Source organism: Psychrobacter pulmonis (assembly GCF_904846465.1).
GTDB classification, from domain to species: Bacteria; Pseudomonadota; Gammaproteobacteria; order Pseudomonadales; family Moraxellaceae; genus Psychrobacter; species Psychrobacter faecalis.
In genome coordinates this window covers 230,685-288,355 of the sequence record NZ_CAJHAT010000001.1, presented here as the reverse complement: position 1 = coordinate 288,355, position 57,671 = coordinate 230,685, and the positions used below count along the sequence as shown (strand labels likewise).

The 57,671-nt window shown below is 43.2% G+C and carries 51 protein-coding genes and 1 tRNA gene (1 of these 52 only partly in view); 31 read left to right on the top strand and 21 right to left on the bottom strand.

From position 1 onward, the window contains the following. Positions 1 to 235: the 3' end of a DUF2062 domain-containing protein gene (locus tag JMX70_RS01225; protein WP_223808538.1), read on the top strand. 344 nt of this gene lie to the left of the window's left edge; only the last 235 of its 579 coding nucleotides appear in the window; the start codon falls outside the window, past its left edge; its stop codon occupies positions 233 to 235. Positions 236 to 344: 109 nt separating this feature from the next. Here the strand turns inward: JMX70_RS01225 and JMX70_RS01220 are convergent, their stop codons facing one another. The 3 genes from JMX70_RS01220 to JMX70_RS01210 form a co-directional block, all read right to left on the bottom strand. Beyond that, positions 345 to 662 (bottom strand): hypothetical protein, encoded by a 318-nt coding sequence (locus JMX70_RS01220; RefSeq protein ID WP_144297123.1) that lies wholly within the window; start codon positions 660 to 662, stop codon positions 345 to 347. A gap of 182 nt (positions 663 to 844) precedes the next feature. Then, positions 845 to 1,525 carry a lipoprotein-releasing ABC transporter ATP-binding protein LolD gene (lolD, locus tag JMX70_RS01215; RefSeq protein WP_144297124.1) on the bottom strand — a complete coding sequence of 227 codons (681 nt, stop codon included), beginning with the start codon at positions 1,523 to 1,525 and terminating at the stop codon, positions 845 to 847. Positions 1,526 to 1,576: 51 nt separating this feature from the next. Then, positions 1,577 to 2,812: a lipoprotein-releasing ABC transporter permease subunit gene (locus tag JMX70_RS01210; RefSeq protein ID WP_201588906.1), complete on the bottom strand. Its 1,236-nt coding sequence runs from the start codon at positions 2,810 to 2,812 to the stop codon at positions 1,577 to 1,579. A gap of 461 nt (positions 2,813 to 3,273) precedes the next feature. On the opposite strand from JMX70_RS01210, the gene JMX70_RS01205 reads away from it, so the two are divergent. Then, entirely contained in the window at positions 3,274 to 4,254 is a 981-nt protein-coding gene (locus JMX70_RS01205) for a hypothetical protein (protein ID WP_201588903.1), read from the top strand. Positions 4,255 to 4,360: 106 nt separating this feature from the next. On the opposite strand, the gene JMX70_RS01200 is transcribed toward JMX70_RS01205, so the two are convergent. After that, positions 4,361 to 4,750 (bottom strand): SCP2 sterol-binding domain-containing protein, encoded by a 390-nt coding sequence (locus JMX70_RS01200; protein WP_198327917.1) that lies wholly within the window; start codon positions 4,748 to 4,750, stop codon positions 4,361 to 4,363. A gap of 877 nt (positions 4,751 to 5,627) precedes the next feature. Here JMX70_RS01200 and ccoN point away from each other — a divergent pair. From ccoN to JMX70_RS01170, 6 genes are all read left to right on the top strand, one after another. After that, positions 5,628 to 7,109, top strand: coding sequence for a cytochrome-c oxidase, cbb3-type subunit I (gene ccoN, locus JMX70_RS01195; RefSeq protein ID WP_201588901.1), 1,482 nt, complete (start codon positions 5,628 to 5,630; stop codon positions 7,107 to 7,109). 9 nt (positions 7,110 to 7,118) lie between these two features. Next, positions 7,119 to 7,757, top strand: a complete 639-nt coding sequence (gene ccoO / locus JMX70_RS01190) for a cytochrome-c oxidase, cbb3-type subunit II (RefSeq protein WP_201588898.1) — start codon at positions 7,119 to 7,121, stop codon at positions 7,755 to 7,757. Continuing rightward, on the top strand, positions 7,757 to 7,939 hold the full coding sequence (locus JMX70_RS01185; protein ID WP_010199605.1) for a CcoQ/FixQ family Cbb3-type cytochrome c oxidase assembly chaperone: 183 nt from the start codon (positions 7,757 to 7,759) through the stop codon (positions 7,937 to 7,939). Before ccoO ends, JMX70_RS01185 begins: the two co-directional genes overlap by 1 nt. After that, the gene (ccoP, locus tag JMX70_RS01180) at positions 7,936 to 9,081 is read left to right on the top strand and encodes a cytochrome-c oxidase, cbb3-type subunit III (protein WP_201588895.1); all 1,146 of its coding nucleotides are present in this window, start codon (positions 7,936 to 7,938) and stop codon (positions 9,079 to 9,081) included. The genes JMX70_RS01185 and ccoP overlap by 4 nt, the downstream gene beginning before the upstream one ends. 509 nt (positions 9,082 to 9,590) lie before the next feature. Then, positions 9,591 to 11,003: a cytochrome c oxidase accessory protein CcoG gene (ccoG, locus tag JMX70_RS01175; RefSeq protein WP_201588893.1), complete on the top strand. Its 1,413-nt coding sequence runs from the start codon at positions 9,591 to 9,593 to the stop codon at positions 11,001 to 11,003. A gap of 198 nt (positions 11,004 to 11,201) precedes the next feature. Next, entirely contained in the window at positions 11,202 to 11,783 is a 582-nt protein-coding gene (locus tag JMX70_RS01170; protein ID WP_191690606.1) for a FixH family protein, read from the top strand. Positions 11,784 to 12,018: 235 nt separating this feature from the next. Here JMX70_RS01170 and ttcA read toward each other — a convergent pair whose 3' ends face one another. Beyond that, positions 12,019 to 13,221 (bottom strand): tRNA 2-thiocytidine(32) synthetase TtcA, encoded by a 1,203-nt coding sequence (gene ttcA, locus JMX70_RS01165; RefSeq protein ID WP_201588892.1) that lies wholly within the window; start codon positions 13,219 to 13,221, stop codon positions 12,019 to 12,021. Positions 13,222 to 13,494: 273 nt separating this feature from the next. Here ttcA and queC point away from each other — a divergent pair, with 273 nt between their 5' ends. From queC to JMX70_RS01125, 8 genes are all read left to right on the top strand, one after another. After that, entirely contained in the window at positions 13,495 to 14,304 is an 810-nt protein-coding gene (queC, locus tag JMX70_RS01160) for a 7-cyano-7-deazaguanine synthase QueC (RefSeq protein WP_227671117.1), read from the top strand. 340 nt (positions 14,305 to 14,644) lie between these two features. Further along, a complete protein-coding gene (locus JMX70_RS01155; RefSeq protein ID WP_068408057.1) occupies positions 14,645 to 14,974 on the top strand; it encodes a hypothetical protein in 330 nt (109 codons plus the stop codon). 176 nt (positions 14,975 to 15,150) lie between these two features. Then, complete coding sequence (locus JMX70_RS01150; protein ID WP_201588890.1) at positions 15,151 to 15,648, top strand: peroxiredoxin; 498 nt, start codon at positions 15,151 to 15,153, stop codon at positions 15,646 to 15,648. 71 nt (positions 15,649 to 15,719) lie between these two features. Further along, positions 15,720 to 17,216, top strand: a complete 1,497-nt coding sequence (locus tag JMX70_RS01145) for a dihydrolipoyl dehydrogenase (protein ID WP_201588888.1) — start codon at positions 15,720 to 15,722, stop codon at positions 17,214 to 17,216. 244 nt (positions 17,217 to 17,460) lie between these two features. Continuing rightward, positions 17,461 to 18,648 (top strand): mechanosensitive ion channel family protein, encoded by a 1,188-nt coding sequence (locus JMX70_RS01140; protein ID WP_226928854.1) that lies wholly within the window; start codon positions 17,461 to 17,463, stop codon positions 18,646 to 18,648. A gap of 204 nt (positions 18,649 to 18,852) precedes the next feature. Further along, positions 18,853 to 21,159, top strand: a complete 2,307-nt coding sequence (gene rlmKL / locus JMX70_RS01135) for a bifunctional 23S rRNA (guanine(2069)-N(7))-methyltransferase RlmK/23S rRNA (guanine(2445)-N(2))-methyltransferase RlmL (RefSeq protein ID WP_201588886.1) — start codon at positions 18,853 to 18,855, stop codon at positions 21,157 to 21,159. Positions 21,160 to 21,456: 297 nt separating this feature from the next. Then, the gene (locus JMX70_RS01130; RefSeq protein ID WP_144297139.1) at positions 21,457 to 22,032 is read left to right on the top strand and encodes a TerD family protein; all 576 of its coding nucleotides are present in this window, start codon (positions 21,457 to 21,459) and stop codon (positions 22,030 to 22,032) included. A 279-nt stretch (positions 22,033 to 22,311) separates the two neighbouring features. Continuing rightward, a complete protein-coding gene (locus JMX70_RS01125; protein WP_201588884.1) occupies positions 22,312 to 23,373 on the top strand; it encodes a DUF475 domain-containing protein in 1,062 nt (353 codons plus the stop codon). Between the two features lie 145 nt (positions 23,374 to 23,518). Here JMX70_RS01125 and JMX70_RS01120 read toward each other — a convergent pair whose 3' ends face one another. Beyond that, the gene (locus JMX70_RS01120; protein WP_201588881.1) at positions 23,519 to 24,178 is read right to left on the bottom strand and encodes a 7-cyano-7-deazaguanine/7-aminomethyl-7-deazaguanine transporter; all 660 of its coding nucleotides are present in this window, start codon (positions 24,176 to 24,178) and stop codon (positions 23,519 to 23,521) included. Between the two features lie 327 nt (positions 24,179 to 24,505). Here JMX70_RS01120 and JMX70_RS01115 point away from each other — a divergent pair, with 327 nt between their 5' ends. From JMX70_RS01115 to JMX70_RS01105, 3 genes are all read left to right on the top strand, one after another. Beyond that, a complete protein-coding gene (locus tag JMX70_RS01115; RefSeq protein ID WP_068408073.1) occupies positions 24,506 to 25,081 on the top strand; it encodes a TerD family protein in 576 nt (191 codons plus the stop codon). Between the two features lie 200 nt (positions 25,082 to 25,281). Further along, positions 25,282 to 26,034 (top strand): TIGR00266 family protein, encoded by a 753-nt coding sequence (locus JMX70_RS01110; RefSeq protein WP_068408074.1) that lies wholly within the window; start codon positions 25,282 to 25,284, stop codon positions 26,032 to 26,034. A gap of 186 nt (positions 26,035 to 26,220) precedes the next feature. Further along, positions 26,221 to 26,829 (top strand): TerD family protein, encoded by a 609-nt coding sequence (locus JMX70_RS01105; protein ID WP_144297141.1) that lies wholly within the window; start codon positions 26,221 to 26,223, stop codon positions 26,827 to 26,829. 108 nt (positions 26,830 to 26,937) lie between these two features. Here JMX70_RS01105 and JMX70_RS01100 read toward each other — a convergent pair whose 3' ends face one another. Then, on the bottom strand, positions 26,938 to 28,191 hold the full coding sequence (locus tag JMX70_RS01100; RefSeq protein ID WP_201588879.1) for a TerD family protein: 1,254 nt from the start codon (positions 28,189 to 28,191) through the stop codon (positions 26,938 to 26,940). 302 nt (positions 28,192 to 28,493) lie between these two features. On the opposite strand from JMX70_RS01100, the gene JMX70_RS01095 reads away from it, so the two are divergent. The 5 genes from JMX70_RS01095 (at position 28,494) to JMX70_RS01075 (ending at position 34,383) form a co-directional block, all read left to right on the top strand. Then, positions 28,494 to 29,657, top strand: a complete 1,164-nt coding sequence (locus JMX70_RS01095; RefSeq protein WP_201588877.1) for an ATP-grasp domain-containing protein — start codon at positions 28,494 to 28,496, stop codon at positions 29,655 to 29,657. A gap of 43 nt (positions 29,658 to 29,700) precedes the next feature. Further along, a complete protein-coding gene (locus JMX70_RS01090; RefSeq protein WP_191690586.1) occupies positions 29,701 to 30,975 on the top strand; it encodes a phosphoribosyltransferase domain-containing protein in 1,275 nt (424 codons plus the stop codon). A 122-nt stretch (positions 30,976 to 31,097) separates the two neighbouring features. After that, positions 31,098 to 31,919, top strand: coding sequence for an HAD hydrolase family protein (locus JMX70_RS01085; protein ID WP_201588875.1), 822 nt, complete (start codon positions 31,098 to 31,100; stop codon positions 31,917 to 31,919). Positions 31,920 to 31,974: 55 nt separating this feature from the next. Beyond that, positions 31,975 to 33,159: a cysteine protease StiP domain-containing protein gene (locus tag JMX70_RS01080; protein WP_201588874.1), complete on the top strand. Its 1,185-nt coding sequence runs from the start codon at positions 31,975 to 31,977 to the stop codon at positions 33,157 to 33,159. A gap of 147 nt (positions 33,160 to 33,306) precedes the next feature. Further along, the gene (locus tag JMX70_RS01075; protein WP_201588873.1) at positions 33,307 to 34,383 is read left to right on the top strand and encodes an HpcH/HpaI aldolase/citrate lyase family protein; all 1,077 of its coding nucleotides are present in this window, start codon (positions 33,307 to 33,309) and stop codon (positions 34,381 to 34,383) included. Between the two features lie 165 nt (positions 34,384 to 34,548). On the opposite strand, the gene JMX70_RS01070 is transcribed toward JMX70_RS01075, so the two are convergent. After that, positions 34,549 to 35,361: an alpha/beta fold hydrolase gene (locus tag JMX70_RS01070; RefSeq protein WP_201588872.1), complete on the bottom strand. Its 813-nt coding sequence runs from the start codon at positions 35,359 to 35,361 to the stop codon at positions 34,549 to 34,551. 325 nt (positions 35,362 to 35,686) lie between these two features. On the opposite strand from JMX70_RS01070, the gene JMX70_RS01065 reads away from it, so the two are divergent. After that, a complete protein-coding gene (locus JMX70_RS01065) occupies positions 35,687 to 36,484 on the top strand; it encodes an enoyl-CoA hydratase/isomerase family protein (protein WP_201588871.1) in 798 nt (265 codons plus the stop codon). Between the two features lie 97 nt (positions 36,485 to 36,581). Here the strand turns inward: JMX70_RS01065 and JMX70_RS01060 are convergent, their stop codons facing one another. From JMX70_RS01060 to acnB, 3 genes are all read right to left on the bottom strand, one after another. Beyond that, positions 36,582 to 37,028, bottom strand: coding sequence for a PACE efflux transporter (locus JMX70_RS01060; RefSeq protein WP_190295510.1), 447 nt, complete (start codon positions 37,026 to 37,028; stop codon positions 36,582 to 36,584). A gap of 163 nt (positions 37,029 to 37,191) precedes the next feature. Beyond that, complete coding sequence (locus JMX70_RS01055) at positions 37,192 to 37,635, bottom strand: DUF805 domain-containing protein (protein WP_227671116.1); 444 nt, start codon at positions 37,633 to 37,635, stop codon at positions 37,192 to 37,194. Between the two features lie 187 nt (positions 37,636 to 37,822). Beyond that, positions 37,823 to 40,426, bottom strand: a complete 2,604-nt coding sequence (gene acnB / locus JMX70_RS01050) for a bifunctional aconitate hydratase 2/2-methylisocitrate dehydratase (RefSeq protein WP_068406186.1) — start codon at positions 40,424 to 40,426, stop codon at positions 37,823 to 37,825. A 335-nt stretch (positions 40,427 to 40,761) separates the two neighbouring features. On the opposite strand from acnB, the gene JMX70_RS01045 reads away from it, so the two are divergent. The 4 genes from JMX70_RS01045 to JMX70_RS01030 all read left to right on the top strand — a co-directional run bounded on the left by JMX70_RS01045 (position 40,762) and on the right by JMX70_RS01030 (position 44,766). Continuing rightward, entirely contained in the window at positions 40,762 to 41,157 is a 396-nt protein-coding gene (locus tag JMX70_RS01045) for a carboxymuconolactone decarboxylase family protein (protein ID WP_201588869.1), read from the top strand. A 196-nt stretch (positions 41,158 to 41,353) separates the two neighbouring features. Next, on the top strand, positions 41,354 to 42,397 hold the full coding sequence (lipA, locus tag JMX70_RS01040) for a lipoyl synthase (RefSeq protein WP_144297152.1): 1,044 nt from the start codon (positions 41,354 to 41,356) through the stop codon (positions 42,395 to 42,397). A 140-nt stretch (positions 42,398 to 42,537) separates the two neighbouring features. Further along, entirely contained in the window at positions 42,538 to 42,924 is a 387-nt protein-coding gene (locus tag JMX70_RS01035; protein WP_201588867.1) for a hypothetical protein, read from the top strand. Positions 42,925 to 43,083: 159 nt separating this feature from the next. After that, a complete protein-coding gene (locus JMX70_RS01030) occupies positions 43,084 to 44,766 on the top strand; it encodes an alkaline phosphatase D family protein (protein ID WP_201588866.1) in 1,683 nt (560 codons plus the stop codon). Between the two features lie 146 nt (positions 44,767 to 44,912). Here the strand turns inward: JMX70_RS01030 and JMX70_RS01025 are convergent, their stop codons facing one another. From JMX70_RS01025 to uvrB, 3 genes are all read right to left on the bottom strand, one after another. Then, entirely contained in the window at positions 44,913 to 45,290 is a 378-nt protein-coding gene (locus tag JMX70_RS01025; protein ID WP_102077848.1) for a hypothetical protein, read from the bottom strand. A 238-nt stretch (positions 45,291 to 45,528) separates the two neighbouring features. Then, positions 45,529 to 46,599 (bottom strand): pyridoxal phosphate-dependent aminotransferase, encoded by a 1,071-nt coding sequence (locus tag JMX70_RS01020; RefSeq protein ID WP_227671115.1) that lies wholly within the window; start codon positions 46,597 to 46,599, stop codon positions 45,529 to 45,531. 225 nt (positions 46,600 to 46,824) lie between these two features. Beyond that, positions 46,825 to 48,936, bottom strand: a complete 2,112-nt coding sequence (gene uvrB / locus JMX70_RS01015) for an excinuclease ABC subunit UvrB (protein WP_191690563.1) — start codon at positions 48,934 to 48,936, stop codon at positions 46,825 to 46,827. 424 nt (positions 48,937 to 49,360) lie between these two features. Between uvrB and dps the strand changes: the two genes are divergently transcribed. Beyond that, positions 49,361 to 49,846 (top strand): DNA starvation/stationary phase protection protein Dps, encoded by a 486-nt coding sequence (gene dps / locus JMX70_RS01010; RefSeq protein WP_068406213.1) that lies wholly within the window; start codon positions 49,361 to 49,363, stop codon positions 49,844 to 49,846. Between the two features lie 251 nt (positions 49,847 to 50,097). Here dps and JMX70_RS01005 read toward each other — a convergent pair whose 3' ends face one another. The 3 genes from JMX70_RS01005 to JMX70_RS00995 form a co-directional block, all read right to left on the bottom strand. Next, entirely contained in the window at positions 50,098 to 50,787 is a 690-nt protein-coding gene (locus tag JMX70_RS01005; RefSeq protein WP_201588864.1) for a DUF2059 domain-containing protein, read from the bottom strand. A gap of 52 nt (positions 50,788 to 50,839) precedes the next feature. Beyond that, entirely contained in the window at positions 50,840 to 51,994 is a 1,155-nt protein-coding gene (locus JMX70_RS01000) for a cation diffusion facilitator family transporter (protein WP_201588863.1), read from the bottom strand. A 184-nt stretch (positions 51,995 to 52,178) separates the two neighbouring features. Further along, entirely contained in the window at positions 52,179 to 52,787 is a 609-nt protein-coding gene (locus JMX70_RS00995; RefSeq protein WP_144297161.1) for an acyl-CoA thioesterase, read from the bottom strand. Positions 52,788 to 53,116: 329 nt separating this feature from the next. On the opposite strand from JMX70_RS00995, the gene JMX70_RS00990 reads away from it, so the two are divergent. Beyond that, positions 53,117 to 53,192 (top strand) — tRNA-Asn (locus tag JMX70_RS00990). A 200-nt stretch (positions 53,193 to 53,392) separates the two neighbouring features. Here the strand turns inward: JMX70_RS00990 and icmH are convergent. The 4 genes from icmH to JMX70_RS00970 form a co-directional block, all read right to left on the bottom strand. Then, entirely contained in the window at positions 53,393 to 54,205 is an 813-nt protein-coding gene (gene icmH, locus JMX70_RS00985) for a type IVB secretion system protein IcmH/DotU (RefSeq protein ID WP_201588862.1), read from the bottom strand. Between the two features lie 92 nt (positions 54,206 to 54,297). Further along, the gene (tssK, locus tag JMX70_RS00980) at positions 54,298 to 55,644 is read right to left on the bottom strand and encodes a type VI secretion system baseplate subunit TssK (protein WP_201588861.1); all 1,347 of its coding nucleotides are present in this window, start codon (positions 55,642 to 55,644) and stop codon (positions 54,298 to 54,300) included. 9 nt (positions 55,645 to 55,653) lie between these two features. Continuing rightward, positions 55,654 to 56,376: a hypothetical protein gene (locus JMX70_RS00975; RefSeq protein WP_201588860.1), complete on the bottom strand. Its 723-nt coding sequence runs from the start codon at positions 56,374 to 56,376 to the stop codon at positions 55,654 to 55,656. A 43-nt stretch (positions 56,377 to 56,419) separates the two neighbouring features. Next, positions 56,420 to 57,241 carry a M15 family metallopeptidase gene (locus JMX70_RS00970; protein WP_201588858.1) on the bottom strand — a complete coding sequence of 274 codons (822 nt, stop codon included), beginning with the start codon at positions 57,239 to 57,241 and terminating at the stop codon, positions 56,420 to 56,422. Between the last annotated feature and the right edge of the window lie 430 nt (positions 57,242 to 57,671).

The window sequence follows — 57,671 nt, the reverse complement described above, 5'->3', positions numbered from 1 at the left end:
CGGTCGCATGATTTCAGATTTTACCTTATGGATTATCTCTGATGGCGCCAATCCTTTTATTACTTATAAAGGTACGGTATCTATCGCCGCTTTTTGTCTAGGGCTAACAATTTTAGCGGTCATCAGTAGTATTGTCTGCGGACTGGCGTTTAAAGCCATCTGGCGCTATAAAACTGTCACCAGCTGGCAAAAACGTCAGAAAGACTCTGCTGAAAAAACCAGCAAGCATGAATAGCCTTAATTATTAATAATCGATCTTGTCGCGTCAGTCATCTTATAAAAATAGCAGCATTCTATAAAGTTGGAAATATCTTATAAAATCATTACCCAATTCATAAGCGACCTTATAACTCGCCTTCTTCCTCTTTATGCTTGTCGATAGCGTTTTTAACATTATCAGCCAGATTATTATCCATCACAAAGATATCTATCACCTTCTCATCTTTTAGCAGCGTATAACGTTTTCCCGTGGCGCTATCTTGTGCCTTTAAATCGTAATCTGCACCCGCTAAAGTAATTGAGTCAAAAACCGGCGTCAGCAAGTCTATTTGTGCTTGTTTATCAATGGTGTCAAATAGCGTCGGATCCATATAAGGCTTTAGTGGTTCGTTACCTTCTTCAGCACTACCAAACGCTTCAATCGGATCATCATTTTTATCCATTTCATTATTCCTTATTTAGCATTTTAGTTATGGTTTTATCTACTTGTTAAAGCTGCTAGATACAGTCTGTTTTTTGCGTCGTTTTTATCAGTAACTTTTATAAAAAAGCTAACCGTATCATGCTGCTGCTCAGTAACAGCAGTTCTACAGTTTATTGAAAAAAAGTATTAAAAATGACGCCTTTAGTAATCTTCCCAATGCCCATTGCGCAATAACAGCTGACGGTCAGCAAGGCCTGCCAAACTACGGTCATGCGTCACCATCAATAGCGCCGTTTGCATGGTGCTTTGTAGCTCGGATAACAGCCCAAACACACTTTGGGCGTTGTCATAATCTAAGTTACCAGTCGGCTCATCGGCCAGAATAAGTGATGGTTTGGTCACAAGCGCGCGAGCAATCGCCACACGTTGACGCTCACCGCCTGATAGCTCACCGGGTCTGTGCGCCAAACGATGCTCCAAACCGACACTTTTTAAAATATCTATCGCTTGTTGACGTGCCTCGGTCGTCGATACTTTTGGGCGCATCAGTAGCGGCATAGCAACGTTTTCAACCGCGGTAAATTCGGCTAACAAATGATGAAACTGATAAATAAACCCCAAGTGTTTATTACGCATCGCCCCGCGCTCGGTCTCATTCATACTATTTAATAGCTGCCCGTGTAGCCAAACCTCCCCGCTACTGGGGGTATCAAGTCCGCCGAGTAAATGCAGCAAGGTACTTTTTCCCGAACCACTGGTACCAACAATCGCAATGCGCTCACCGGCATTGACGGTCAAATCCAGACCGGTCAATACTTGCGTGCTCACCGCCCCTTCATCATAAATTTTATTAATATTGGTCGCTTTTAAAATTTCAGACATGGTACTTCCTTTGTTTTCTTTATCATGGCATTGACGATTGACGCCTGTAGATTACTCGTAACGCAACGTTTGCGCAGGCTGAATTTTCGCTGCTCGGCGCGCTGGATAAATGGTCGCCAAGAAGCTCAGTATAAATGACGCACTGGTAATCAGCACCACATCGGCCAAACGCAGCTGCGATGGCAGATAATTTACAAAGTAAGCATCAAACAAATTGAGGCCAAAGGTTTGATTGATAAAGCCCAAAATATCACTGACGGTCAGGGCAAAGATAACACCAAGTATCGTGCCCGCAATGGTACCAATAAAGCCAATAACGATGCCCTGTACCATAAACACATGGGTAATCAGACGCGGTGAAGCGCCAAAGGTTTTTAAAATAGCAATGTCTGCTTTTTTGTCAGTGACTAGCATCACCAAACTTGAAACGATATTGAAAGCGGCTACAAGGATAATTAAAAACAGCAGCAAGCCAACCATGGCTTTTTCCATTTGGATGGCACCAAATAAGTTGCCGTGCGTTTGCGTCCAATCGCTAGGATAAAGCTTGTTAGGCGCAATAGCTGCTGCTTTTTGGGCCGCCATCGGTGCGTTAAAGATATCGTCAAGCTTCATACGAATACCCTGCGCGCCCTCTGGTAGACGCAGTAATTTTGCCGCATCACCCATCGGAATAAACGCCATTAAGCTATCTACCTCGGGACTGATGGTAAAAATACCTGTCAACGTAAAACGCTTGAAGCGCGGTATCACACCTGCTGGCGATGGCGACGCTTCTGGCAGCACCAAGGTCACTTTATCACCTAAGCGCAGCCCCAAAGACTGCACCATCTCTTCACCAAGGACAATACTGAATTCACCATTTTGCAGCGTATCAATACTGCCTTCTATCATGTGCTCGTTGATGATAGAAACGTTTTTCTCATACTCTGGATCAACGCCGGTGACCATAATCCCAGCCACTTGACCGTTGGAGGTCAGCATACCTTGCAGCTGAATAAAGGGTGCGACGGCAGCAACTTCGGGATCTTCTTTAATTTTACCAGCTACCTCTTTCCAATCACCGATAATCTCGGTTGAAATAACCGTCGCTTGTGGCACCATACCCAAAATACGCGTTTTGAGCTCGCGATCAAAACCATTCATGACCGATAGCACCGTAATCAGTACCGCCACGCCAAGCGTCAGTCCAATCATTGAAATCAGCGATATAAAGGAGATAAAACCATTACTACGCTCTGCTCGGGTGTACCGTAAGCCGATAAATAACGCTAAAGGACGAAACATATTCAAACTCTTTATCTTATCTACGTGCGACTTTATTTATGTTATAAAATCCAATGCAGCAACCGCCTTTTAGTATGACACTCACTAAGGCTGTTGCCGCAAAAACATATCAATCGAACAAAAAACAGGGGATTATGAGCAGCAAAATACCGCTGTCAAAAGGGAGCTAGTTTGACACAATTTGACTTATATGTGCCAGTCATTAGCGCAAACTGCCGGTATTTTTTAATAAAAATTCAACTTTTCATATTATTTTTCGCGAGGGGCTTGCTATTAGTTGCGTCTATACCTATATATTGTATGCTAAGGACAATTGTCATTAACCCCTCATTGTTGTTTGCTGCCTCTTTACTGACGACATTGCTGGTTATCATAAACCAATCCGCTCATATATTGGATAATGGTCAGCAATCACAGTTTTAGACCCAAACCTCATGGCTGACTTAAGTTTGAGTATATTCATGACCATTAATTATCAATATAAAAACATCCAATCTCCCACCAAAATCACCTTAACTGACGAGCAATCTGCCGGTCACGCCGATCATTGGCGGATTTTGACCGATGACATGAGTCAAGACGTGCCAGAATGGCTACAAAAGATGATTGAAAAAGCGGCGATGCCGAAAGGGCTCAACAGCAATGTCAGCGCTAAAGACAGCTGCTTATTGCTATCTGAAGACCAGCCTTGTCATATCAATCAAGTGCTGGCGATGAAAGACGGCAAGCCTGAATGCTTTATTAATGCTTACCCTTGTGTCGATAGCCCTTATGGTTTGACGTGCAAAATCGAGCGCATGATTGTCAATGACAACACTCACGATACCGTCTTACGCTTACGCACCGCTGATGGCAGCATTATTTATGCTTTCGACCAGCTGTACACCGCTAACCGCCATTTATATCAGCAAGATACCGCCTATTATGTGAACTTTAGTGCGTGGGCGCATGAGATTAAGCTGAGTGAACAAGACGAAGTGATTATGGTCGAAGACCAAGAAGCCATTCGCTACCATCGCGCTTTTAACGACATCGTCGCCGCTAATGATGGAAAAATGCCTGACGATTTACAAGAGCAAATCAAAGCATGGCAGCCTCAAACCAAAGAACAAATGGCGCCCGTCGAGATTAATCTCGGTCATATGTGCGCGTATTTGTTCGGCGATACCATAGGGCAAGAAGATGAAGCATGGTGTCAAGGTCAGGTGCTTGGTAAGCAAGAAACACTATTTAATGGTCAGACCATTATCTTAGTTGATGTGGTGGTACTGCGTGAACAAGATGCAGACCCTTTTGTCATTCGTATCGGCGCACCTAAAACCGAAGCCACCGCTGCTATTGAAGTGCATGATTATGTACAAGCCAATATCTGGTTACAAGCGGCGATTTACAAAGAAAATCAAAAATTGCAACCAACTGCGCAACAATCAAAAGCCAGTTAATTTAGAAATTACCTTACTGTTAAATTCTCCGACGAAAAAGCCCTTAATGTGAATTAAGGGCTTTTTTATGCGAAACGTTATTGATACAAAAATGAAAAACAGGCCATTAAGCTAAGGTAGTTATTGACTTGATATTACTATAAAGCTCTTTTTGCTCAGCGCTTGGGCGCGCGGTTTGTACTGCCATCAATTGTGACATATCACCTTCGACACGAATTTTACCGGCCATAAAAGCGCCCATGATTTCATTGGTATCAAAGTTGGTAATGATAGATTGCAGCAGGCTACGATCCAATAATAAGGTTGTGGTTGCCTTATCATTCAAACCGCGGTGCAGTAAGCCGTCAGCAAAGCTTGCTTCGATATCTTGCTCCGTATCGGTAACTTTTAAGTTCACCACCATATTAGCAAGCGCTGGTGGTAAATTTAATTCACCGGCTTCTTGACCCATTTTCTCAACTTGCTCAAACCATTCGTCTGTCAAAAAAACTGCCATATTATTATCCTTAATACCTATTATTTATGAGGTTATTTATGAAGGTAGGCTTGTGCCAGCATACGGCTAAGCCTAACCACTATTTAAAAGTTCAAAATATTCGTTAATATCAGTATAAAGCACTTGGTTAGCGATACTACAAGGCGTCATTATAAGGTGCGATTCGATGATAAGTAAAACTTATTTATAGCGCAAATGCTGCTATTGTTACAAAACCACCGCTTAATTGTATTTTTTGCGCCAAAAAGCACTATCTTTTTTCACCCCTAGAATAGTAGGGAAATTGGGTATAAAATAGGTGTATAACGCTGAAAGATTATATCGTTCATAACTATTTTTACCAAAGAGTTTGTATTTTGGCGCATAGTTCTGATGATATTTGATTAGGTTTGCGTTACAATACCCTTAAACAGAGTCGGGAGTTTTAACTAAACATTACGTAAACATGGTTTTTGTCAGCCGCCGCTAGCATACATTTATGGTGTATAAGTTTTTTATCACCGATTGAATATCAGTATCTATCTTCGTTCATACTGGCTTTTTAGCAGTAATAATTAAGATACATACTCAGCCTCAATAGATGTTTGATGCTCAAGGAAGGCACATTATCTTATCAAATTTAACCGTTTATTATTTATTAATTATCCTATTATCGTCCAGCTGTGAGCGCCGTGCATTTATATCGCCGCCCTCTACTCAGCAGTAACCGCTGATAACTAGTGTAGGTTTGACTTAATAGTAAATAAGGTCTCGATAATAAGATTTGGCAAAAACAACATGTACCGCAACCATAATCTGCTTATAATTTTTTATAATATAGAGGCTGCGGAGAGTTAGTTAATTCTGTTGATAATTCGGGCTGTAAAGGAATCATCCAATGAGTTTACAAAACACAGCAGTCGCCCCAATTGACCGTGAGTATGAAATCACTGTCGTAAGATTCTTTACGATAATGGCCGTGATATGGGGCATCGTCGGCATGAGTATTGGTGTGTTCATTGCTTCACAGTTAGCATGGCCAGCACTAAACTTTGACATTCCATGGCTGACATTTAGTCGTCTAAGACCGCTACACACTAACGCGGTTATCTTTGCATTCGGTGGCTGTGCCCTGTTCGCAACGTCTTACTATATTGTTCAGCGTACCTGTAAAACGCGCCTATTTGCACCGTACTTAGCTTGGTTTACCTTTTGGGGTTGGCAAGCGGTTATCGTAGCAGCCGTTATTACCCTTCCTTTAGGTTTAACATCAACCAAGGAATACGCTGAGCTTGAGTGGCCTATCGATATTTTGATTGCATTGGTATGGATCTCTTATGCCATCGTTTTCTTCGGTACGCTAATCAAACGTAAAACCTCACATATTTATGTGGCTAACTGGTTCTTTGCAGCTTTTATTATTACGATTGCTCTACTGCATATCGTAAATAGTATGGCCATCCCTGTTAGTGCGTTTAAATCTTACTCATTATTTGGCGGTGCAACTGATGCCATGGTGCAGTGGTGGTACGGACATAACGCGGTAGGTTTTTATCTAACGGCAGCGTTCCTTGGAATGATGTATTACTTCGTTCCAGTACAGATTGGTCGTCCTATTTATTCTTACCGTTTGTCTATCGTTCACTTTTGGGCATTGATTGCTTCATATATGTGGGCTGGTGGTCACCATTTGCATTATTCAGCGCTTCCAGATTGGACGCAGTCTTTAGCAATGGTCTTCTCTATCATCCTATTCGCACCATCTTGGGGTGGTATGATTAACGGTGTACTAACGCTATCAGGTAGTTGGGATAAGCTGCGTACCGATCCAATCATTCGCTTTATGATTGTGGCATTGTCATTCTATGCGATGTCGACGTTCGAAGGCCCAATGATGTCTATTAAGACGGTGAACGCCTTATCGCATAACACTGACTGGACAGTAGGTCACGTACACTCAGGTGCGCTTGGCTGGGTAGGTATGATTACCATTGGTTCGCTATATGTACTGTTACCACGTATTTATAACAAACCAAAAATGTACTCAATCAGCTTAATCACTACGCATTTTTGGCTGGCAACTGCAGGGACAATCTTCTACATCGTATCTATGTGGATCTCGGGCATTGGTCAAGGCATGATGTGGCTTGCTACCAACCCAGATGGTACTTTGGTATATAGCTTCGTTGATACTGTTGAATTCTCGCATTTCCCATACATTGGTCGTGCTTTTGGTGGCCTATTGTATGTGTCGGGTATGTTTGTGATGGCTTACAACTGTTATAAAACACTCAAGATGCCAGAAGGTAAGCCTGTAGATGTCGCTGATCCAACGGATCATGAACCTAGTGTCGAAAAACCATCGACAGCTAACGTATAAGGAGCGATCATGGCTGGTACACCGCATGAAATTATCGAAAAAAATACAGGCTTGTTGGTCATCGGTATCGTTATTGCTATTAGCTTTGCAACGCTAGTTGAAATCGTACCACTTATTTATGATAACAAGGGTCCTGAAGAAGGTGGGGTGAACGCTCCCCTTCCTTCTATGGAGCCATGGACTGCACTAGAGTTCGAAGGTCGTGACATCTATATTCGTGAAGGCTGTCACGTTTGTCATACCCAAATGATTCGTCCTCTACGTGCTGAAGTTGAACGTTACGGACCTTACTCACGTGCTGCTGAGTCAACGTGGGATCACCCATTCTTATGGGGCTCAAAACGTACTGGACCAGATTTGGCACGTGTTGGTGGACGCTACTCTGAAGATTGGCAAAAGCAGCATCTGATAGACCCGCAATCACTCGTTCCTGAATCAGTGATGCCAGGTTTCCCTTGGCTTGCAACCAACGAAGTCAATGGGTCAAACGTTCAAACGAAAATGCGTCTATTCCGCGATCGCTTCGGTGTTCCTTATACTGAAGAAGATATCGAAGGAGCTCCCGATGCTGTTCTTGGTGCCACTGAGCTTGACGCTCTTGTTGCCTATCTACAACAGTTAGGCACCGCGATGGAAGGACAGCGCTAATGGGTATTGGTGAATTACAAACAATTGCGACCGTTTCTGCCTTTGTTGCCTTCGTAGGTGTTGCATGGTGGGCGTATTCGCCAAAAAACAAAAAACGCTTCGAAGAAGATGCACAACTTGCGCTTGATGACGAGGATATTAAGTCTCTGTCTGAAGAGCAGCGCAATAAGGATAAACGATGACATTTTTTTGGAGTTCTTGGATTACCATACTAAGTATCATGTGTTGGGCAGGTATTCTTGGTGTCTTACTGATGGTATTGAAGTACAAACCAGAACTAGAAGAAGACGGTACCACAGGCCACGCCTATGACGGCATTAAAGAGTATGACAAACCGTTGCCTAAATGGTGGTTAGTGATATTCTTTGGTTCAATCATTTGGGGTGCCGCTTACTGGGTATTTTTCCCAGCAATTTTCCCAGCAAGCTGGAACGGTCTGGCAACAGTAGAGGTCGATGGTGAAACAGTGCCATGGTCTTCTAAGAATGAGTTGTTCAGCGAGCTTGAGAGCAATAACAAAGTATTCACGGATAACTTTGAACAAAACATTTTGGCTAAAGCAGATGCCAGCGGTGCAACAACGACGCTAGCGTCTCTTGCTGACATGCAAGCGACCATGCGTCGTAGTGAAAATCCGCCAGCTGACTTGCAGACGCAAATCGACGAGAAAGTGGCCGAGTTGGCACCTTATGTCGAAAAGCTGGCTGAAAACCCGAATGCATTGAAGGTTGGTAGTCGCTTGTTCTTACAGAATTGTGCTGTCTGTCACGGCTCTAATGCGAAAGGTGCGCTAGGCTATCCTAATTTGACCGACAATGACTGGTTATATGGCGGTGAAGCTTCACATATCCTAACGACGCTACATAATGGTCGTGTTGGTGGTATGACAGCTTGGCGTGACCAACTTGGCGAAGATGGTGTGCGGGCAGCGGCTGAATATGTCTTGTCAATCTCTGGTAACCAACCAGGTTATGATCTTGACCCAACTCAAGTTGCTCAAGGTGAAGTGATATTCAATGAGCCTACCAACTGTGTGCTGTGTCATGGTAATGATGCTAAAGGTATGATTTCTACTGGCGCACCAGATTTGACTGATAATATTTGGTTGTATGGTGGTGATCGTGAAAGTATCCGTGATACCATCCGTTATGGCCGTGCCGGTGTGATGCCAGAGTGGGAAACCAAACTAGGTAATGAGCGTATTATGCTGCTTGCTGCGTATGTTTATTCTCTATCAGACAGAACGCCTCAGCCTGCTAAAGCGCAGCCTGTTTCTGCCGCTGCACCAAAAGCAGCCACACCTGAAACGGCAGTTGCAAACTAAGCACATTTAGTCAGTTGTATATCGTAAATAAGTAGTGTTTGACAAAGGGAGGACTGTGATTGCAGTTCTCCCTTTTTAGTTATTTATCAGCTTTATGTTTTATTAATAAACTCTGCCTACGAGCAACTCGCAAAATCAAACTGCCGATAGATTTAATACTTTTTATGCTCTATCACCACTGGTTTTGATATTTATCAAGCTCAATAGTGATACGCACTTTGTCTATCAATAAGTCGCAGATAAGTATTGCTTTTTAGCATTCTCACCCCATTTATAGTAGGGAAACTGCTAAAATAGTAATCTATTAGAAACACTATAGAATCATCTATTTAAGCATATTTTAATCCTTTATTTACAATCGCTCATTTGGTAGCAAGTTTGGATACTTTTTTTGGTATGGCTCTTGCTACTTACTGACATTGATAACATCGCACATCCATATACCCAGGTATTGAAGGTATTTGTTCATCATGCCAGCAGACTGATTCTTTTTTTAAAGAGGCACGTTTATGTCAGCACAACCATCCAATAAAATTCCTGTCGTTGAGGTGGATCTTAACGCCAATAAAAAACGCGTTCACCCTAGATTTATCACCGGATTTTACCAAAATATCCGCGTGATTAGCATGTATGCGTTATTGGCATTATTTTTGATTTTACCGTGGATAAGGTATAACGGCAGGCAAGCTATCTGGTTCGATGTGCCGTCGCAGCATTATTATATTTTTGGTATGACGTTTCTGACCCAAGACTTTTACTTTCTTGCCGTCTTTGCGCTTATTGCGGCTTTTGCGCTATTTATGGTGACGGTATATGCAGGGCGGGTTTGGTGTGGTTATGCCTGTCCGCAAACCATCTGGACGCATATGTTCCAATACGTTGAAAAAATAGTCATCGGCGATCGCAATAAACGTATCAAGTTTGATAAAGAACCTATGAATGCTAAAAAAGTCTTCAAGCGTTTTTTAATCTACTTTATTTGGTTTGTATTTTCGATGATTACGGCGATGACGTTTGTCAGTTATGTATCAGGGACAGAAGCTCTATATGGTAGTTGGCAAATGTTAGGGGGCGTTATCCCCTTCCCTGACTGGTCAACTTGGATATGGGTATCGATATTTATTTTCGCTTTCTCGACCTACGTCAATGCAGGCTATATGCGTGAGCAGATGTGCGTGCAAATCTGTCCTTATGGTCGCTTCCAAAGCGTGATGTTTGATAAAGATACCTTGATTGTTTCTTATGATTATGAGCGCGGTGAACCTCGCGGCGCCCGTAAAAAAGGCACCCATCCTGAGAATTTAGGCGATTGTATTGACTGTACGATGTGCGTGCAAGTATGCCCGACGGGTATTGATATTCGTGATGGGTTGCAGGTTGCCTGTATTCAGTGTGCCGCCTGTGTCGATGCTTGTAATGATGTAATGGATAAAGTTGGCTACCCACGTGGCTTGATTCGTTATACCACAGAGCGTCAATTGGTCGAAAAAGAGCCAAGCCGTGTACTGCGCCCGCGCTTTTTTGCTTATTTAACCTTGCTTGCGGTACTTTGTGGCGGTGTGGTTTATGCATTGACAGACCGCGTACCGTTAGAGATTGATATTCGCCGTGACCGTAATCAGTTGTCGTCAGTAAACCAACAAGGCATGATTGAAAACAGCTATATCGTTAAATTGACCAACAAAACCCAAAGTGCGCACACTTATAAAATAAGCCTTGAGCCACAAGATGGGTTGAGCTTAGGCGTACGCTTCAACGATGTACCGTTAGAAGCAGGCGAAAGCTTTGATATGCCAGTCAGTATTTATGGCGACCCTGAGGTGATTGAGTTTGGTCAAACGCCGATTACTTTAACAGTAGCCAGCGAAGATGGTAAATATAATGTGAGTAAACAAAATATCTTTACCACGCAAGGGCAGTAATTATTGAGTATGTAGTTGCTTTTATCTATTCATCCGCTCGTTAGTGGTGCTTGGTCAAAGGCTAATCATCACTGACTGGCAGCTGAATTATTTATCATTAAACTGGCTGCTCTGAGCCGTCGGTTTATTTTTTGATAGCGTTTATAATAAGCTGACAAACCGCACTTTATAAACGAATATCTGATTAATAGGTATGTTATGTCTAGTCCAGCACCGAACTTTAAGCATCAAGACAGCCAACCATGGTACAAAAACTATATGGTGGTTATCTTTGTCATTGGCATGCCAGCTTTTGTAGTAATCGCTTGCATTTGGTTTGTTTATTATTCTTATCAAATCCGTGATAGCGTGGTACGCGACGATTGGTATATGGATGGCAAAACCCTATATCATGACGTCTCACGCGACAAGCTCACCTATGATTTAGATTTACATGGCAAGATGCAGTTTGCCGATAATGGCGATGTCGTTTTTTATCTCAATTATCCTGAGCAAAGTTTGCAGTCTGGTAAATTATTAAACGGTGAGCCTTTAACCTATCCTGACTCTTTAGAGTTGTCTATCTCGCACGCCACCGACATTAAAAAAGACCGCGATGCGGTACTCAAACATCAAGAAGGTAACAAGTACACGGCGCAAGTCGATTTGGATGACGTAAAAGGCAAATATTATTTGCAAGTCAGTTATGATGGAAAGAATGATTGGCGTATGCAGGATGTGGCAAAATTACCACGCCCTGAGGTGAGTTTTAACCCTCTACCCGTTTTTGCCAAAAGTTAATTGTTAAGGTTAAATAAATACAAAAAAAACCAGCCATTAGTGAATAATGCGCTGGTTTTTTTTGGGGGTTAATTTTATAAAAATATAACGAGTGAAAAGTAATATTGATATATCACGCACTGTTGATATCAGTTTTTCTTGCTTGCTGTGCCTGCGCAGACAGAGGCCACAAAAAATTGATATCAGCAATACCGTCGCGTTTTTAGGATATTTTGACTATAGCTATCTATATGATTTAAATCACCGGATTAATCGTGGGGATTTTTTGCGTGTTGCGATTATTTTTTGTAGTATTATCCGCTGTTTCCACTTGCTGGTTGGGGTTTTGATGATGGGCAAACTTCGGATTAAAAACTTGAGTTTTTGGCGCTACTGGTAAACCAATCTCAGCCAAACTGTCGGTCTGCCCTGCTTGGATATTATCGCCTTCAAATAAGCGCTCATTGTCATCGCGCTCTATGCTTAAAGTTTCAAAGTCAAACAACTCGCGATCGGCCAATTGTGACGGCGCGACGTTTTGCATCGCTTTAAAAATAGACGCCAAACGCTGTGGATGGGCGTTATCCCATTCGCGTAGCATATCATTGATAATTGCGCGTTGCAGATTGGTTTGGCTGCCGCATAGATTACACGGAATAATCGGAAATTCTTTTAAACGTGCGTATTCAATGATGTCTTTTTCTTCAACGTAAGCAAGCGGACGAATCAGTAAGTTTTGCTTATCATCGCTTAGCAGTTTTGGCGGCATGGATTTCAGCGCGCCGCCGTGGAATAAATTTAAAAAGAACGTCGCGAGCATATCATCGCGGTGATGACCAAGGGCGATTTTGGTGGCGCCGATTTGTTTGGCAAAACCATATAGCGAACCGCGACGCAGGCGTGAGCAGGCTGAGCAGTACGTTTTACCTTCTGGCACCACGCTTTTGACGATACTATAGGTATCTTTTTCTAAAATATAATGGGCAATACCTTGCTCATTCAAATAAGCGGGCAAAATATCTTCGGGATAACCGGGCTGCTTTTGGTCAAGATTTACCGCAACGATATCAAAGCTAATCGGGGCAATGCGTTTGAGCAGCAATAAGATATCGAGCAACGTATAGCTGTCTTTGCCGCCTGAAACGCAAACCATAACAACATCGCCGTCTTCAATCATATTAAAATCGCGAATCGCCCATGATACTTGGCGACGTAGCTTTTTTTGTAGCTTGCGAAATTCTGCCGTTTCAGTCGGTAAAATTTGCGTAGAGGATGTTTGCTCAGCGGTATTATTACTTATAGCCGCGCCAGCAATGTCGTCATACCCCATACTATCAGTATCTTCAGCATAACTATCCCAGCCGGTATTGGTAGAATCGGCATCTGCAGAAATCGTATCGCTAGTTGCTGCATCAAACTGGGAAGGGATTTTAGGCGTAAACAAGGTCGCTACGGTCATAAGACACTCAATATCTTTACAAAGTTGATGTTACGGTAAAAATAAGCAGCCGTAACTTTAACAGGCTGGCTTTAAAAGCAGCGATTATAACAAATTTTGCTAACAGATTGAAAAGTCGCACAAAATTAGTGGCTTTTTGTGCGACTTTTTATCGCAACTTATGCGCAATTAAACATATCTTCAAAGTTATGTAATAATGCCACCTTAGTTAAAATAGCCATTTCTCAAAAACTCAAATTTTTCAAATTTCTTAAACCAACAATAGACAATACTATGACTCAAATAACTGCGCCAACCTCCTCTCCCAGTCTCAAAGACAATGCTGATTTAGCAGCACTACATAAAAGCCAAAATGCCGTGGTGCTGCTATCAGGCGGGCTTGATTCCGTGACGTGTTTGTATTGGGCAAAGGCGCGCTATACGTCTGTGACGGCGGTCAGTTTTAACTATGGTCAACGCCACAATAGCGAGCTTGTCGCTGCCAAGACCATTGCAAAGACTGCCAATGTTAACCACCGCATTATTGATATCGATATCGCCCAGCTTGGTGGCTCATCACTCACCGACCACAGCATGACTGTCCCTGATGGCGATACTGATAAATTCCCAAGTAACAGTCGCGATGACAGTGATATCAATGATATAGATACTAATGACGCCATTCCAAATACCTATGTGCCGGCGCGTAATACCATATTTTTATCTTATGCTTTAGCAGTCGCTGAAGTCACTGATGCTAATCATATCGTCATCGGTGTCAGTTCAGTCGACTATTCAGGCTACCCTGATTGTCGTCCAGAATATATCACCGCCTTCGAACACATGGCAAACCTTGCCACCAAAGCTGGCATTACTGGTCATCATTTATCCATTCAAACTCCGCTACAGCATTTAAGCAAAGCCAAAACCATTGAGCTCGGTTTAGCGCTTGGGGTCGATTATGGGCAGACGATCTCTTGTTATCAGGCAGATGCCAATGGTCTTGCTTGCGGTATTTGCGACAGCTGCGTCCTACGTCGCCAAGGATTTGCCCAAGCTGGGATTGCTGACCCGACGCGTTACCTGTCTAAAGAGTTTTCATAAGCCTTTGGAAATATTCTGTTAAGCACTTGAAAATGCCACCATTATTATCTTAGCATAATGGCTTATTAAACATTTGCGCAACATTTGCTTGCATTAACACAGCACGCTAGCGTTGTATTTTAAGTGATTTACTTGCTATGGTATGGGCGACTATGTCAGTCACAAGCGGCATGTACTGCTGGTTTACGACAGCTTAATGAGTGACATAGATAAAAAAGGCTTTTATAGTTACCTATACTTTTATCATCACTTATATAAGCCATAAAACCTGTGACCACATAACACTACCAAGATTTTTATATAAAATCTGAGAAATTGACACGACCCGTAGAGGATGTTTATGAAGTTTTTGCCTGTATTACCCCTAGCTCTTGCTGCGCTGTTTGCCTTACCACAAGCAAACGCGGCCGACATCAAACAAGACAATATCAATACCTGTGTCAATGGCGCGGTCAAATATAAAGTCGCTAATAAAAGCGATGCTACCAAACTTTGTAACTGCACCATCGGTGTCCGTAGCAATATGACCATCGGTCAAATGTGGGAAATCGAGAGCTATGCAAAAAGTAAAAAAGACCCATCTGGTCTCCCTTACGTGAAAAAAATGCAAAAAGACTTGCAGCAATGCACCGTGGGCTTGGACCTAAAACAGCCACAAAAACCTGCCTAAGCTGCTTAAAAAAATATTTGCTACAAAATACAAAAGACTGGTCATCGCCAGTCTTTTGTATTTTGTAGCGAATGAATAAGTGAAGTGTAAAACGGAGTATTTATTTCTGCCAAACTGCCTATAATAAGACCACCTACTATAATATACGCATAACCGAAACTAATAAGGATTTTATAATGGCTAAGCCCACTACAGAGAACCTTGCCCTGCCCGATTTTCCGGTCACTATCGTGCGCGAGCTAGACGGCAATTTTATTTATGACGATATCAGCCTAAAAGAGCTGGTTGCCCATACCGATAAGGGGCTTATCTTATATTTTTATCCAAAAGACAATACCCCAGGCTGTACCACGCAAGCGACAGAATTTACTACTCATATCAATGCGTTTGATGAATTGGGCTACGATATCATCGGTGTGTCGCGCGATAGCGTTGAGTCTCACGAAAAATTCATCGCTAAGTACAATTTGCATATTCCTCTGATTAGCGACAGTGATGAGAAATTATGCCAATATTTTGATGTAATTAAAGAAAAAAATATGTATGGCAAAGTCAGCTTAGGTCTTGTACGCTCAGCCTTTGTCTTTGATAAAGATGGCACGCTCACCCATGCACAGCGCAATTTACGCGCAGCCGGCTATACCGAACGCTTACTCGCCACGCTCGCGCCATAATATTTTTATGATTATTTGGCAATTTTATTTATCTCTATCGACTACTATAAAACCTTTTTTTTGTGAGTAATATGAATCAACAGACTGACAGCACCACCGATAATAACACTAATAAAAAAGCGACGCGCAAGGTATCGGTGGCGGTCATCGGCGCCGGTACCGCCGGTCAAAACGCCTTTCGCCAAGCCAGAAAACTAAAAGACGACGTCCTCATTATTAATGACGGCTCTTGGTCAACGACTTGTATTGCCGTCGGCTGTATGCCGAGTAAACTTCTCATCGCTGCTGCCGATCGCGCCCATGACACCAACCATTCTGGCGAGTTTGGTATTCATGCTACTGCTCAAATAGATGGCAAACAAGTGATGGAGCGGGTTCGCGCCGAACGCAATCATTTTGCCAGTTACGTCCAAAAGCAAGTAGAAAGCTGGCCTGCTGAGACAAAAATAGCGGGTCGAGCTTACATCAACCAACAAGGTCTTATTGAGATCAATGATGAACTCATCGAAGCCGATAAAATTATCGTGGCGACTGGTAGTAAGCCGTTTATCCCTGATAACTGGGCGGATAAACTTGGCAAAACATTATTGACTTCCGATACCGTCTTTGAGCTAACTGATTTACCAAAGTCTCTCGCCGTCATCGGCGCAGGGGCTATCGGCTTGGAGCTCGCCCAAGCCTTTACACGTTTGGGCGTCGAGGTGACACTTTTTAATCGCGACAAACGCGTCGCCGGTCTAAAAGATGAGGATATCAGTAATAAAGCCATTGATTGCTTAAGTCGTGAGCTGACCATGCATTTGGGCAGCAAGATTAACGATGTCGGTCAGCAAGCAGCAGATAACGAAGGCTCAGCGGCTTTTATCGATTACGAAGACAGCGCTGGTGAAGCGCGCCAGTGGCAGGGTGAGTATGTATTGGTCGCTACGGGCCGACGCAATAATATCGCGGCCCTAGGCGTTGAAAACGTAGGGGTTGAGCTTGATGACAAAAATCGCCCAAAGCAGCTCGATAAAAAAACGGGTAAAATTGGCAATTTAGAAGTTTATATTGTCGGTGACGCCAATGCCAATTTGCCTTTATTACACGTTGCCAGTGATGAAGGTTTTAGTGCGGGTAGTATGGTCTGTAACAACAATAGCGATGCATATATCCGCCCAACTGCCGCGCCGTTTTCTATCGTCTTTTGCTCACCACAAATCGTTAACGTCGGCATGTCGCTACCTGAAATACAAGCCGATCCAGAGCTTGAATATGTGATTGGAAAAGCCAGCTTTGATAATCAAGGTCGTAGCCGCGTGATGGGTGTCAATTGTGGTCTACTGCACATTTATGGTTGCAAAAAGACAGATAGAATCTTGGGCGCAAGCATGGTTGCCCCTGATGCGGAATATATCGGTCATATATTGGCGATGGCGATTACCAATGATATGAGTATAAAGGACATGCTCGATACGCCTTTTTATCATCCGACGATACTAGAAGGTTTGCGTACGGCGTTACGTGATGTGCAGCGTATGATGAAAATTCCTTATCAGTATCACGATACTCAAGAAGGGACTTTTTAATCGACTGATAAAACCATTTTTATTAAAATTAACGTTAATATGGTTTAAGCTATTACGCGCAGCTAAGCTCAGATCGAAAATGAGCTGTGCGGTTTACGCTGATTGTTCCTTAAAAATGCTGATTGTTCCTTAGAAATTTAGCGTTAAAACTTTATTTTTAGATGATTTTATAGCTGAATTATCTTAGTATAAGCTCTTTTTACGATTCATTTGATGTAGACCCAAACTTTGCATGGATAAAACAATGGCAATCGCTGGTATTACTGACTTCTTTCAAGAGATTGTTCGCGACCTACATACCAGCCTATATATTGCTATCGGCGGTTCCATCGAAGAAGACTCACTCGACTGGACTTCTAAATCAGTAGAACTGGTGAGCACGGCCATCAAAATCCTAATACTGCTGGCGGTATTGGGATTTTTTTATTGGCTTGCCATCTATCTTATCAAAAAAAGCAAAAGCCGCATTGGTCTCAATGAACGCCGCTCCAAAATCGCCCGCTCGGTATTACGCTATATTTGGATAGTCAGCAGTTTAATCGCTATTATGAGTCAGCTAAGCTTTGAACCAGATACGGTCAAAGCCACGGCCAAAGCCAGTACGTGGGCGGGAATTTACTATGTGTTATGGGCGTCATCTGGACAAATTATACATAAGGTTTTACAGCATTATGGTCTAAACGCCTCTATTGAGCAGCTGCTTAAAAATATTTTATCGGTGCTATTATTGGTATTCGGGCTTGCCAGCGTTATGGCACAATTTGGCTTTGATATCGTATCTTTGGTAGCAGGTCTGGGGATTGCCGGTATTGCCGTGGGTTTTGCCGCCCAATCGACGCTTGCTAACTTTATCGCCGGCATTACCATTTTACTTGAGCAGTCCTTTCAAGTCGGTGACTGGGTCAATATCAATGACAATGAAGGGCGGGTTGTGGTCATCGCGTTACGCACGACCCATATTTTAACCCGTGATAACATCACCGTCATCATCCCCAACTCCAATGTCGCCTCATCAGTGGTCACCAATTTAACTTCAAAAAACTTTATCCGTTTTGATATCCGTATGCGCATTGCTTTTGAAGATGATGTCGATAAGGCGCGCGAGGTTATTTTACAAGTATTGTCTGATAGTGAAGTGGTGCTAAAACGCCCTGAAACCTCAGCGACGGTAGACGAGATTGGCGAATATGGGGTATTTTTTGTCATCCGTTTTTGGGTCAAGCCTGCCGCCGTTGCGCGTATGCCAAAGATTAAAGAGGCCTTGACGGAAAATATCAAACGGGCGTTCGATGAGGCAAATATCTCAACCCCCTACCCGCATATGCGCCTGCTAATGCCAAAAAACGTTGATTCTCCTATCGACACCAAACCCTTTGCAACCACGACCAAACTGATTACTGAAGACAACTCATTAAAAAAAGATGCTGAATAACGGCTCGATAATCTCAAAACCCAGTAAGTCATCATTTTTTCAACGTAGCTTTTAAACACTGCACCATAAACACTGCCACTTTAAACTATCAACTTCGTAATTATGGTAAAATTGCCAGTTAAACCTCATAATTTTAAGCCTTAAGATTTTAAACATCAGGGTTTTGAGGTGCATTATTTATCAATTTAGCCCACAGGTAACCGTATGACCGAAACTACCACGCCCAACTCCTTATCAACCGCTGCAGCCGAGTTGTCGCTTGACCTTATTATTACTTGTGCCGATGGGCTTGAAGCACCGCTACAAATTGAGCTAAGCAGCTTTGGCATTGCAAGTGAGATGAAAAGTACAGGACGCTTAGCGGTCACTGGTAGCTTGCGCGACCTATATACCATTTGTTTATGGTCGCGGGTGGCGTCGCGGGTCTTGATGCTGATTAAACGTAAAAATATCAATACTGAATACGATGTGGCAGAACAGCTCTATGGCTTGGCAAAATCGGTCAATTGGACCGAGCAATTTGGCTTAGAGCAGACGTTCGCCATTCGTCTGTCTGTCGATAAGCGCGTTGCCGTCAGTCAGCAATTTGCCATGCTGCGTATCAAAGATGCGATTGCCGATACCTTTAACGAAATCTATGACAGCCGTCCGAATGTCGATAGTAAAAACCCAGATTTTTCAGTCTTTGCGACGGTCAATGATAAGCAGGCTGAGCTGTATTTAGATTTATCAGGTACCAGTTTGCACCGCCGTGGCTACCGCGTTGCCATGACTGAAGCGCCGCTAAAAGAAAACTTGGCAGCGGCGCTACTTTATAGCGCGGGTTGGCATAAGAAAAATGATGCCGGTAATGCCCCTTTTTATAATGCCCTAATCGACCCGATGTGCGGCTCTGGTACTTTCATCATTGAAGCGCTACTCATGCACTGCGATTATGCTGTCGGTATCGATAAAGCGGCCAATCAATTTGGCTTTTATCAATGGCAACATCATGATGAAGCGCTATGGCAACAGATGATTGACGATGCGCAGACGCGTTTTCGTGAAGCTTTAGAGATTATCAACGAACAACCTGATACATTGCCGCTCGTTTTGGGATTCGATGCCGATAGTGGCGCGATTTTGGCGACAGAAAAGAACTTGATTGCCGCAGGTTTGCAGGATTTATTACCGCTACTTGACCTTGAAACCCGCGCCCTCAATCAGCTCAGCCACGTTTTAAAGCCGTTAGCCGATGATGGCCGCTTAAGCAATCCTTTGGTCATTACCAACCCACCTTACGGTGAGCGCTTGGGCGATGAAGAGATGATTAAGCCATTATATCAAGCGCTTGGGCTTATCTTACAAGACAGCTTTGCGGGTAGTGGCGTCAATCCGATGCTTGGTATCTTGGCAGCCAATGTCGAACAGGTTGATATCTTGCCCATTAAAGAGCCAAAAACTTTACGCTGCCATAATGGGGCAATCACGGTTTATTTCCGCTACGGTACCTTGATTGCTGGGCAAACAGGTAGCCTTATTAGTCGCTTTGAGAAGCGCGAGATTGCCGTGGAAGAAGGCCAAGACTTTATTAACCGCTTGCAAAAAAATCTGGGCAAACTTAAAAGACTCGCTAGCAAAGACACTGCCAGCAATATTCGCGTCTACGACGCTGACTTGCCTGACTTTAAAGTGGCGATTGATTTGTATGGCGATTACGTACACGTACAAGAATACGCGCCACCAAAAACCATTCCGGTAGAGACCGCGAAAAAACGTTTTAATTTGGCCTTGATGGGCATTCGCGAAGTGCTCAATATTAACCGCGAACAAGTTTTTATCAAAACTCGGGCACGCCAATCGGGAAATGACCAATATAGCAAGCAAGGCAGTAGCGAAAAACGCGGTAAATTTTATGTTGCGCGCGAAAATGGCGCCTATCTGTACGTCAATTTTACCGATTACCTCGATACGGGCTTGTTTATTGACCATCGCAATATGCGCGCCCGTATCAAAGACAATAGCCGCGGCAAATCGGTGCTGAACTTATTTGCTTATACTTGCACGGCGAGCGTCCACGCGGCATTGGCTGGCGCGAAAAAAGTCACCAGCGTTGACTTATCGCAAAACTATCTCGATTGGGGCAAGCAAAACTTTGCTTTAAATGGTTTAAATGTCAGCAGCAATAAATATCAATTCGTCGCCGCTGATATTTTTGAATGGATTAAGGGTAATACGGAACAATTTGATATTATCTTTATCGATCCGCCAACATTTTCAAATTCAAAAAAGTTCCAAGGAACTTTTGATGTGCAGCGTGACCATCCGGCCCTTATTAATCGTGCGATGAACCGTTTGACCTCTGATGGCGTGTTGTATTTTTCCAACAACTTCACGCGCTTTGAGCTTGATGAGCAATTAACCGAACGCTATGACATTATTGATATCACGCCACAAACGATAGGTTTTGATTTTAATATCAAAAAGCCGATTCATCAAAGTTTTGAGATTCGCCATCGTCAAAGCCTATAATTTAGGTTTCTAGATGCTGGTAAAGGTTAAGCACCGCATTTAAATGCTGTCCTTTATCGTCAGTCTTATCGTACGCATAACCGTACACATAACAATGACCCAATCGGCTTTGATTGGGTCATTTTTTGTTGTTATGATAGAGCGTCATTAAGTAATGGTTAGACAACCGTTAAACGATAGTTTTACGAACAGTTTAATCCCGCTATCGCTTATATTTATAGACTTTGACTTTTATAGCATTCCTTCCTAACGCTTTAATAGTTAAACCTTCCCTACTCTAATAACAAGGACAATTCCATGGCATTATCCCTTAATAAAGGCGGTAACTTATCGCTCACTAAAACTGACCCAAACTTAACCAAGCTGCTTATCGGTCTTGGTTGGGATGAGCGCGCAACCTCTGGCGCTGAGTTTGATTTGGATGCCAGTGTATTTCTACTCAGCACTGTGGGTAAAGTACGCGGCGATCATGACTTTATCTTTTACAACCAGCTAAAATCTGACAATGGCGCAGTTGAGCATACTGGCGACAACCGTACTGGCGAAGGCGACGGCGATGATGAAGTCGTTAAAGTAAACCTAACCCAAGTGCCTGCTGATGTCGATAAAATCGTCGTTACAGTCACGATTCATGATGCTGCTGCCCGTAGCCAAAACTTCGGTCAAGTCGCCAATGCCTTTATCCGAGTGGTCAATGAAGAAACTGGCACGGAAGTGGTACGTTTTGACTTAGCAGAAGATTACTCGGTGGAAACGGCAATGGTGTTTGGCGAAGTCTATCGTCATAACGGTGAGTGGAAATTCCGCGCCGTTGGTCAAGGCTATTCAGGCGGCTTACAAGCCATGTGTCATCAGTATGGCGTCAATATCTAACTCGATATTAACCTCTGCGAAAAACTTAGCCCATACTAAAAACAATGCCTAGACATAAACACTTCCGAAACTTAGGACAATATGGCAGCGTTATCACTTGTCATTCTGCCAGTAAAATATGGTTGCAAAATAGTCACAATTATTCCTAGCTAAAAGACTGGTAATGCTTTAAGTTTCGTTTAAAATTAGGCAAAAAAGTGGTTAGCGATAACCACTTTTTTTGTGGTTTGTGTTTATAATAGACCGACTTTAGCTTTATGCAACCAGACAGGATATGTCATGAGACATTTTTATTTAGACTTTATCTTTACCGCCATTGCATTAGCGATCGCGGCATGGTGGGGATATTCACATGGCGGGATGGGTGGTTTGATCGCAACCTTATCTATTACCGCTATTTTGGCCGTCATGGAAATCTCATTATCATTCGATAATGCGGTGGTTAATGCCTCAGTCCTCAAAGGCTGGGATGAATTTTGGAAAAAGATATTTTTAACCGTTGGTATTTTGATTGCTGTATTTGGGATGCGCTTGGTATTCCCAATCGTTATCGTAGCAGTGACGGCTGACCTTGGTATGATGCAAGTTATAGATTTGGCATTGAACGATCCTAAAGAATACTCGGCAAGACTAATGGCACACCATGCTGAAATCTCAGCCTTTGGTGGTATCTTCTTACTATTGGTGTTCTTGAACTTTATCTTTGATGATAAAGAAGTGCACTGGTTTGATTGGCTCGAGAGCCGCTTGGCAAAGCTTGGCAAAGTAGATGCCATGAGCGTCTTTGTCGCGCTTATCGTGTTGATGATTGCCGTATCATTTGCTGACCCTGAGCAGTCAGCCGCGGTATTGATTGCAGGCGTTTGGGGTATCTTGGTATACCTTGGCGTACAAGTGGTCTCGGGTATGCTTGAAGGCGACCTTGAAGAAGACTTAGAAAACGCTGAAGCTGGCTCAGGTGCAGCAGCAACCAGCGCGATTATGAAAGGAGGTATTATCGGCTTCTTATACCTAGAAGTCCTTGATGCCTCATTCAGCTTCGACGGCGTGATTGGCGCCTTTGCGATTACCAATGACGTTATCGTGATTATGCTCGGTCTAGCAATCGGTGCGATGTTCGTACGTTCGATGACTATTTTCTTAGTCGATAAAGGCACGCTTGATGAGTTTGTCTATCTCGAACATGGCGCGCATTATGCCATCGGCGCTCTAGCCATCATTATGCTATTGTCGGTGAAATTCCATGTGCCAGAGCTTATCACAGGTTTGATTGGTATTGCCTTCATTGGTTGGGCGTTTGTCGCGTCACTCAATTATCGCAAACGCCAAGCGCTCGAATAACGTCGTAATTTTAAGTGTAAGCATTAGACTCAGTTAAGTTGTTCCATGACAGGTCATCACCAATATTGGTTATGACCTGTTTTTTATAGTGGCTATGAAGAATAGAATTGTGAGCAGGGATTAGCTTAGGCTGTTAATTTTTGCTCTACTTATCAGCGAGCATCTTTTGTAGTTTTGCCAATATCACACCATATAAAGGTAAAAAGATAAGCACGCCCATCACTATCTTAAACAGATAATCCATCGCGCCAATCTCAACCCAGTGCGTTGCCATAAAAGCATCTGGGCTTTTATAAAAAGCGATGGCAAAAAAGCAGAAGCTATCGACCAGATTACCAATAAACGTCGATGCTAGGGGTGCAATCCACCACGTTTTAAGCTGGCGTAACTTATTAAAGACTTTGATATCTAACAGCTGTCCAATGACGTAAGCACTAAAGCTGGCAAGGACAATGCGAAAGACAAATAAATTAAAATCGAGCAGATGCTCATGACCGACGAACTGTCCATCTGCAAATACGACCGAAAAATAGTAAGAAATAGCGAGCGCTGGCAGCATGGCAAAGAAAATAATGCGTCTAGCGAGATGTTGACCAAAGATGCGTACGGTCAAATCCGTAATTAAAAAGATAAAAGGAAAAGTGACCGCCCCCCATGTGGTAATAAAGCCAAATAGCCCGACCGGTATTTGCACTAAATAATTACTAATGGCGATGATAAAGATATGCAGGCTGACAAGCCAGAACAACGCACGGCTGTAGCGAATGGATGTAGAGGGATTGGTCGAAATGGTACAGGTATTCATAAAGGAGGCCTTTTTTTGAGTCAGGGTGGAGGGAACCTGAGCGCGCTATTATAAATGATAATAAGATAAATAGCTAAAATAGGTCAGACATGCTCGTAACATCCTCTTATATAAGCAAAAATATAACTGTCAGATAGGCACACAAAATACACCTTGCTTAGTAAGCAAACGCTTAGTATAGTAAAACGTAATGATAGGCAGGTTATGGCGTACAGGTCGATTTATTGACCTTTTTGCGCTGAAATACTTACGCGTAAATAGCATGACTGCCCTATTTTTATTTTATAAAATCAAATCCACTTAATTATTAATCCAAAGGATATTTATATGGCTATTAGCTTAACAAAAGGCGGCAACGTAAACTTATCAAAAGAAGCCCCAGGCTTAACCAACATTACCGTTGGTCTTGGCTGGGATCCACGCGCTACTGATGGTCAAGAATTTGACTTAGACGCCATTGCCTTTTTGGTAAACGAAGCAGGCAAAGTGCGTAATGACCAAGATTTTATTTTCTTTAACAATCTAAAGTCGGACAATGGCGCGGTTGAGCACACAGGTGACAACCGTACGGGCGAAGGCGACGGTGATGATGAAAAAATCAAAATCAATCTTGCTAGTATTCCAGCAGATGTGAGTAAAGTCGCTATCTGCGCCATCATTTATGAAGGTCAAGCGCGTAACCAAAACTTTGGTCAAGTTGGCGACGCTTATATCCGTGTGGTCAATGATAATGGTCAAGCCGAAATCGCCCGTTATGACCTATCAGAAGATGGTAGCACTGAAACGGCGATGATTTTTGGTGAGTTATATCGCCATAACGGTGACTGGAAATTCCGCGCTGTTGGTCAAGGCTTTAGTGGTGGTCTAGGCCCATTAGCCTCTTCTTATGGCGTCAACGTTTAACGCTCTATAAGATGTTTGTAAGACGACTACCGAAACCACTATCGCAATCGACTATTTGATTGCGATAATCAATAAGCCATCAAGTGTGCCTATTCATAGCATTTGATGGCTTTAAATGTAATTGGCGGGCTTAAATTAACAACGATGATTTTTATAGAAAACGAAGCATTTAAAAATTTCAGAATAAGGATTTGCAGCTTATGGCAGCGACGTTTAGCTTAATCGGCACCATTGAACCTTTTTTGCATTGTAACTTAAAGAAAGGAGATTCGATTTATTGTGAAGCCAATGCCATGGTGATGATGGAGTCGAACCTTGAGCTGAAAGGTAAGCTACAAGGCGGTCTTATGCAATCACTGATGCGCCGCTTTGCCAACGATGAATCCTTATTCCAACAGCAGATTGAAGCCGTCAATGGTGAAGGTGATTGTCTGCTAGCACCGACGCTTGATGGCGATATGCAAATCATCGATTGCGGCGCGCAGCAATATACCTTGAGCGATGGGGCGTTCGTTGCCGCACAAACTGGCGTCGATATCAGAGCCAATATCCAGCGTAACCTCGGCGGCGCAGTCTTTGGTGATACGGGCGGCTTTATGGTGATGCAAACCCAAGGTCAAGGCCAAGTTGTCGTTTCTGGTTTTGGTTCGCTATTTGAGATTGATGTGACGCCTGATAAAGACGTCATCATTGATAATGGCCATGTGGTCTGTTGGGATTCAAACCTTGATTATAAGCTGTCAGTCTCGACCAGTAAGAAAAAAGGCATCATGAGCAATATTATCAACTCGGTCACCAGTGGTGAAGGCATGGTTTTAAACTTCTCAGGAACGGGCAAAGTTATCATCTGCTCACGTAATCGTGACAGCTATCAAGGCTGGTTACAAAGCATCTTAGGTACGAGCTCAGGCGGTCGCGGTGGCAGCGGTGGTTTTTTAGATAATATTTTATAATTGAAGTTGCATTCTATCATTAAAGTCATCGCCAAGATTGAAGCTCTAAAGCAGTGCAGAAATGAAGCTCTAAAGCAGTGCAGAAATGAAGCACTAAAACAGCGTAGAAATGAAGCACTAAAACAGCGTAGAAATGAAGCACTAAAAATTCATTAATCCCCTCACAATTATTATAAGGATTTTACCATGGCAGTTAGTTTACAAAAGGGTCAAAAAATCTCCCTCAGCAAAGAAGCTGGCGGTGAGCTTACGCAAGTAAAATTGGGTTTAGGCTGGGACGTCTTTCAAGGACCACAAGAGAAAAAAGGTGGCTTCTTAGGCAAGTTATTTGGCGGCGGTACGGGCGGCGACTCGATCGATTTAGACGCTTCATGCATTATGTTTGATGCCAATAAACAAGCGGTCGATGCGATTTGGTTCAGTCAGCTAAAATCAAAAGATGGCAGCATCGTCCATACTGGCGACAACCGCACAGGTGACGGCGACGGCGACGACGAAGTCATTAACGTTGATTTATCAAAAGTGCCAGCGAACGTAGTATCGTTAGTATTTACCGTAAATAGCTTTACTGGTCAGACGTTTGAAACGGTAGAAAACGCTTTTTGCCGTATCGTCAATGCCAATAACAATCAGGAAGTTGCCCGCTACAATTTATCAGCGCAAGGTGGACACACCGCAATGATTATGGCAAAAGTCTATCGTCATAATAATGAGTGGAAAATGCATGCCATTGGCGAAACTGCTTCTGGTCGTACTTTCCATGACTTGATGCCTGCTATCACGCCGCATGCGTAAATAGGTTAAGCAATCTTAATTAAGAGTTTTAGTAATCTATAAGCAATCAGCCCGTCTATATAAATAGACGGGCTGTTTTTTTAAATTATACTTTATTATCAAAAAGCCTTATTTACTACCACGCTTCCAGCTGAAGCCCCAATTAAAGGCTTTGTCCATTTCTTGATGACCTTTAAAGTATTGATTGATCCGCTCAACATTAATACTGCCATTTTGATTGACCAGACGCGCAATCGCACACATGGGCAAGTTACCTGTGCCTTCTGTCAAACGAGTTTCAATCGGCGGCTGATCTGGCACATGAATGGTCACAACGCCATCGGTTTGCGCCCAATTTGGTACGCCTTCGTAAATAAAAGCAAAGATAAAGACTTCTTCAATCTGCGACCACTGTTGCCCGTTGATATCGAGCCACTCACCGCCACTGACTTGTCCGGTTCTATCATCGGCACGGAGCAACACATAAGGCGCTGATTGTAAATTACCAAAGCGATTGCCCAAGGCCTGAATCAGCGTTTTTTCACCATTTTTCAGATGAATCATCGCTCCGACATCAAGGTCAATACCACTAGCTTTATGCTGTTTGAACAGATCACCAAGCAAGCCTTTTTTAGGCGCTCGTGTACTATTATCTGGACGTTGATTCCAGTTGAGGTTGACAGAGATTTTACCAAAATCATCGCGTTTCTTTAGATTGATGCTAGTTTGGTTCTTGGTTAAGGTGATTTTACTGAGATTGATTGACGGATTTTGAGCAGCGCTAGGAATTGGCGGCGGCGTAGTTGTTTGCGGCGCACTACCCGCTTTTTGCGTGTTGATTGGCTTCTGCGTATTGATTGGTTGAGCTTGAGCTGGCGCTTCATCAGCAATCTCTACACCGAAATGTTCAGATAAGGGCTTTAGACCACCTTCAAAACCTTGGGCGATAAAACGAAACTTCCAGCTACCTTGGCGACGGTAGCATTCTGCAAGGATAATGGCTTTTTCATTACGTCCAGCAGCACTTAACTGACAAGTCATCAGCACTTGGCTGCCTTGTAAGACTTGAATCTCTACGTCACCGACTTGCGCAAGCGTTTGCGCACTAGAAAACGCAAGGGCTATCTTGTCAATACTCGCTGGCTGTACAGGTAAATTAATATCAAAAAACCCATCGCTATCATGTCCACGGAAGCTTACACTGCCATCATCGCTACGTGTCTGCCCATAAAATATCATGTCGCCATCGCCGCGTACTTTACCGTTAGTCGTCAGGCGATAAGCGGCGCAATCGATGGCGCTTTGGCTTAAAATACGGATGCTGATATTGTCCGTTGGCAGCGGCGCATTGGCACCAGCAATCAGTCGTTGAGGTTGACTCATCATTTATCCCTTAGGTTATTTATTATTTGTTAATATGGGTGCTGTTGGCTATCGCCCTATAGTAGCATGGAAAACAGCTAATTTTTACAGCGCACGGTACAGTTCAACAAGGGGTTAACAAGCCTGCAAAAACATTTTTACAAATCCTTAACGTTATTTTGTCAGTAGTATTTATAGCGCTTAGCATTTGTATATAATAGCCTCTATTTTAGGCAGTATGATAACGCGCTTAACGACCGACCCTCTTCAAAACTCAATTCTAGTTGTTCCACTCTATAAATTTTAGTAACGCTGAGAAAATCATGAAAACTTCTGCTAACAAAAGCCTTTATACAACGTCTACTACGCCATCTGCCGTTTGGTTAGCTGAAGGTCAATCAAGCCAGCGTGATATGCTCGCCAGCCTACAAGCATTAAAAGCCCAATCTGAGACGCCATTTAACATTATTGCTTCACACCGTCATAATAGACCTGAGATTTTTGAATTTGCCGATAGCGTATATATTGAGCCGTCTGCAAGTGCCACAGATAGCGATGAGCAAGCAGAGCTTGAGTCTGCTGAGCCAGTAATGCCGCGTTGGCAGTTTGTCTTAGAGCAAGCCAAAAATAATAACGTTAAAGTGCTACTCACGGGGCGCAATGGCATTGATTATGAAGCGCAGCGGGAAGCATTTGACGCGGCGGGTATTCGTTTATTAACTGGCGCGACAAGTGTGGCGGCGTTAGAAGCGATAGATGATAAGTTTGCCTTTATGCAGCAGTGTCATGAGCATGATATTCCCGTCGCCGAAGCGTGGCGCTTTGACACTGTGTCCGAGCTTGAATCACTCCTTGCTACGCACGGTCATCAGCCTTTATGCGTCAAACCGGTTACTGGTATTTTTGCCCAAGGGTTTTGGCGACTTGATACCGACAAGGAAGCTGACGCGCGATATGACAGCTTTGAACATTTATACTTTACCGAAGAGAAAAAAATCAATACCACGCAGTTTATTCATGCCTATGCAAACAGTCTGATGGTGCACGAGCGCCCTATTCCTATGTTGCTGATGCCATATTTATCAGGGCAAGAGTACTCTATCGATGTCGTCTGTGAATACGGCGAAGTATTGGCGGCTGTTACTCGTTATAAAACGGGTAAAATTCAGCATATCGGCTACGAGCAAGCGGTCATGGATGTGGTTACTCCACTGATTAAAGCGTTTGGCTGTGATGGTATCGTCAGCGTACAAACCAAGGCCGACGATGACGGGCAGCACCGCGTACTTGAGATTAATAGTCGTCCCTCTGGTGGTATCGGTTACACCACTCATAGCGGTGTAGATTTAACCCAAGTTGCATTTGGCAATTGGCTTGGCTTAACCGCTAAGCCAAAGCTTGCAGATATTGCACAGCAAATCATGCCCTGCCAAGTACGCTCAATTATGGTTAGCGTAAAGATTGAAGCAGAAAATGCTAGCGAGTAAGTAAAAATAACGATTAACAAATTGCAAGACCGAAGGAAAATAAATGCCAAATAAGCAACACAGTACGACCATCACCCTACCACGCGGCACTCTTGATTTAACTTATCAAACCAATTTTAGCGGTGACAGTAAAAACTACGAGCTAGAAGACTTGCTTGGATTTGCGCAGCGCATTAACCCTAAACGCGCGTTTTTGTTTGTCTCAAAAGTCTTAGGTCGCCATATTCCAGTCGCGCCTAGCACCATGCGTCATGCTTTTACGGATTTGGCAAACTTAGTACCAGATGATTTGCCTGAACCCATTTTGGTCATCGGTATGGCAGAGACTGCCGTTGGCTTATCTGCTGGCGTACACCAAGCGCTACAAACTCGCTATCCAAACGCTTTATTGCTCAACTCAACCCGTCATTCACAACATAACAAGGATAATACTGAAACCTTGCTAACGACTTTTAGCGAAGATCACAGTCATGCCAGCCAGCACTTAATTTATCAAAGTGCAGATACAGTAACCCAAGCGCAGCTACTAGCGAGCAAAACCTTGATTATGGTGGATGATGAAGCGTCAACGGGCAATACTTGCGTCAATGTCGTCACCGCCCTTCGTAACGCAGGACTGACCGAATTAGAACAAGTGCATCTAACCACTTTGGTGGATTGGTCGCTAAATCAGAACCGAGCTCAAGCTGACGTAGATGACAACATATCTGCACGTTTGCCTAATATTGACTTTCATCGTCATCACCTACTATCTGGCGCGTGGCAATGGACGGATGCGACCAACCCTGAATCCATTACGATGCCATCGGTCGATACCACTGAGGCTGGCAGTTATGCGCTAGGCGATACTGGCAACTGGGGACGATTCCCAACCTTAGACAGCACCGATGGTTTTGCTTTTTATCTTACGAAGTTTCAAGCAGCATTTAACCTTTTTAATCAGCAAGCCCAATCTGAAAAAGCCTCGTTTGAGAAAGAACAGTTTGATAAAGAACAGTTGCCACAGCGGATTTTAGTATTGGGCAGTAATGAGTTTGTTTGGTTGCCGTTTTTATTGGCAGAATGGCTTGAGACGCAAACTCAAAACGCTACGGTTAAGTTTAGCGCTTTAACCCGCTCGCCGATTGCCCTTGGGGGCGCGATTACCACGATGCTCAGTTTTAGCGATAACTATGGGCTTGGTATGACCAACTTTGCTTATAATGTTGAGCCTAGCGATTGGGACTTGATTGTCTTGTGCGTGGAAACATCGGCGGATAGCGTCGATGAGATGTGGAAAGATTTGGATAATGTGTTGGTGATGAGTCCGACGCTTTAAGCTGTTTTATAAAAGCTAGCTTACCAAGGCTATCTTATAAAAGCTGTCCTATTAAAACTATCCTTTAAATCCTGCTTTAATGCTCACATTTAACCCTTACGCACGCTTTTATGGCAAATACTATGACTAGCCCATTTTTTCAAGCCAATCCCGATATTATCAAACCCTACGCGCTGATGGATTTAGACGATACGCTTTTTCAAACCCAACGTAAAATTGATGCATGGGAATTGCCAACGTCTGAACCTGAAAATCTAGTTTGCGCGACCGTTAATAAACAAGGTAAGCCACTAAGTTTTATGAGTCAGCGTCAAGCCGTATTCTTTAACTGGCTGCTTACTAGTACTGATCTAATCGTAGTGACAGCACGCGATCGCAGTGAAATAAAACGCGTTAAGCTGCCTTTTGATAGTTGGCAGGTCTTAACCCACGGTGCGATTATTCTTGATAGAGACGGTGCGCTACAAGCCCAGTGGCAACAGCGTATGCATAGTCAGCTTGCACCACTGCAAGATAAATTACAGCAGCTGAGCCAATTATTTGCCAATCACAGTAAAAATGACAATAGCCAGCTGGTATTTACACCGCATATCGATCACTTTAATAATGGTTCTGCTAATGAAAAATTGACTATTTACCTGGCTATTAAGCATGGACAAAAAGACCATCAAGCGCTAGTAGAGCTCGCTAAAAAGTTACCAACGTTAATACGTGATTTTGAGCAAGATTTTTATGTGCATGTGAATGCCAATAATCTGGCGATATTGCCGCACGCGGTTCATAAATGCCATGCAGTACAGTTCTTATTAGACCAGCATTTAGACCATCAGCGTCCAAGCTTTGGTTTTGGTGATAGCTTGGCCGATTTACCATTTTTGCAATTGCTTGACTGGTACGGCATGCCCAATCATGGTCAGCTACATGAGCGCTTTAGCTCGCAATAGTTTTTAAATAACAACAATAGTAGTAGAACTCATTTTTGTAAGTAGAAACCATCTTATGACCCATCCTCTAACGAACCCAAATATTCAAAAAACACAGGAATACGGCTCGGGCAGCTACCTTGCCAGCGATGTGACCGTACTGCTTGATATCGTTGATAAAGACGCGGTTGCTGATGTACCCGTCAGTCAAAAAGAAGCGCTCATCCAAAGTGGCCAGCGCCATTATTCTGATATGTTGACATTAGAGCATACGCCGACTGCCATGCATGAGCAATTGTATCAGCAGGCATTAGCGCAAGGTACAACCAGAACCGCAACTGATATCGCTAACTTGGCTTATACGCTACATCATATTTTTCAGCAAACGGTAAGTACTGAACGTCCATTAATATTAGTCAGCTTGGTACGCGCAGGTTTACCCATTGGCGTATTGTTGCAGCGGGCATTAGCAGATGCTGATAGCAGCTATGCGTTGCCAAGTGTGCATTATGGTATCAGTATCATTCGCGATCGCGGACTTGATCCAGTCGCGCTGCAGATGATATTGGCTGCTCATCCAGACAGCACCATCATATTTGTCGACGGCTGGACGGGCAAAGGGGCAATTTATCAAGAGCTGGCTCGCAGCTTAGACGCCTTTAGTGACCCTAATCATCCAAATTTTGCCAATATTTTCCATCAAGGTGAGAATGTTATTCCGCTACTGACCCTTGCTGACCCCGCAGGCGTTGCTTGGTTGGCGGCAAGTGAGGAAGATTGGCTGATTCCATCAGGGTTATTAAACAGTACGGTATCTGGGCTGATATCACGCAGTTTATATACCGAGCCACAATCGGGGCTACATCGTAGCGTCTTTTACGATAATTTGGTTGCGGTAGACCATAGCTTAGCCTTTGTTGAGCAGATTGATAGCACGCGGCGTTCATTGTCTACATCTCCACAATACTTGCAAACGTTTGAGCAACCTCGCTATCAGACGGCGGATTTAATCGATATGCTGGCAGCAGAGTATGACATTAGCAATCGCAACCGTATTAAGCCGACCATCGCAGAGGCGACACGGGCGATATTACGCCGTGATCCTGAGCGCATCTTGCTGGCAACCGCCGATCACCCTGATACGGTGTTATTGCGGCATTTATGTAGCGAGCGTGATATCAATATCACGGTATTAGGTGCTAAAATACTCCCCTATCAAGCGATTACGCTGATTAAGCAGCGGTCAACAGATCGCTCATGATTCATTAATGTATTGATGCCTTGATGTATTGATGCCTTGCGAAAGAAATGCATCAATACCGCATCAGCACCGCTGTTTTTATCATACGTCCTTACGCTATGATTTCTTGCTATAACCATTCACTTATCACTATTTACGATGCCAACTATGTCCGATATGCCCCACAATGAGTCCAACCTTTATAATAACAATCAGTCTTATGCCCACCTGATTACTGAGCGTCATGCGATGCTCAAACCGAATACCCATCACCCGTATCAGCTGGGTGCTAGCCTATATATGCCTGCGACGCGGCAAGATATTTGGCAAGTCATTACGCGTGATAAATTACCGACGATTAACAGTATTATTATCTGCTTAGAAGATGCGGTCAGCCATAGCGATGTTGAGTTGGCACTTGAGCGTCTACAAACGCTGCTACATACGTGGGCGGCGCATGTCGATAGTATCAATGACCCAGCAAAAAAAGATGGCATTCAATCAAAAGCGCACACCGATCAGCCAACCAGACCTTTGGTTTTCGTGCGCCCGCGTCATCCGGCGATGCTAGAGCAGCTCGCAGATTTTGCTCATATTGATTTGGTCGACGGTTTTGTGATGCCAAAAGTTGATATGTATAGCTTGTCTAATTGGCGCATGGCGTCTCAGAATTTAAGCACTGAGCAGCTATTGATGCCGACGCTTGAGACGGCAGCGCTCTTTAATCCTCATCACAATCAAGAATTGGCGATTGGCTTTAAAGAAGCCTTCAGCCAGCCCGTTTTTGCCCTGCGTATCGGTGGTAACGACTTATTTGCCGCACTGCGTTTACGCCGTCCTAAAAATAGCATCGTTTATGATACGCCGATTGGTACGCTCGCCTATCAGCTGCTTGGCTGCTTTGTACCGCATGGTTTTTATCTTACCGCACCGGTATTTGAATACTTAGAACAGCCAACGCTGTTTATGAAAGAGCTGATGCGTGATGTAAACTTAGGACTGGTCGGCAAAACGGTCATTCACCCAAGCCAGATTGCGTTGGTACAGCAAGCGTATTGCGTGCCTTTAAGTACCTTGGATGAAGCGCAGGCAATTTTGCATAGCGAGGCAAAGGCGGTCTTTAAATATAACGATACCATGCTTGAGCCTGCCACGCACCGTGCATGGGCCACCGAAATAGTCAATCGCGCTGAGGTTTTTGGCACCCTTGATGATATTAATAGCGACTATACGACCCGCTTATAAATAAAGACGTTAGCCTGACTCTTTTATAGTATTTTTTAAAACTGCCGCTTTAACGTTAATCTGTTAGTCTAAGTTTCAATAAAAAAGCCGTTATCCTATTTAAGTTAACGGCTCTTTTTATAAATACTTCGCTTCATTCAAGAAGACTTCTACTTTAGCTACAACCTAAACACAGTTTGCTAAAAAGGTATTAATCACTTTATTTACTTGCTCAGGCTCTTCTACCGTCGCTGTATGTCCAGCGCCTTTAATAACCGCAAGCTTTGAGCCTTTAATGGCAAAATGCATGCGCTCCGCTTTTGAATAAGGCGTTGCCACATCTTCATCACCAACGATAATCAATGTCGGCGTGCTAATCTCGCCTAGCTGATCGTAAGTGCCCGAGCGCTCAATGACACCTGTGGTCGCCTTTACGACGCCACCTTTACGATTACCTTGTAACATCGTGAGCCACGCTCTACGGTCAGCCTTACGCGACTTATCGTTCAAAAAGCTACTGCCAAACATAATAGGCATGACTTTTTGACTGACGCGTTTCATACCCAGCCAGCGGATAGCCTTCATCAATTTGCGATACTGCGGGACGTTTTTTGGGTCTTCAGGGTCTGCTGACGTTTCAAGTAAGGTCAGCGATAACAGTAGCTCCGGACGTTTGAGCGCGATACGCTGAGCGACAAAACCACCCATCGATAACCCTAAAAAATGGCATTTATCAATCTTAAGCGCATCCAATAACGCTAGCGTATCTTCGGTCAGCGTCTCCATATCATAGCCTGATTTGCTAATCTCAGACTGACCTTGTCCACGAAAATCAAATGTAATACAGCGGCAGCCAGATTTAAAGTACTCCACCTGCTTATCATACATCCGCGTATTCCAAAGCAGCCCATGGGCAAAGACCATCACTGGTTTTTGCTTATCATCCGGCGCGCTGTCTTCATAATAAATATCAACGTTATTCACATTTATCACTGGCATAATTACTTCCTTGTTTGTTGCTTATTGATTGCTTGTTTGGTTAACGAAATCCTTAACACTACTGATGTTTAGCATAATGCACCAAGCAAATACTTCATAGCGTTATTTTTGTAGGCAGATCGTATATATTTATTAAAACAAATATATAACAAAATAAAAAACTCAAATATTTTTGTCCGTGCCTTTAGCGCCCACAAAACTCGCTTTTATAATCATAACAAGCTGCTATAGTAATCAGCTTGCATGACTTGTTACACCTTGTCCATTATAACGTCCATTGTTATCCGCAATGCTTATCTAGAACTTCTTACTAAGGAAACCAACCATGTCACAACCTTTGGTCGAATATCACAGCGAAAACCATATTGCCACCATTACCATGAATGACCCTAAGACGCTAAATGCCTTTAGCACACCATTAAAAGGCGCGGTTATGGACGCGCTTGACCAGGCTGATCAAGATGCCGACGTACGCGTGATCGTGTTGCAAGGATCAAATAATAATTTCTCTAGTGGCGGTCATATCGGTGAGATGTTAGAGAATGGCATGGAATCAGAAGCACTTGTGGCAAAGCTTGATTTTATGCTCAGAGAAGTGGCTGAGGTAAGCTTAAAGCTACGGAATATTCACAAACCCATTATTGCCAAATTAGAAGGTGCCGTCGCGGGTGCTGGGATGAACTTGGCATTAACCTGTGATTTCCGTATTGCCGCTGACAATGCCAAATTCGTGCAAGCATTTGTCAATATCGGCTTGATTCCAGATGCGGGCGGCATTTACTTACTCAATCAATTGATTGGCGCGGCGAAAACGACTGAGCTTGTGATGCTGGGTGATAAGCTTACTAGTGACGATGTCGCGCGTCTAAACTTAGTCAATAGCGTCGTGAGCAAAGATGAGCTTGACGCCAGCGTACTAGCATTGGCAACGCGCCTAAGTAATTTACCAGGCAAGGCGCTGGCTTCGATGAAGCATATGATTAACGTACATGCTTTTTCAGGTTTAAATGAAGCGCTCGATATGGAAGTTGACCAACAAACTATGATGGCAAAAACCGCTGACTTTGCTGAAGGTATCACTGCCTTTATGGAAAAACGTCAGCCCGTTTATCAAGGTAAATAAAAGTTTATAACGCTAATTTTTACACGATCAACAAAAAGGCTGCCTAATATAATAGCAGCCTTTTTATTGGGTCATTTAATACGATTCATCTCTGTATTTATGAAGAAGCAGAAGCGCTCTTATCGTAATGCGGTAAGGTGAATATCTTGTCAAAACCTAAGGTAAATACAAAGGTATAAACCAAGAAAAATAGCAGTAACGCCGCCTCCATCATAAAGGCTTTGATTAAACCAACGTCATACCAAATCATATATAGCGGTAGGCAAATCAATACTAGACCGCCTTCAAACCCTATCGCATGAGCGCTGCGGATTAATAAGGTACGCTTTTTAACCTGCTTGCGCCGCTCCCACGCTTCAAAAGCAGTATTGTATAAAAAGTTCCAAATCACAGCGGCTAATGACACCATCACCGCAACGGGTAACGACTCTGCCGCATCGCTACCACTAAGTTTCATTAGTACAAAGGTAGAAGCAATAATAGCGATAATTTCAAAGATGGTCACATAGACAATACGACGTTTGAGTGGGGATAAAGTAATCAACCAAGACTCCAAAGCACTTAGCACTTAACACTTAAGTATAAACAAAAAGTTGCTTAGTAAAGTATCGGTCCGTCCCGAGATAGAAATAAGAAAAGAGTGCAGAGCCACGGTTTCCGCCTGCCCCTATATTATACATAAGATAATGAGAGAAACCAGTCGCAGCTTATTTTGCTGGCGGACCCCATTGATTGGTTTCGAACTTGGTATCGCTCGCTAAAAATACCAGTAAGATAATAGAGCCTATCAATGGCAAAATAGATATCAAAAACCACCATCCTGAACGGCTAGTATCATGCAATCTGCGAATAGTCACTGCTAAGCCCGGCAAGAACAAACCAAGCGCTACAACAATATAAAATAACCCTATTTCTGAATTGAAGATAATCGCATCTAAAATCATCGCTATGATGACCAATCCCATTTGCACCAATACGAAATACCAATACTCTTTACGCCGAGCACGTCCAGAGAAATTGGCATAATTCCTTAGATCTTTTTTAAACCAGTCCATAATGCCATAGTTTGCCTCAGCACTATGATTATTAACCATCCCAGAATTTGGTAAAGGTGGCGGCGTTACTTTATCAAGCATATTTTTATTTTCCATAGGATTTATTATCACTCACCTTTAACGGTAGAGTCGCCAACTAAAACATTTAATCAACGACTTTGATTATAAGCACTCAATAAAAGTTTGCAAACCATTATTCATATTTTTCAAACATGTAAAAAACCCCGTATCATCACGATACGGGGTTTGTTTTCAAAACATTAAGTAGCTTTCGAATGAAAAACTAGGTCAACTGAGCCACGTTAATTTTGTCCGCTTCTTCAGTGTAATCTTCCATACGGTCGAAGTTCATGTATTTATAAACTTCATCACCCATGCTGTTTAGCATGCCAGCGTATTGCTGGTATTCGTCGTTGGTTGGCAATTTACCAAGCACCGCCGCTACCGCTGCAAGCTCTGCAGACGCGAGATAGACGTTTGCGCCTTGACCTAAACGGTTCGGGAAGTTACGCGTAGATGTTGATACCGCCGTAGATTTCGGTGCGATACGTGCTTGGTTACCCATACATAGTGAACAACCTGGCATTTCAGTACGAGCGCCAGCTTGAGCGTAAATGTTGTAATAACCTTCTTCCATCAACTGACGCGCATCCATTTTAGTCGGTGGCGCAATCCATAGACGAGTCTTGAGGCTTCCTGCTGGTACGTCTTGTAGCAGTTTACCTGCAGCACGGAAGTGACCAATGTTGGTCATGCATGAACCAATGAATACTTCATCAATGGTATCACCAGCGACGTCAGCCAATGTCTTAGCATCGTCTGGATCGTTCGGGCAGCAAAGAATTGGCTCTTTGATCTCGCTCATATCGATAGTCATATCGATGGCGTATTCTGCATCTTCGTCAGCACGCATGAGGCTTGGGTTCGCTAGCCATTCTTGCATTTGCTCAACGCGGCGGCTGATGGTACGCGCATCGCCATAGCCTTCTGAAATCATCCACTTAAGCAAGGTGATGTTTGAGTTTAGGTACTCAGTTACTGATTCTTCAGACAAAGTAATGGTACAACCAGCAGCACTACGCTCAGCTGACGCATCAGATAACTCAAACGCTTGTTCAGCGGTTAGGTCTTCTAGACCTTCGATTTCAAGAATACGACCATTAAACTCGTTGATTTTACCTTTCTTATCAACGGTCAAATAACCTTCTTTGATGGCTTGATAAGGAATCGCATGGACCAAGTCACGTAGCGTGATACCAGGTTGACGCTCGCCAACGAAGCGCACACGCACAGATTCAGGCATATCAAGTGGCATCACACCAGTTGCCGCTGCGAATGCAACCAAACCAGAACCGGCTGGGAACGAGATACCCATTGGGAAACGCGTGTGCGAGTCACCACCAGTACCAACGGTATCTGGAAGTAGCATACGGTTCAACCAGCTGTGAATGATACCATCGCCCGGACGTAAGCTGACGCCGCCACGGTTCATAATAAAGTCAGGTAGTGTATGCTGAGTCTCAACGTCAACTGGCTTTGGATAAGCAGCAGTGTGACAGAATGACTGCATCACTAGGTCTGCTTGGAAACCTAGGCAAGCCAAATCTTTTAGCTCGTCACGAGTCATCGGACCTGTGGTATCCTGACTTCCTACGGTAGTCATTTTTGGCTCACAGTACATACCAGGACGCACGCCTTCTAGACCACACGCTTTACCAACCATTTTTTGCGCTAGGGTAAAACCTTTACCAGTATCAGCGGGCTCTTCTGGCTTAGCAAATACGTCTGAATGACCAAGACCCATATATTCACGAGCACGATTGGTCAAACCACGACCAACGATTAGTGGTATACGGCCGCCTGCGCGCACTTCGTCAAGCAAGGTTGGCGAGTTTAGCGTAAAGGTTGACAATACTTCGTCAGAGTCGTGCTTGGTGATTTTGCCTTCATACGGATAGATGTCAAACACATCGCCCATGTTTAGGTTATCAACGGCCACTTTTTCGATTGGTAAGGCGCCAGAATCTTCCATAGTGTTAAAGAAGATAGGAGCGATATTGTTACCTAATACTAGACCACCACCACGTTTGTTTGGTACGTTCGGAATGTCTTCGCCCATGAGCCACAATACAGAGTTGGTTGCAGACTTACGGCTAGAACCGGTACCAACCACGTCACCAACATAGGCAAGTGGATGACCTTTTTCTTTTAACGCTTCGATTTGCTTCATTGGACCAACAACACCCTCTTCGTCAGCAAAGATGCCGTCGCGAGAGTTTTTGTGCATGGCTAATGAATGCAATGGAATGTCGGGGCGGCTCCACGCGTCTTGGGCTGGTGACAAGTCATCGGTGTTGGTTTCGCCAGTGACTTTAAAGGTGGTATAAGTGGTTTTCTCTGGCACTTCAGGACGGCTTAAGAACCACTCCGCGTCAGCCCAAGATTGCACCACTTCTTTAGCAATAGCATTGCCAGCTTCGGCTTTTTCGGTCACGTCATTGAACGCGTCAAATACGAGTAATGTTTTCTTTAACGCATCAGCAGCTTCTTGTGCGACTTCCGCGTCGTCTAATGCTGCAACCAATGGCTGAACGTTGTAACCACCTTGCATAGTACCTAAGATTTCAACGGCTTTTTTCTTGCTGATAAGTGGTGAAGTCGCTTCGCCTTTAACAATAGCAGCTAAAAATGCAGCTTTAACATAAGCGGCTTGGTCAACACCGGCAGGAATACGGTTTTCTAACAAGTCCATCAAGAACGCATCTTCACCCGCTGGTGGGTTTTTAAGTAGCTCTACCAATTCTGCTACCTGCTTCTCATTTAGTGGAAGTGGCACAGTCCCTAGCTCAGCACGTTCTGCGACATGTTTACGATAAGCTTCTAACACAATAGTCGTCCTCGTCGGTTGGTGACCAGTACATCACGTGAGTAGTCAGGATGACAGCCTACATCGATGTACTGCATTGAATAATTATCCGTGCAATCATAGCTCAAAACGCTCAAAATGTTAATGGCTGAGCCGTGAAAAGGCGCAGAATAACGCCATATTGGACATTTATTATAAAAATAGTGCCATAACCAATATTATTGACGCGGTTAAATAAAAACCGTGTGCCTGCTATACTCTGACAACCTCAAAACCGATCAGATATTTTTTATCAGCGAATTTTTAGATGCGACTTGATAAAACACACTTTACCAATAAATATTAAGGATAATAAGATGGACGATAATGCCAATTATCATAAGGGTCTAAAAGTTCGTACCGAAGTGATGGGCGAGCAACATGTCAAACGCTCGCTCGATTCGGCGTCCCCATTTACCCAGCCGCTGCAAGACTGGATTATCGAACATGCTTGGGGCAGCACGTGGCAAGACGACACCATATTACCGCGCAAATATCGCTCATTAATTACCATGGCTTTCTTAATTGCGCAAAAAAGCCCAAATGAGCTCAAGGGACACATCCGAGGAGCAATTAATAATGGCGCCAGCGTCGCTGAAATCCGAGAAGTACTGATGCATAGCCTGCCTTATTGCGGCGCACCTGCTACCCAAGAAGCGTTTCGCGCAGCCATAGATGTGCTAAATGACATGGACATTGATATCAATAAATAAAACTAGGGTAAAGGTGCGCTTCGTAGTAGTCTTATTAGTGATAAAACCTTATTTAGCCTTAGTAGCTTTTTTGATTGTCTTAACAAGATTGCCCAAAAAACCTTGAGCCATTATCTGCTATAATAGCTGCATCCATAAAACATTCTAATAATGCCAAAAACCCTTATCATATCAAGGGTTAAGAGAATATTTGATTATGACAAACGCCGTACAAACCCATGTCCCCGCTGCCCGTGCAAAACCGAAAAAAGCCATCCAAGGCGAAAAGCTACGTGGCTACGATAAGGTCGCGCGTATCCCAATTAAAGTGATTCCGACCGTCGAGGCAAAGAAAAAGCCTGATTGGATTCGGGTTAAAATGTCGTCACCTGCGGAAGTGGCGCGTATCAAAGCCACTCTGCGTGAGCAAAAGCTTTATACCGTCTGCGAAGAAGCCGCTTGCCCGAATTTGCCGCAGTGCTTCGCTGATGGTACGGCAACCTTTATGATTATGGGTGATATCTGTACCCGTCGCTGCCCGTTTTGTGATGTCGGTCATGGTCGTCCAAATGAATTGGACAAAGACGAGCCACGCCATACCGCTGAGACCATTCAAGGTCTAGGTCTGAAATACGCAGTGATTACTTCAGTTGACCGCGATGATTTAAAAGACGGCGGTGCTGGACATTTCGTTGAAGTTCTCAATGAATCGCGCGCGCTAAGCCCAAATTGCTTGATTGAAATACTAGTGCCAGATTTCCGTGGGCGTATGGAAATAGCCTTAGATTTATTGACTGAAACCGCGCCAGATGTGTTTAACCACAATATCGAAACCGTGCCGCGTCTGTATAAAGCCTTCCGTCCAGGCTCTGACTATCAGCATTCATTAGACTTGCTCAAGCTCTATAAAGAGCGCCGTCCTGATATCGCCACTAAATGCGGTTTTATGGTTGGACTTGGTGAGACCGAAGAAGAAATTTATGCGCTGCTTGATGATTTAAAAGCCCATGACGTCGATATGATTACCATCGGTCAGTACCTGCAACCCAGTAAAGACCATGCGCCAGTTGATCGTTACGTACATCCAGACGAATTCCAGCGTTATATGGACTATGGTAAAAAGATTGGTTTCTTTAGCATTTGGGCCGGCCCAATGGTACGCTCAAGCTACTTTGCCGATCGTCAATACTATGGTGAAGATTGCCCAGCACCAATTCGTAGCAAAAAAGCGCTTGAAGCAGAAGGTAAGCTTGGCTGCTAGATTCTAAAACCTTTATACCTATAAAAAAGAGACCTATCATGGTCTCTTTTTTTGTGTTTATTTTTTATCTTTATCGTTATAGTCTGAAAAATCTGTAGAATAAAACCGCTACCAATATCGATAACCTTAAAGGAAAACTTATGAAAAAACTATTTGCTTCGAGCATCGTTTTTGCCACATTTGTCCTAGCTGGCTGTGCCACTTCTGATATGAATACCAATGCTGGCACGGCCATCGGTTCGGCAAACGAGATTGGGATGAATATCTTTAAAGCCGCTATTGATAAACAATGCCGCAGTCAGATTGAAAAACAAAATGCTTGGCGCATTGCTAGTGTGGCGATGTCAGATGCCCAAGAGGAAGAGATAAAAGGTCGAGTTTGCGGCTGCGTCAGCGAGCAAGCGCCGCAGCAAGTGACCCTCGTTGAACTTGGCAATGCGGCAATTGATGCCAACTATCGCACCCAACTGGTCACTAAAGTGGTAGCAAAAACGCTGCAAAGCTGTTATGGCAGTATCGTTAAATAAGTAGCTGAAAAATAGATGCTGGATCAGCGACTTGACTAAAGGGCTTATTTCACGAAATAAGTTGGGTTATTGATTGCACAACCCAACTTATTCATATAGATTATTTACTATTGTGAATGACAAATGGAATTTATCTTTAACCCATGTCAAGGGTGACTGATGAAAAGACGTGCATTTATAAAACTTGGTGGTCAGCTAACGGTAGCCGGCACTGTGTTGACTCAGCTCAGTGCTTGCTCATCAGATGATGATGACGTCAGGCCACCAAATAACCTCGATGGTTTAGATGGTTTAGGCTATCAAGGCGCAGCACCTTTTGTGCATGGCATTGCCAGTGGTGACCCGCTCCAAGATCGGGTCATACTATGGACACGAATTACCAATGACGGCAGTATCCAAGCCGCCAGCATTCCTGTTGCTTATAGGGTAGCAACAGACCCAGCGCTGAAAAACATCGTTACTCAAGGTCGCGCAATAGCGACAGCGCAATCCGACTTCACCGTAAAAGTCGACCCTAAAAACCTACAACCCAATACCACTTATTATTATGCTTTTGAAGCACTAGGCTATCGCTCTCCTATTGGTCGCACACGCACCATACCACAAGCAGACTTGCCAGCAAGCGAAGTTGATCGTGTGCGCTTAGCCGTGGTTTCCTGCTCAAACTATGGCTTTGGCTACTTTAATGGTTATGCCAATATCGCCAAGCAAGCCGATATCTCTGCCGTCATACATTTGGGTGATTATATCTATGAGTATCCAGAAGGCTTCTATCGCGATAACGATTTAAAAGAAGAGCGACCGCTAGAGCCAAAAAGCGAGATTATCAGCTTAGAGGATTATCGTCGCCGCTACGCTTGCTACCGTACCGATGTCGATTTGCAAGAATGTCACCGTCAGCATCCGTTTATCGCTGTTTGGGACGATCACGAAATCGCAGACAATTCATGGAAAGGTGGTGCAGGTTTTCATACTGAGAGTAAAGGCAGCTATATAGAACGCAAAATGTCGGCCGTGCGCGCTTATCATGAGTGGATGCCTATCCGCGATGACAGTAGCAACGAGCTAGACAGTCAATTACGCATCTATCGACGTTTTGAGTTTGGTAAATTATTCGATTTAAACATGCTAGATACGCGCATATTTGGTCGCGAAAAGCTTGATGCCAAAGCCAGCAACGAGCCTGAACGTCAATTATTAGGTCTTGAACAAGAAAACTGGCTCTATTTAAAGATGCTCGAAGGTAAACGCCGACAAGCAACATGGCAAATACTCGGGCAACAAGTTATTTTAGCGCCATTTAAAGGCACTTTTGCCACCAATTCTGGCGATATTTGGAATGGGTATGCCAGTGCACGCACACGTTTGCTCAACTTTATCGAAGAAAATAATATCTCCAATACGGTTGTTTTAACTGGGGATTATCATGCTTCCTTTGCATTTGATATTGCAAAAAACCCTTTTGAAGCAAGTAGCTATAATCCTCTAACCGGCAAAGGTTCTTTAGCTGTAGAGTTCGTCTGTCCGGCATTGACGTCTTCGCCCTTTCCTGAAACTGCAGGTGTTGAGCTCAACCCGCATCAGAAATTTAACAATCAGACCGAACGTGGTTATATGCTCCTCGATATCACTGAGCAGGCGTTTCAATGTGAATGGTATTACACGGACACCTTAAAAAAACGAGATGATAGCGTAAAATTTGCAAAAAGCTTGCTTACTAAAACACAGACTAACCACTTGATTGACGGCAGTCAATCGCGCCCGCTTACTAACGTCGCTGCCCTATCTGATGCTAACAAATCTATGGCAGTGAAAAAGTCTGCCGTTTTAAGTGGCGCTTAGCACAATATACTCCGCACAGTATTTTGCATACTTAAGGTAAAAAAATAGTAGCCAAAAAAAAGGGTGAGTCATATGATTTACCCTTTTTTATTACTCATTTAGCTAATGGGATTTATGAAATACTGACGTACTTATGATTAGTCAATTTATAACTCATTGCTAGGCGTTGGACGAACGGGCAAAGACGCGGTCGATGGCAATATTTTACTGCGATGAAAATACTTAGATGAGCCGTCGATTATCTTATTTACTTCTTTGACCAAAGCATGGATGACATCATCATAAACGCCATGATATAACTCGGTCTCAAACGCTGTAAAAGGATGCTTACGCGATGCCGAACTGACTTCTGTCACGCCCTGCTTACTATAAAAAATATCGACGCGGCCATCACTATTTAACACACAATTCAACTCTCCGCCTTCAAGCGCCATCTCGATACGCTCAGGCATAAAAATATAATCATCCACATCCATGAGCTTTTTTTCTACTTCTCTCTTAAAAAAAGATTTGATATCAAACATACATACACCCTTTGTCTTAAAATTTTAAAAACCTTTAGCACGTCTATTCTTATGGTCTTTATGGTATGCGTCTCGCATATCTGCTTATGATAGATCATGCTTTATTAACTTATCCTATAAGGTGTACGGATACTTTTTAAGACAGAATATGTAAAACTGCGTTTGATGTTGGTAAAAAAAAGACGCCGTCTAAGCGTCCTTTCTTTTTTGGTAAATCCAATCATACGATTGTGCGTAATTACACCCAGCCTTTTTCACGAAATAACTGTAACGTCTTAATAACGACTGTCATCTCTTCGGGTGTGCCAAGTGTGATGCGGTTAAAACCTGGTATCGAAGGGAACTCGCGACCAACGGCAATACCATGTTCGAGCATACGATCGATATAGGTTTGCACGTCACCCTTGACTTCATAAAAAATAAAATTGGTTTGCGAGGGCAAATAACGCAGCCCCAGCTCATCGAGCGCTGTCTGCATCATTTTTCTTGCTTGATTGGTGGTTTGTAAGCTATGCGCCAAAAACGCCTCGTCTTCTAGCGTTGCTATTGCTGCAACCGCACCTAACATGTTGATATTATCCGTAGACATCAAAGACCCAATGTCTGCAATCATCGGTGGATTGGCAATCGCATAACCGACGCGCAAGCCTGCTAGCCCAAATAATTTTGAGAAAGTGCGCACGACAATCAAGTTATCTGATAGTTCCTCTTTTATCCATTCAACGCCGCTCACAAAACTTGGATCGGTGATATAGCCAAAGTAGGCTTCATCCACTAAGAAATAGTGGTTTTTCGGCGCATTTTTTATCCACGCTTTGAGCGTATCCGTTTCGGTAATGATAGCCGTTGGATTATTAGGATTGCACAAATAAAAAAGACTGATACCGTCAAATGTAGCAGCCGCTTTTTGTAGATTATCAAAGTCTAAATCATAGTCATCGCGCGTTAATGGCACTTTGACTACTGGAATATCTAATGAGCGTGCATACAGCTCTGCACAGCCGAAAGTTGGGTCTGGAATAATTAGCTGAAACCTTGTATCTGTTTTTAATGCTTTGTCATGCAGCATTTGCACCACTGCTCTGATACTCTCAATTGAGCCATTGCCCAGTAAAACCTGATTTTCAGGTACGCCGTTGAGAGCCGCTACTTTGCTCAGCAGCGTAGCGCGATGTTTATCAGGATAGCGAGCAGCGCCAGCCAAAGCATTAGTGATGGCTTCTTTGGCAGCGTCCGACATGCCTAAAGAGTTTTCATTAAAGTCTAACTTGAGTAATTTATGACTGTTGTTATCGATATTATTATGCATGATAGGTAATCCGCCTACGTCGTCCGTGAGTGATATAGCGCATGCCGCTGCGTCATATCATCTTAAGTGGCATTTATCATAATTACAAGTTATCTAATAGCAAATTATTAGTTATTAATGCATACAAGGACAAGCTTTTTTGAGTCTCATTGTTAAATAAAAAAAGGTGAGCTGCAGCCTATGCAACTCACCTTTCTACGTCTACATTCAGTCGGAATTAAACCATTAAATCAAATGCGCTTTTAATTCCAATACTTTATCACGCGTTTTTGCCGCTTCTTCAAACTTCAAATCTCGTGACATTTGCTGCATTTGTTTCTCAAGGCGTTTGATTTCTTTGGCCAGTAAATCAGGACTGCGCAAAATGCTGATATCGACATCAGGCAAATTGCTTTTCACAGGAATCACTTGATTGTCATTGACATCAAGGTTTTCACCCGTGTCAATTTTATCGGTAATACTACGGCGCGCGCCTTTTGGCGTAATATTGTGCTCAAGATTAAAGGCGACTTGTTTTTCGCGGCGACGGTCAGTCTCCTCTATCGCTTTTTCCATACTCGGTGTAATGCGGTCGGCGTACAAAATCGCTTTACCGTTTAAGTGACGGGCAGCACGGCCAATAGTCTGAATCAGCGAGCGCTCAGAACGCAAAAAGCCCTCTTTATCAGCATCAAATATCGCCACTAATGACACCTCTGGCATATCAAGCCCTTCACGCAACAGGTTAATACCGACCAACACATCATGAACGCCTGTCCGCAGCTCATGAATGATCTGCATGCGCTCAACCGTATCGATATCTGAATGCAGATAAGCGACTTTGACATCGTATTCTTTAAGGTAACTGGTCAAATCTTCCGCCATACGCTTGGTTAACGTGGTGATAAGCACGCGCTCGTCAAGCTCGCGGCGTTTGGTAATCTCCGATAGCACATCATCAACCTGCGTCAATACAGGACGAATCTCAATCTCAGGGTCAATCAGACCGGTTGGACGCACGACTTGCTCGACCACCTGCTCGCTGTGTTCAAGCTCATACTGTGCTGGCGTTGCGCTAACATAAATGGTCTTTGGCTTGATACGCTCCCACTCTTCAAACTTCATCGGGCGATTATTCATGGCACTTGGCAGACGAAAACCATAATTAACGAGGTTTTCTTTACGCGACCTATCGCCTTTATACATCGCCCCAATTTGCGAAACCGTCACGTGCGATTCATCGATAAATAACAGCGCATCTTCTGGAATATAATCAAACAAAGTTGGCGGCGCTTCCCCTGACGGACGACCAGACAGATGCTGCGAGTAGTTTTCGATACCATTACAGTAGCCGAGCTGCTGAATCATTTCAAGGTCATACTGGGTACGCTCTTTTAGACGCTGCGCTTCAACCAATTTATTATTGTCGCGAAAATACTCTAAGCGCGGCTCAAGCTCAGCACGAATGGTATGACTTGCCGCTTCCAATTTATTGCGCGGGGTCACATAATGCGATTTCGGATAAATGGTAATACGCGGCACACTTCGGACGGTTTTGCCGGTTAACGGGTCAAACCAAGTAATTTTCTCCACTTCATCATCAAATAAATGCACGCGCACCGCTAGCTGCTCAGATTCCGCAGGATAAATATCTAATAGCTCACCGCGCAAGCGATAGGTACCACGGCCAAAATCTAACTCATTACGGTTATATTGCATTTCAACCAAACGTTTAATAGTAGCAGTACGATCGATTTTGTCGCCGACGACGACATGCAAGAGCATTTTTAGATAACTTTCTGGATCGCCCAAACCATAAATGCAGGAGACCGAAGCCACAATAATCGCATCACGGCGCTCAAGCAGCGCCCGCGTCGCTGATAGGCGCATTTGGTCAATATGGTCGTTGATGGCACTGTCTTTTTCGATAAAGGTATCACTCGCCGCAACATAGGCTTCCGGCTGATAATAATCGTAATAACTGACAAAATACTCAACCGCATTATTTGGAAAGAACGCTTTAAATTCGCCATAAAGCTGGGCGGCAAGGGTTTTATTGTGCGCCATAATAATGGTTGGACGTTGGCATTCAGCGATGACCTTTGCCATGGTATAAGTCTTACCAGAACCGGTCACACCGAGTAATAATTGCTCATCCATGCCTGATTTGATGCCTTTGACCAACTTTTCGATTGCTTGTGGTTGATCGCCTGCCGGCTCAAAGTCGGTGACCATCTCAAAGGCGCGGCTTGATATTTGCGTACCAGACGCGTTGACACCACTGATTTCAGCTTCGCCTTGCAGCTGAGTGGCCAATTGGTTTAACTGACGCGACGAGCGCGGTTCAGGCATTCGCATAATGGCTTTCTTCCTGACATTTATAAAAGGTTATAAGAATTTGGATTTATAACAATGTGGGGTCTAAATTCCAGTTTTTAAAGGATAATTACAGGTTTCATTTCCTATTTACACATATAATTAACAGCTAAAATTTGCGCTACATTAATGGTAAATTTAAAATGAATACTATTTATTTAACGTCTATTATTTATAGGAAAGGCACAGAATGGCAGCTAAATTTACAAAGCTTTTCACGATTAACAAAGTCATTACACGACCACTTAACAAAGCCTAAAACCTAGGGGTTCAATCGCGCTCATAAATTGCTACTATGGGTACTGAATTAATGAACAAGCAGTATTAAGAAGCGATAAATACAAGCAACAACACGCTTAAAAATTAATCCAATAACTAATAAAAACTTAAAATAATGGAGTAAATTATGAGAGAACGTTACGCAAGTGGTATTGATGATAAAACCGCTGAAAAAATGGTTGAATTGTTAAACGCTAACTTAGCCAATCTGATTGACCTAAGTATGGACAGCAAGCAGTGCCATTGGAACTTGCAAGGTACTGGCTTTATCGGTGTGCATCAATTGTTAGATGAGACTTATGAGCGTTTGACTGAAGCATTTGATACAGTTGCCGAACGTATCGTTATTCTTGGCGGTAAAGCCAACGGTATCTCTAAGCGTGTGGTCGAAGACTCTATCTTAGAGACTTATCCAACTGATATCACAGAAGTTGATGAGCACGTACGCGAGCTTACCAATCGCTATAAAACCATTGCCGCTTCACTGCGTGAAGGTATTGATACCGCGGGTGATGCAGGCGATGAAGATACGGCAGATTTATTGACCGAAGTAAGCCGTATTGTCGATAAAGACGCTTGGTTCATCGGTGCTAATGCGCCAAAGAAAAAGTAACAGCGACTGAATAAATCTATAAATGGTATTCAGATAAGTATAAAAAAAGGTCACTTTTATAGTGACCTTTTTTTATACCCTAAAACTTATTTTTATAAATTGCTGTTAAAGTCAAAATATCCTAAAAACGCGACCGTATGGCTGATATCAATTCTTTGTAGGCTCTGTCTGCGCAGGCACAGCAAGCAAGAAAAATTAATTTTAAAGACGGGTATTAAAACGGGTTAGAATTAGACTAAAAAATAATGACATTAAAAAACGCCTTTAATAATCTGCTTCATTTGCGGCAATAGCTCGCTTAATTGCGCTTCAGTCTCGCTGGTATCTTCAGGCAAGGATTGCTGTAAAAAAGCCGCGGTAATTTGTGGCTGCTTGGCAAGGATACTTTGCCCTACCGCCGTATCGTAGAATTTAATCTGGGCATCGACTTCAGCCTGCGTATAGTAAGTCTTAGCGGCACTGATATAAGCTTGCGTCAAAGTTTGTGCGTCGGCTGCATTGCCGATACCCTCAGTCATAATCTTCGTATATTGACCTAACACGCTTTGAATTTGCTCTTGTAGCTCGCGTTGGCGCTTATTTAACTGTTGGTCACTGGCGCGCTGATTACTGCTTTTATTCTGGTTTTTGGTTTGCGTATTAATGGCATCAATAGCCGCTTGTTGACCATTGACGATAGACTGAATCTGCTCGTCGATATGCATGACTTGCATCAGTTTAATGATTGACACATCAGTTGGTGCTTGATTGTTCATTTGCTGCTTGGCAATATTATTGGTGTCCTTACTAACCCTATTTGGCTCACTATGGACAATCAATTCTGCATTGGCATTGACGATAGGTGCCGATAGCAGCGTTGTCACCACCAAAGTAAGCAATGGATTCATACTAGTAGGACGCCGACTGGTATTTTTTTTGGAAGATTTTAGGTAATTTTTCATATAAGACTCTTATTATTATAGATGACGATTATTTATTATGCGGCAAATCTTATTAAGTACACTGCTCATCCGGTAAACGTAAAACCTCAGCATCGGGAACAGATAATGTCAAAATCGCTTCTTGAAATAATGGATTGGCACGGAATTGGTTTTCAATATCTTCAAATTTTTGCGCGATTTGCTGTTCTTGTTGATTACCGGCGATATCGACCGCTGCCACCATAAAGATTTTTTTGGGTCCGACCCACTCTAAGTGTAAATAAGAGACGCTGTCGATATCAGGATGGTTCAATAGTTCCGTTAAGATATAGCAATGGGTCTTTTCTGAGACTTTATAGCCAACCAAAAAATCACGATTGCGATTGATTAAAAAGATGGCAACCATACCCAATAATATGCCAACGATAATAGAACCAAGGGCATCCCAGAACGGCTCACCCGTATAGGCATGCATGCCCATCGCTGCTGCTGCGACCACTAAACCGATAACCGCTGCCAAATCCTCAAAAAACACCCCGCGCAACGTTGGGTTTGAAGTATTCACCACATAACCTAACGCACTGACATTGATAGCCTGACCATGCTTTTTACTTTGTAAATACGCCTGCACTAGAGAAAAACCTTCGAGCACAAAGGCCACTGCCAAAATAATAAAGCCAATGGTGTAATTGGTTTCTGTTTCAGGCGCATTCCACTCGGTGATACCGGTATAGATGGAAACAATCGAGCCTGCCATAAAAACGCCAAAAGCGGCAATCATAGACCATACGTATGACTCTTTACCATAGCCTAACGGGTGACTGTTATCGGCAGGTTTGACCGCCTTTTTCTCCGCCACGATGAGTAGAGTGCCATTACCTGCATCTGCCCACGAATGCGCTGATTCAGCAATCATAGAAGCAGAGCCAGTCATAAATGCCGCAACGGTTTTGGCAATGGCAATAATAACATTCGCTCCTACGGCAATTAGCACAGTAACCAGCGACGAGGATTTCTCGTCTTCCTGCTTCTTGTCCTCCTGAACGTTTTCGGGGCTCGTGACGTTAGTAAAATTGAGGTTAGGATTGATATCGTCTTTAGAATTGCTCGTATCTTTGTTCAGATTGGCAATAGAACGCGCACTGCCAGCACCGCGGGTACGAACGGCTTGCGGTGCTGGCTGATCTTTGGAAGGAATGTTTGATGATTCAGTGTTTTTTGAACTCATATGAGTCTCAATAAATGGTTAATATAATGAAGTTAAACAGCCATCAAAAAAGTTAAGCCATGAGCGCTAACTATTTTTAACTGCCTTACTTATCATTAAATTTAACCAAATAGCCGCTACTGGTCAGTAAGGTTTTCGTGAGACTTTGTTTAAGTATTGATGATTTTGCTAGGTAAAATACGCCTTATTTAGCATTGCTATGCTGAGCAAGCTCGCCAATCATATCATTGTCGTTGCCGCTTTTATCCGTCATCTTATCAGCGCCCAGACTTTCGCCAATCATTTGATTGATGTCGCAGCTCGGGCGATGCGAGCTTTGCATGCGTAGCTCTTTACGCGCCAAGCCTGCGTCAAAACGGCACTGCTGCATGGCATTTTTAATCTCAAGCGCAGGCACAGGCGTCGGTTTACCGTTATCATCAATCGCTACCATGGTAAAATAGCAGCTATTGGTATGGCGAATCGTACGGGCGCGAACGTCCTCCGCTTCAACCCGAATCCCCACTTCCATAGACGTTCTACCGACATAATTGATACTAGCGGCAAAAGTAACCAACTCGCCCACATAGATAGGCTCGCGGAACATCACTTGATCGACTGATAGCGTCACGACATAGCTACCACTGTAGCGACTGGCGCAAGCATAAGCGACTTGGTCAAGCATCTTGAGCAAATCACCCCCATGGACGTTGCCGATGAAATTGGCCATATCTGGCGTCATCAGCACCGACATATACAATTCATGATTTAAAGGGGCGCTTTTAGCAGTAGAGCTGGTGTTATATTGCGACATAATATTCCTTGCTGTTATCGTAAAACCTGTCTATTTTAAATATCCGTTATACAGTAGCCTCTGCTAAATCGCAAATAAAGACTGTTAGAGTGAGTGTAGGAGATATTTTTTATTTATATGGCTAGGGCTATTTATGCTTACTTTAGCCCTGTATTGGCGCGAAAAACCTTGTAAATGCTTTTATCTACCAAGCGAAAACGCAATCTTTCTAAAATCTGCAAAAAAAAGCTTGACGTATTTTTTATCTTTGCTAGAATACGCCCCACTTAGCAAGAACTCATCAGAGACTTTCTAAGCTCGCAGTAAGTCATAAAACCCTTACCGCTTATTCTCCAATAGCTCAGTTGGTAGAGCAACGGACTGTTAATCCGTGTGTCCCTGGTTCGAGCCCAGGTTGGAGAGCCATATTTTAGTCGTAAATCTTTTGAATCATTTTTGATTCGATTATGGCATTTGCCAAGACCCTCATCACTTTGATGGGGGTTTTTTTATGGCCGTTTCTTTGTAAGTGATATATTATTTAAAGATAACGATTGCTAATAATGAGGGCACACCTTCACATTAATCAATAGTTATCTAAATAATCATCTGAATGAAGACAAGCACTAGGGTAAGAAGATTGAGATATGAGCCTGCTCTTTATTTTCTTGAATAACATGGTCGTATGCGGCCAACTGGTTATTTGTAAAGCTGTTGGTAAACTGCCACATGGTTGCAAATATTACGCTTAACAGCACTGCCATCACTGCAAGAATCACCCAAAGCGGCGTTTCACTGGTGAGCTTATGCCTAATTTGATCAGGAATTGCCCAGAACGGTGAAAATTCGTTTTTATTACCACGTAAATGCTCGATTTCATCGCCCAAGCGTGAGATAAGGTAACGAATCTTTTCAGGGGCCTCGAGGCGATACTTTCCTTGAAATCCTAGCAACATCGCGTAGTGATAAACTTCTAATGCCGCTAAACGCTGCTCTCCTTGTTCGCGCAACCCATCTAAGCGCTCAAAGAACTCATTACCGGCGATTTGTGAACCAAACAAATCTAACTGCAAAGGATTAAGCTCCCACGCATCTTTTAGAGTTTGAAAGTCTGACTCTTGAGACGTCATAATGGTTTCATCAATCAACGCACAATAAGCGTATTTTGCTTCATGGATGTCTTCTGATAGAAAGCCTTTTTTACGAGCGTTCATCTCAAACTTATCTAAAAAATCATAGATTTTTTGACGAAAATGACGAGGCTCGTTACTGAAATAATGATTGCGTAATAAAAAAACCAAATAAAAGCCGTCATACATAATATCAACCAGCGATTGACTGTTGATACGTCTATCAAGCCCTGCGGTTGAAACTTTTGAAGCAACCTCACCTGAGTCTAGTAAAGAAGGTGCGGAACCGATTGAATTATTTCCGAGCATGATTGTTCCTAATCCGTATTATTTTAAAAATCCGCTTAAAAAACTCATTTAAAAAAAGCCACTTAAAAAACATTTTAAAAATGCTAAAAAAATTACTGTACGATAGCCATCAGCTCAATTTTCAAATCATCAAAACCATTTGGTACATAAATGCAGATGGATTCAGCTCTAATCATCTCGTCATACAGCTCGCCTACTGGCTCAATGGTGAAATAACTAAAGCCCGGTCTGACAGGGATAGCGCTTGGCACTTGCGAGACATGTGAAATCGGTGAACCTGGTAGCGCAGATAGCACGCGCTTCTCTACGGCATCTGGTGTCGCAATTTTAAAGCGTCTTGGCACCAAATCTATTAACTCATGCATCGGTAGCGATGAGCTGACAGATAAATATAGCTGCGAGTTACGCGTGATTTTGTCACTGCTCAAATCGCCCATATAATATGAGTGTTTGGTCTGACGTAAAGGGATGGAGATAAAGTTACTGGCAATAACGGTATTAAGAAGCTCACGGATGATGCCAATGATACTGGTAAACGAATCATTGATATTATTATGGTGATATTGTGGTAAGTCGCCCACCTTATATAATGAGCTAAAAGTCGCCAACTGACTGGCAACATTGAGGAGCGCTTCATACAATCGTTCTGGGTGTAATTTTGCATTATTATATAAATGACTCAATTGTGAATAAGCGGTATTTAAGGTATGTAATAGCCAAAAAGAGGCAATATCCGATGAGCGAAATTCTAACAAATCATTATTAGACTGGCGATGGTGATCATAGAGCGAGCTTGATTTGGTATTAATCATCGTCATCAAACGATAGAGCTGATTGAGTAGCGCAGAATTGCTCATAATATGGACGCTTGGCACCATATAGTCTTCATCTAACTGATAGATACCTTGCGTACTGCGCGTCAGCTTAGCAATCAAGATAGAAAGCGTATCTTGACTCGGTACTTGCGCTGTATGGTTCAATTGCACGCTTGGTGATAGCTTTAGAATATCAATCATTGCTTCTGCACCCTGAGTATATAAATCTTGGGCTTCGATACCCTCTCTTATATAACGGGCAGGATTATCGCTATGCTCTGTCTGTATATTGCTACCATTACTCTGCACCATCTCTAGGCTTAAAAATACGTATACCTCATCGCCGTTATCTTGGCTGTCCAACCTCACCGCTTTAGGCAGTGCATCTGTACGCGGCGCTTGATATATCGTGCCATCGGGTAAAACGGCATAGATAGTTTCGAAGCTTAAGATATGACTTTCTAGCAGCTGGCTATCTATTTGCACATCAGCGATACCATAAGCGTAAGGATGCACGAGCATCATACTGAGCGCGCGCTGCGAGTTATGATAAGTGTCTTGAATCTGAAAATGCTGAGGTCTTAGAAATAAACCCTCGCCCCATAATACTCTGTTTTTACTCAAGACCATCTCCTACGCGCAACCAACCAGTGGCTGTTGATAATATTTAAGTTTACTAGCAAGAATAGGTGCCAGTTCTAAGTTGATACCTTCTTTGATATTCACGTCACATGCGCCCACATTCAGGGTTAACGGCTTTTCAAAGTCGATACTAATTAGAGGGATCAATAGCTGTGAGCGCTTCTTGGTATACCTTAGCCCCACTTTAATCGCAATAAAGCGTGCCTCTTGCGGAACACTGAGCTTCAGCGCTGTTCGACGCCCAGGAATGATGTTTACCTCTTTAGTCGCCATCTCTACCAGTTCTGAAAACTGACTTTCATCTTCTAAAAATGCAATATGAGCAATACTGGCGGTGCCTTGCTTTTGACGACCCGCATTTGCATCAATGCTTGGAAGTATCTGTAAACTAATAGTTTGCCGTTTTAACTGAGTTTGTAGCGCTTGCTGTTCTGCATTCATCGCACTAAGTTGTTGCTGTTGCTGCTCAAGTTGGGCTTTCAGTTTTTCTAGATCTGTATAAGCGTTATCATTGCTATTTACATTAGCGTCGGTACTTTTCTTACTTATACCTTCCTGATAAAGCTGCTTAGCAGATTGATAATTGTCTACCAATGAAGTTGATTGATTGGATTTTAATGTTTGGTTCAATTGACTCACTCCATCACTACCGCAACCAACCAACCCTATACTTAGCAGACAACACGTTATTACTTTTATTGAAGTTTTTTCCATACAATTGCTCATATATAAATTTTTGATCATCATTACTAACTATTTATTGATTAGTTAAAATCTCAGCCATTTGTGGGCGACCAAGTACCCCAGGCTTACGTAGCTCAACATGCCCTAAATCCATCATACGCCAGTCACCACCCCATACCAGCCCTGCCGATTTTGCCACTTTACCATATAACTTATAGCCCTGCATCGCCCATGGATCTTTTTCACTAATGACAATCTTGCCGTTTCTAATAAAAGCACTGTCCCCTGCTAGACCAAACTGATGATAGCTTTTATAAGAGCCTGCTTTCGTCACGTGTGTCCCTTGTTTTAACAGTTTTGCTTGTCGCCCAGGGCTACGATACCCTTCTAGTAACACCATATCATAGCCATATTGCTCACTCATCACTTTATATACAGTCAACATTCGCTGAACAAATTCAGAATTCATTTTATTCCAATTACGGTCAGCATTTTTGATATTAATATGACCGTTTGTGATATGTGAGGCCAATATATCGCCTGAGTAGCCGGTAGTATGGTCTTGAACGCTTAAATCAGAGAGGTCAGGCTCAGGCAACATAAGCGGTCTTGTGATTGATAATGTATCAGTGTCGGCTTCAGGCCAATAACCGGCTTCCATTTGAGTAGCTTGATAACTGGCTATTTCCGCTTCAAGCTCAGCAAACAATTCTACTGGTGGTGGCGGCGGCGGGTGCAACTGCTCCCCGATTAGTAATTGATTGATTTGGGCATTGGTGTTATTTGGCGTATCACTTTGAGTGCGATATACCTCAAGAGAATTATGCGTCACTAGAAAATAACAAAGCACTGTCGTTGCTAAGACAATCAATAAACTGAAGGCGGGTATCGCCATAGCACTCATATTCAAAGATTGATTATTCAAACTTTTAAAATTAACAAGGCTAACCTTCGAGTTACTAGGCTCAGCCGTAAGCTTAATACTTGGCCTTACTCGTGACTTGAGCAAAAAAATTTTGTCCTTTAATACCCATAAGTACTGAAAAGTATTACCAGCCTTTTGATGAAAACGACCGTATAGTTGACGATCAAATAGCATGACTATCACTACAATAGAAATAAGCGTAAATATCGTGGTTATCGAATAAATCATAGGGCTAAATACGTTATTCCGTCAGACTCTCAAGATACGTAGTAAGCAGCAAGTACCTTTCTAAATGCTTCTATCGCTTACTTATTACCGTTAAAACTGCCCGCTATTATATAGACAAAACAAAATTTTTTCTCAAAATACCAAACTTAGTTATATTATTTAATAAATAACT

Excerpts from the sequence above, each read along its gene's own strand:
- JMX70_RS01220 (WP_144297123.1), bottom strand. The coding sequence starts at position 662 with ATGGATAAAAATGATGATCCGATTGAAGCGTTTGGTAGTGCTGAAGAA.
- JMX70_RS01115 (WP_068408073.1), top strand. The coding sequence starts at position 24,506 with ATGGCTATTAGCTTAACAAAAGGCGGCAACGTAAACTTATCAAAAGAA.
- JMX70_RS00995 (WP_144297161.1), bottom strand. The coding sequence starts at position 52,787 with ATGTCGCAATATAACACCAGCTCTACTGCTAAAAGCGCCCCTTTAAAT.
- ccoP (WP_201588895.1), top strand. The coding sequence starts at position 7,936 with ATGACATTTTTTTGGAGTTCTTGGATTACCATACTAAGTATCATGTGT.
- JMX70_RS01105 (WP_144297141.1), top strand. The coding sequence starts at position 26,221 with ATGGCAGTTAGTTTACAAAAGGGTCAAAAAATCTCCCTCAGCAAAGAA.
- JMX70_RS01025 (WP_102077848.1), bottom strand. The coding sequence starts at position 45,290 with ATGTTTGATATCAAATCTTTTTTTAAGAGAGAAGTAGAAAAAAAGCTC.
- lolD (WP_144297124.1), bottom strand. The coding sequence starts at position 1,525 with ATGTCTGAAATTTTAAAAGCGACCAATATTAATAAAATTTATGATGAA.
- JMX70_RS00970 (WP_201588858.1), bottom strand. The coding sequence starts at position 57,241 with ATGGCGATACCCGCCTTCAGTTTATTGATTGTCTTAGCAACGACAGTG.
- icmH (WP_201588862.1), bottom strand. The coding sequence starts at position 54,205 with ATGCTCGGAAATAATTCAATCGGTTCCGCACCTTCTTTACTAGACTCA.
- JMX70_RS01030 (WP_201588866.1), top strand. The coding sequence starts at position 43,084 with ATGAAAAGACGTGCATTTATAAAACTTGGTGGTCAGCTAACGGTAGCC.
- dps (WP_068406213.1), top strand. The coding sequence starts at position 49,361 with ATGAGAGAACGTTACGCAAGTGGTATTGATGATAAAACCGCTGAAAAA.
- ttcA (WP_201588892.1), bottom strand. The coding sequence starts at position 13,221 with ATGACCGTAGCGACCTTGTTTACGCCTAAAATCCCTTCCCAGTTTGAT.
- JMX70_RS01185 (WP_010199605.1), top strand. The coding sequence starts at position 7,757 with ATGGGTATTGGTGAATTACAAACAATTGCGACCGTTTCTGCCTTTGTT.
- ccoO (WP_201588898.1), top strand. The coding sequence starts at position 7,119 with ATGGCTGGTACACCGCATGAAATTATCGAAAAAAATACAGGCTTGTTG.
- JMX70_RS01020 (WP_227671115.1), bottom strand. The coding sequence starts at position 46,599 with ATGCATAATAATATCGATAACAACAGTCATAAATTACTCAAGTTAGAC.
- JMX70_RS01075 (WP_201588873.1), top strand. The coding sequence starts at position 33,307 with ATGTCCGATATGCCCCACAATGAGTCCAACCTTTATAATAACAATCAG.
- JMX70_RS01005 (WP_201588864.1), bottom strand. The coding sequence starts at position 50,787 with ATGAAAAATTACCTAAAATCTTCCAAAAAAAATACCAGTCGGCGTCCT.
- JMX70_RS01100 (WP_201588879.1), bottom strand. The coding sequence starts at position 28,191 with ATGAGTCAACCTCAACGACTGATTGCTGGTGCCAATGCGCCGCTGCCA.
- ccoN (WP_201588901.1), top strand. The coding sequence starts at position 5,628 with ATGAGTTTACAAAACACAGCAGTCGCCCCAATTGACCGTGAGTATGAA.
- JMX70_RS01125 (WP_201588884.1), top strand. The coding sequence starts at position 22,312 with ATGAGACATTTTTATTTAGACTTTATCTTTACCGCCATTGCATTAGCG.
- JMX70_RS01090 (WP_191690586.1), top strand. The coding sequence starts at position 29,701 with ATGCCAAATAAGCAACACAGTACGACCATCACCCTACCACGCGGCACT.
- JMX70_RS01205 (WP_201588903.1), top strand. The coding sequence starts at position 3,274 with ATGACCATTAATTATCAATATAAAAACATCCAATCTCCCACCAAAATC.
- JMX70_RS01130 (WP_144297139.1), top strand. The coding sequence starts at position 21,457 with ATGGCATTATCCCTTAATAAAGGCGGTAACTTATCGCTCACTAAAACT.
- queC (WP_227671117.1), top strand. The coding sequence starts at position 13,495 with ATGACTCAAATAACTGCGCCAACCTCCTCTCCCAGTCTCAAAGACAAT.
- ccoG (WP_201588893.1), top strand. The coding sequence starts at position 9,591 with ATGTCAGCACAACCATCCAATAAAATTCCTGTCGTTGAGGTGGATCTT.
- JMX70_RS01045 (WP_201588869.1), top strand. The coding sequence starts at position 40,762 with ATGGACGATAATGCCAATTATCATAAGGGTCTAAAAGTTCGTACCGAA.
- JMX70_RS00975 (WP_201588860.1), bottom strand. The coding sequence starts at position 56,376 with ATGGAAAAAACTTCAATAAAAGTAATAACGTGTTGTCTGCTAAGTATA.
- uvrB (WP_191690563.1), bottom strand. The coding sequence starts at position 48,936 with ATGCGAATGCCTGAACCGCGCTCGTCGCGTCAGTTAAACCAATTGGCC.
- JMX70_RS01055 (WP_227671116.1), bottom strand. The coding sequence starts at position 37,635 with ATGGAAAATAAAAATATGCTTGATAAAGTAACGCCGCCACCTTTACCA.
- JMX70_RS01110 (WP_068408074.1), top strand. The coding sequence starts at position 25,282 with ATGGCAGCGACGTTTAGCTTAATCGGCACCATTGAACCTTTTTTGCAT.
- JMX70_RS01085 (WP_201588875.1), top strand. The coding sequence starts at position 31,098 with ATGACTAGCCCATTTTTTCAAGCCAATCCCGATATTATCAAACCCTAC.
- JMX70_RS01210 (WP_201588906.1), bottom strand. The coding sequence starts at position 2,812 with ATGTTTCGTCCTTTAGCGTTATTTATCGGCTTACGGTACACCCGAGCA.
- rlmKL (WP_201588886.1), top strand. The coding sequence starts at position 18,853 with ATGACCGAAACTACCACGCCCAACTCCTTATCAACCGCTGCAGCCGAG.
- JMX70_RS01120 (WP_201588881.1), bottom strand. The coding sequence starts at position 24,178 with ATGAATACCTGTACCATTTCGACCAATCCCTCTACATCCATTCGCTAC.
- JMX70_RS01150 (WP_201588890.1), top strand. The coding sequence starts at position 15,151 with ATGGCTAAGCCCACTACAGAGAACCTTGCCCTGCCCGATTTTCCGGTC.
- JMX70_RS01070 (WP_201588872.1), bottom strand. The coding sequence starts at position 35,361 with ATGCCAGTGATAAATGTGAATAACGTTGATATTTATTATGAAGACAGC.
- JMX70_RS01200 (WP_198327917.1), bottom strand. The coding sequence starts at position 4,750 with ATGGCAGTTTTTTTGACAGACGAATGGTTTGAGCAAGTTGAGAAAATG.
- JMX70_RS01080 (WP_201588874.1), top strand. The coding sequence starts at position 31,975 with ATGACCCATCCTCTAACGAACCCAAATATTCAAAAAACACAGGAATAC.
- JMX70_RS01140 (WP_226928854.1), top strand. The coding sequence starts at position 17,461 with ATGGCAATCGCTGGTATTACTGACTTCTTTCAAGAGATTGTTCGCGAC.
- lipA (WP_144297152.1), top strand. The coding sequence starts at position 41,354 with ATGACAAACGCCGTACAAACCCATGTCCCCGCTGCCCGTGCAAAACCG.
- JMX70_RS01155 (WP_068408057.1), top strand. The coding sequence starts at position 14,645 with ATGAAGTTTTTGCCTGTATTACCCCTAGCTCTTGCTGCGCTGTTTGCC.
- JMX70_RS01095 (WP_201588877.1), top strand. The coding sequence starts at position 28,494 with ATGAAAACTTCTGCTAACAAAAGCCTTTATACAACGTCTACTACGCCA.
- JMX70_RS01065 (WP_201588871.1), top strand. The coding sequence starts at position 35,687 with ATGTCACAACCTTTGGTCGAATATCACAGCGAAAACCATATTGCCACC.
- JMX70_RS01000 (WP_201588863.1), bottom strand. The coding sequence starts at position 51,994 with ATGAGTTCAAAAAACACTGAATCATCAAACATTCCTTCCAAAGATCAG.
- JMX70_RS01170 (WP_191690606.1), top strand. The coding sequence starts at position 11,202 with ATGTCTAGTCCAGCACCGAACTTTAAGCATCAAGACAGCCAACCATGG.
- JMX70_RS01035 (WP_201588867.1), top strand. The coding sequence starts at position 42,538 with ATGAAAAAACTATTTGCTTCGAGCATCGTTTTTGCCACATTTGTCCTA.
- JMX70_RS01145 (WP_201588888.1), top strand. The coding sequence starts at position 15,720 with ATGAATCAACAGACTGACAGCACCACCGATAATAACACTAATAAAAAA.